Below are 48,059 nucleotides of genomic sequence, written 5' to 3' on the forward strand. Positions count from 1 at the left end.
CGGCGAGCACCTGCCACGGGACGCGCCCGCCGATGCCGAGGGCGGCGCACTCGGCGGGGTCAAGGGCGAGCAGCGCATCCCGGTCGCCGGTGTCGAGGGCCGCGTCGACCCGGGCCTGTACGCCTTCCGCACGGGGGTCGAACGCGCCCGGCGCCTTCGCCGTGAGGGTGTTCGCCCCGTCCGCGACGATCACCAGCCCGCGCGGCTCGGGGTCCCGGTCGAGAAATGCGCGCAGTTCCGCGCCGTACGCGGCGCACTGCTGCGGCGACAGGTCGGCGGCGAGGATCCGCGCGTCGACGACGGCGTCCGGCGCGCACGTTCCCCGGATCCACCCGGCCGTCAGCGCCGCGAGCGGCAGGTCCGGGTTGGGCTCGCCGGCGGGACCGGGCCGCAGTGTGACCCGCACGTCGACGCCGTAGCCGCGGTAGGTGCCCTGCGCGTCGGCCCGCACTTCCACCGCGGTGGGCGCCGCGCCGACCGCCACCCATTCGGTGGCGATCGCGGACAATGCCTTCGCCGCCTCCTGGACCGCGTCCCGCAGCGGCGCCGTCTCCGCAGCGGCCGCCCCGGTCAGTTCGGGTACCAGCAACGGTGGGGACGGCACGAGGATGGCAGCGGTGAACACACAGTCACGCTAGTCGACCGCAGGCACGGACCCGACATCCGATTCGGGCACTGCCGTCAATCGGTACCAACACGGACCGTCCGACCTGATTCAATAGTCCACAGGGCCCGTACCGGGTTGAATGGAGCCAGCACCCGTCCCGGGTCGCATGGAGCCAGTATTGCGTTCAGGCAGCCGTGACGCGCGGCAGAGATGAGGAACCGATGACCGACAGCAGCGACGCGAAGCCCGCCGTGGAGCCTGCCGCTCAGCAGCACGACACACCGAAGCCCAGCGTCCCGAAGCCGGGTGCCGCCGCGAAACCGGGTGCACCCAAGCCCCACCCCACACCGACGCACGCCCTCTCCGCCCCCGCCGTCGCCGCCCCCGCCCACAGTGATCCGAGCGAGTTCGGCCGCGTCGACGACGACGGCACTGCCTGGGTGAAGACCGCGGACGGCGAACGCCAGATCGGGTCGTGGCAGGCCGGAGACGCGGCGGAAGGCCTGGCGCACTTCGGTCGGCGCTTCGACGATCTCGCCACCGAAGTGGCCCTCCTCGAGGCCCGGCTCAATTCCGGTGCGGGCGACGCGAAGAAGACGAAGACGGCCGCGATCGCTCTCGCCGAATCCCTCCCGACCGCCGCGGTGATCGGCGACATCGACTCGCTCGCGGCGCGACTCGACGTCATAATCGCCGGATCCGACGAGGCGGCCGCCCACGCCAAGCACGAGAAGGAACTGTCGCGGCAGGCGCACACCGAACGCAAGGAAGAACTGGCCGCCGAGGCGGAACAGATCGGTGCGGAGTCCACGCAGTGGAAGGCCGCCGGCGACCGGTTGCGCGAGATCCTGGACGAGTGGAAGACGATCCGCGGGATCGACCGGAAGGTCGACGACGCCCTGTGGAAGCGGTATTCCAAGGCGCGGGAGGCGTTCAACCGGCGCCGCGGGGCGCATTTCGCCGAACTCGACCGTGAGCGCGCCGCCGCCAAGACCAAGAAGGAAGAACTCGTCGAGCGCGCGGAGGCACTGTCCGACTCCACCGACTGGGGTCCCACGGCCGGAGCCTTCCGCGATCTGCTCGCCGAATGGAAGGCCGCCGGACGCGCACCACGGGAAGCCGACGACAACCTGTGGAAGCGTTTCAAGGGCGCTCAGGACGTGTTCTTCGCCGCCCGCAACGCCGCGTCCTCCGAACGCGACGCCGAGTTCGAGGAGAACGCGGTCGCCAAGGAGGAGTTGCTGAAGAACGCCGGCCACATCGATCCGTCCAAGGACATCGACGGGGCGAGGGCCGCACTCCGCGACCTGCAGGAGAAGTGGGACGCCATCGGCAAGGTGCCCCGCGAGCGGATGCACGACCTCGAGGGCAAGCTGCGGGCCATCGAGAAGCGGGTCCGCGACGCCGCCGACGAGGAATGGCGCCGCACCGACCCTGAGGCGCTCGCCCGGGCCGCGCAGTTCCGTGAGCGGGTCACGCAGTTCGAGGAGCAGGCGGCCAAGGCCACCGCGGCGGGCAAGACGAAGGACGCCGAGAGCGCCCTCGCGCAGGCCCAGCAGTGGCGCGAATGGGCCGAGGCTGCAGAGGGCGCCGTCAGCGGCCAGTAGGCACGATCAGCCGACGTTCCAGTCGCCGCGTCGCTCCGCTTCGGCGGCAGCGGCGCGGCGTTCCTCTTCCGCGGCCAGTTGCAGCGCGGTCCGGCTCCAGACCACCTTCAGCCAGTGGAACGTCAGCACGATGACGGTGAGCCAGCCGATGATCAGCCCGATGCCCGGTCCGGCCGCCTCGACGCCGGGCGCCGGTGTCTGCCGCGACCAGATGGCGAGCATGCCGAACACGATGGACACGGCGGTTCCCGCGAGGGCCACCCACGCGAGCGCCCAACGGCGGGTGACGAGCGCCAGCATCGACACGACGACCCCGAACACCACCTCGAACCACACGAACAGTCGCGACGGCAGCTTGATCGTCTCCGCGAGGGCGTCGTCCCCGTACACCAGCACTTCCCAGCCGTTGGCGATGCCGGAGTGCGGCAACGTCAGCGAGCCGAGGAGCACGACCACCGCGACGGCGACGACGAGCGCACGCGCCCCGGGGTCGATCTCGCCGGCCACCTTCTTCTCGGCGGCGTCGAAATCCTTCAGGTAGCTCTCGATCGGCTCGTTCGCGTCACTCGGGTCGTCGTGGCGCTGGTCGTCGAACTGCGGGGTCATGCGTTGCATCCCATCTGAGCGGGTAGTGGTGCGGGCGCACCGATCTGCGGCAGTCCGAGTCCCACGCCGATCGGCGGGGTCTTCGGGGTGACTCCCTTCTCGAAGGAGTCGCCTGCGCGGGTGCGGCGGTGGGTCAGGACCGGAGTGTCCGCGACGAGGTGGTGCGGGGCGGCGGCGCTGATCACGATGGTGACGACGTCGCCGGGCCGGACGTTGCCGTCGAGGTTTCCCTCCGGCCGGAAGTGGACGAGCCGGCCGTCGCGGGCGCGCCCGCTCATCCGCGCGGTCTCCGCGTTCTTGCGGCCCTCCCCGGCGGCGACGAGCAGTTCCACCTCGGCGCCGACGAGTTTCTGGTTCTCCTCGAGCGTGATCTGTTCCTGCAACGCGATGAGACGTTCGTACCGTTCCTGCACGACGGCCTTGGGCAGCTGGTCGTCCATGTCCGCTGCCGGGGTGCCGGGCCGCTTGGAATACTGGAACGTGTACGCGCTGGTGAAGCGCGCCTGCCGGACGACGTCGAGCGTGTCCTGGAAGTCTTCCTCCGTCTCGCCCGGGAAGCCCACGATGATGTCGGTGGTGATCGCCGCGTGCGGCATCGCGGTGCGGACCTTCTCGATGATCCCCAGGAACCGCGACTTCCGGTAGGAGCGGCGCATCGCCTTCAGGACGCGGTCCGAACCGGATTGCAGCGGCATGTGCAGCTGGGGGCACACGTTGGGGGTCTCGGCCATCGCCTCGATGACGTCGTCGGTGAACTCGGCCGGGTGCGGGGACGTGAAGCGGACGCGCTCTAGCCCGTCGATCTCTCCGCACGCGCGCAGCAGCGCGGCGAACGCGCCGCGGTCGCGGGGCTGGTCGGGGTCGGCGAAGGAGACGCCGTACGCGTTGACGTTCTGCCCGAGCAGCGTGACCTCCACGACGCCCTCGTTCACCAGGGCCTGCACCTCGGCCAGGATGTCGCCGGGACGCCGGTCGACCTCCTTGCCGCGCAGCGCGGGCACGATGCAGAACGTGCACGTGTTGTTGCATCCCACCGAGATGGACACCCAGCCGGCGTACGCCGACTCCCGCTTGGCGGGCAGCGTCGACGGAAACGCCTCGAGTGCGTCGAGGATCTCGACCTCGGCCCGCTGATTGTGGCGGGCCCGGTCCAGCAGTGCCGGGAGCGAACCGATGTTGTGGGTGCCGAACACGACGTCCACCCACGGCGCCTTCTTCACGACGACGTCGCGGTCCTTCTGCGCCAGGCACCCGCCGACCGCGATCTGCATGTCGGGATTCAGTTCCTTCGCCGGCGCCAGATGGCTCAGGTTGCCGTACAACTTGTTGTCGGCGTTCTCCCGCACCGCGCAGGTGTTGAAGACGACGAGGTCCGGCGACTGCCCGGCGGCCGCCTTCGTGTAGCCGGCGTCCTCGAGGAGCCCCGACAACCGCTCGGAGTCGTGCACGTTCATCTGGCAGCCGTACGTGCGCACCTCGTAGCTGCGGTGAGGGGTCTGGTCGATCGTGTCCACGTATGCCAGGGTACGGCCCGCGCCAAATCGCCTCGTCGCGGCCGGTGTGCGCCAGGACACACGACCGAAGCCGGACAGTAAAGTTTCCGTGACATCCCGAGGATTCTCGGAGCAAATGACAGGTGCTCCCGTTCACAACACATAGGGTCATCGACTATGACGCAAGCCGACGACGCGACGCCGACACCCTCCACGGGCGCGGCCCCGTCCATGATCTCGATGAAATCGGTGAACAAACACTTCGGCGCCCTCCACGTCCTGCAGGAGATCGACCTCGAAGTTCCTCGGGGACAGGTCGTGATCGTCCTGGGACCGTCCGGGTCCGGGAAGTCGACGCTGTGCCGCACCATCAACCGCCTCGAGCCCATCGACTCCGGTGAGATCGCCGTGGACGGCAAGGTGCTGCCTGCCGAGGGCAAGGCCCTGGCCGCGCTGCGCGCCGACGTGGGGATGGTGTTCCAGTCGTTCAACCTGTTCGCCCACAAGACGATCCTCGAGAACGTGATGCTCGCACCGGTCAAGGTGCGGAAGAAGAGCAGCGCCGACGCGAAGAAGACGGCCTACGAACTTCTCGAGCGGGTCGGCATCGCCAACCAGGCGGACAAGTACCCGGCGCAGTTGTCGGGCGGTCAGCAGCAGCGTGTCGCGATCGCCCGCGCACTCGCCATGAACCCCAAGGTCATGCTGTTCGACGAGCCGACGTCCGCACTCGACCCGGAAATGGTCAACGAGGTCCTCGACGTCATGACCTCACTCGCCAAGGAAGGCATGACCATGCTCGTGGTGACCCACGAGATGGGGTTCGCTCGCAAGGCCGGCGACCGTGTCCTCTTCATGGCCGACGGCCAGATCGTCGAGGACTCCGAGCCCGCCACGTTCTTCACCGCTCCCAAATCCGAGCGCGCGAAGGACTTCCTCGGCAAAATTCTCAGCCACTGATCGGAGGGGGCGCCGCTGCGGTGCCCTCTCGGTCGATCGTGCTCCACAGGCAATACCCGTCATTTTCAATTGGAGGAACTCGATGAGGATCAATCGCTCGATTCGTGTGGGAATCGGCGTCATGGCGCTCGCCGTCGTCGCATCTGCCTGTGGCGGAGGTGAAGAGAAGAGCGCCTCCCAGAGCGCGTCGGAGGGCAAGCTCACGGTCGGCATCAAGTACGACCAGCCCGGCCTCGGACTGCGCAACCCCGATGGTTCCTTCAGCGGTTTCGACGTCGAGGTGGCCGAGTACATCGCGGGCAAACTGGGTGTCGCACCCGAGAACATCGAGTTCAAGGAGTCCCCGTCGGCTCAGCGCGAGACGCTGATCCAGAACGGTGAGGTCGACTACGTCGTCGCCACCTACTCGATCACCGACGCCCGCAAGGAGAAGGTCGACTTCGCCGGGCCGTACTTCATCGCCGGACAGTCTCTCCTGGTGAAGTCCGACAACACCGACATCACCGGCCCCGAGTCGCTCAACGGCGGCAAGAAGCTGTGCTCCGTCACCGGCTCCACCCCGGCGCAGAAGGTCAAGGACCAGTACGCGCAGGACGTGCAACTGCAGGAGTTCGACACGTACTCCGCCTGCGTCGAAGCGTTGCGGAACGGCGCAGTCGACGCCGTCACCACGGACGACATCATCCTCGCCGGTTACGCGGCGCAGTATCCGGGCGAGCTGAAGGTGGTCGGCGCGCCGTTCACCCAGGAGCGCTACGGGGTCGGCCTGGCCAAGGGTGACGACGAGACCCGGGCCAAGATCAACGACGCCATCGAGGCGATGATCGCGGACGGTTCGTGGGCACGTGCGTTCAACGAGACCGTCGGCGCGTCGGGCTACCCGATCCCCGCACCGCCGACCGTCGATCGGTACTGAGCAACTCACTCATCCGGGTCGGGCGACTCCCCTTTCGTGGAGTCGTCCGGCCCGGTTCGACACCAACCACCGGTGACCTGGGGAGACGGTAAGTGGACCTACTGAGCAAGTACAGCGATCAGCTGATCGACGCGTTCTGGACGACGGTGCAGCTGACCGCGTTCTCGGCTGTCGGTGCTCTGATACTCGGCACCATCCTCGCGGCCATGCGGGTGTCTCCGATCCCGGTCGCGCGCGGTGTCGGCGCGGCGTACGTGACGATCTTCCGGAACACTCCCCTGACGCTGATCATCATCTTCTGCTCGTTCGGGCTCTTCCAGACGATGGGCGTCAAGCTCGCCCCCGAGCAGTCTCCGACCTTTTTCGAGCAGAACAACTTCCGGCTCGCCGTGCTCGGCCTCAGCATCTACACCGCGGCCTTCGTCTGCGAGTCGTTGCGGTCCGGTATCAACACCGTGCACGTCGGCCAGGCGGAGGCGGGCCGGTCGCTGGGCCTTACGTTCTCCCAGAATCTGCGGCTCATCGTGCTGCCGCAGGCATTCCGCGCGGTCACCGCGCCTCTCGGCAGCGTGCTGATCGCCCTGACGAAGAACACGACCATCGCCTCGGTGATCGGTGTGGCGGAGGCGTCGCTCCTGATGAAGGAAATGATCGAGAACGAGGCCGCCATCTTCGTCGTCGGTGGCATCTTCGCACTCGGATTCGTGATCCTGACCCTGCCGATGGGGCTTCTCTTCGGATACCTGAGCAAGCGATTCGAGGTTGCACGATGAGCAATGCCGCCACCGTCCTCTACGACGCGCCGGGCCCGAAGGCGAAGAACGTCTACCGCCTGATCTCCGTCGCCGTCGCCCTCGCGCTGCTGGGAATCGGCTACCTCGTCTACGCCGCACTCGACGACAAGGGTCAGCTGACCGCGGCGAAATGGGAACCGTTCACCGAATCGACCTCGTGGACCACATATCTCATTCCCGGTATCCGCGGCACCCTCGTCGCGGCCGCCGTGTCGATCGTGTTCGCGTTGATCCTCGGCGCGATCCTCGGCATCGGACGCTTGTCGGACCACCGCCCGGTGCGATGGGTGGCGGGCGGGATCGTCGAACTGTTCCGCGCCATCCCGGTGCTGATCCTGATGATCTTCTCGTACCAGCTGTTCGCCGAGTACGAGGTGTTCAAATCGAAATACCTGGCGCTCGCCGCGGTCATCGTGGGCCTCACGCTGTACAACGGCTCGGTGATCGCCGAAATCGTCAGGGCCGGCATCAACTCGCTCCCCAAGGGACAGAGCGAGGCCGCCATGGCACTGGGCATGCGCAAGAGCCAGGTGATGCGCACCATCCTGCTGCCGCAGGCCGTCACGGCGATGCTGCCCGCGATCATCTCGCAGATGGTGGTCGCCCTGAAGGACTCCGCGCTCGGTTACCTCATCGGCTACGTCGAAGTGGTGCGGTCCGGGCAGCAACTCGGTGCGTTCTACGGCAACTACCTGCCCGCCCTGATCGTGGTGGCGATCATCATGATCGTCCTCAACTACACGCTCACCGTGGTGGCGACCAGGGTGGAGAAGCGGCTCCGCGCCGCCCGGAAGGGCGGAGGCCCCAGGGGCGCCGTTCCCGAACTTCCCGCGGTATCGGTCCCGGGCATGGACATCACCGACAAGCGGCTGTGACCCGGCACTGCTTCTGACACGAACAGCACTGCGCCTGAGACGGCAACTGCGGTCGGATGGGAACTCGGTTCCCGTCCGACCGCAGTGCTGTTGGTCGTTGTGGCGTAGTCAAGTTGTGATCGCGGTCAGGCTGTGTCCGAGTCAGGTCTCGTCGAACAGGCCGTCGGTCTCCGCGCCGGCACGGTCGAGTTGCTCCTTGACCACCTCGAACGCCATGCCCTGGGGGAACCCGCGGCGCGCCAGCATGGACACCAGCCGGCGGACCGCCCGGTCACGGTCGTCCGCCGACACGGTGCGCAGTTTCTTCGCGACCAGTTCGGTGGCTCGCGCTCGTTCGTCTTCGGTATCGATCTGAGCGAGCGCCTCGGTGGCGTCTTCCTGACCAATGCCCTTACGGCGCAATTCCAGTGCGAGCGCACGTTTTCCCTTGCCGGAGTACGTGTGCCGCGAATGCACCCACTGCTGGGCGAAGTCGGCATCGTTGACCAGCCCGACCTCGGTGAGCCGATCCAGTACGCGCTCGGCGATGTCGGCCGAGTAACCCTTCTTCGCCAGACGGTCGGACAACTCCGCTCGACTCCGGGCACGGTCCGTGAGGAGACGCAGGCACAAATCCTTGGCCTGCGTCTCCGTTCCACCTTCGCCCGTGGGACGCACGGCAGCGCCTAGAATTCGACCGGGGCGGCGTCGTCCGTAGCAGCAGCAGTGACGTCGGCGCCGATTCCGAGCTTTTCCTTGATCTTCTTCTCGATCTCGTCCCGGATGTCGGTGTTCTCCAACAGGAACTTGCGGGCGTTCTCCTTGCCCTGCCCCAGCTGGTCGCCTTCGTAGGTGTACCAGGAACCCGACTTGCGAATGAACCCGTGCTCGACACCCATGTCGATCAGCGAGCCTTCCTTGCTGATTCCCTGGCCGTAGAGAATGTCGAACTCGGCCTGCTTGAACGGCGGGGCGACCTTGTTCTTGACCACCTTGACGCGGGTACGGTTGCCCACCGCGTCGGTGCCGTCCTTCAGGGTCTCGATCCGCCGCACGTCGAGGCGCACGGACGAGTAGAACTTCAACGCCTTACCACCGGTGGTGGTCTCGGGGGAACCGAACATGACGCCGATCTTCTCGCGCAGCTGGTTGATGAAGATCGCGGTGGTGCCGGAGTTGCTGAGCGCGCCGGTCATCTTACGGAGCGCCTGGCTCATCAGACGCGCCTGCAGACCCACGTGGCTGTCGCCCATCTCGCCCTCGATCTCGGCGCGCGGGACGAGAGCGGCCACGGAGTCGACGACGAGGATGTCGAGGGCGCCGGAGCGGATCAGCATGTCTGCGATCTCGAGCGCCTGCTCACCGGTGTCGGGCTGCGACACCAGCAGTGCGTCGGTGTCGACGCCGAGCTTCTGGGCGTAGTCGGGGTCGAGCGCGTGCTCGGCGTCGATGAACGCCGCGATGCCGCCGGCAGCCTGCGCGTTGGCGACTGCGTGCAGAGCAACGGTGGTCTTACCCGAGGATTCCGGGCCGTAGATCTCGACGACACGGCCGCGGGGCAGCCCGCCGATGCCGAGGGCGACGTCCAGCGCGATGGAGCCGGTCGGGATGACGGCGATGGGCTGACGGACACCTTCGCCCAGGCGCATCACCGAGCCCTTGCCGAAGTTCTTGTCGATCTGCGCCAGCGCGAGGTCGAGCGCCTTGTCTCGATCGTGTGCCTGTGGTGCCATCGTCGTCCCCATTCTCGAGTCTCATCAGTGATCTGCGGTCAGGTTAGATCCAGGTACCGACAAGAACCGTGACCACCGAACATCTCCAGCATAGGGGAACGTGTGTTCGATTGGCGAGATCGGTCCGTTCGACACGCCGGATTTCTACCGGCGCTGCGGTGGGACGTCGAACTCGGCGCACAGTTCACGCCACACCTCGCGGGGTTCCCGGCCGTCCTCGATGGCCTCGGCGGCGGTCTTGCCCCCGAGGCTGAGCAGCACGTGGTCGACGAGTAGTGCGTCGCCGCGCATCTGCCCGAACTCTTCGCGGACGAGTTCGTGAAATTCAGTCAGTCGCACGCTTCCACGCTAGCCGAACCCCGGGAGGCGCACTCACCGCAGCGCGTCGCGGCACACCTCCACCGGATCCACCACGTCCGCGATGCTCCGCGCGGCCTTCTGCGCGGCCTCCGCGTGGGCGCCGTTCGAGAGCACCCGGTCGACCGCCGCACGGAGCGCCTCGGCGCTCGGGGGACGCACCACGACGGCACTCCCCTGCCGCGCGGCGCGATTCGCGAGTTCCCACTGATCGCCGCCGCCGGGGACCACCACCGCCGGGACACCCGCGAGCAGGGCCTTCGCCAGCATTCCGTGTCCCCCGCCGCAGACGACGACGGAGGCCTCGCGGAGCATCGCGTCCTGACGTCCGAGACCCGCTCGCACCCAGGGCGGAACCGCGGCCGAAGATCCGTCCAGGATCGACGCGATCACGCGGACGCCGGCCCCGTCGAGCCCGGCGAGCGTCGTCTCGAGCATGCCCTCGGCACCGGTGAACGCGGTCGACGGAGCCACCATGACCAGCGGATCGGTGCCGTCCGGCGGCTCGAGCACCTCGTTCGTCGGTTCCCACAGCAGCGGCCCGACCACGTGCGCCTCCGCGGGCCAGTCCGGTCTCGGCACCTCGAGCGCGGGGAGCGTCGCAATCAGCCGGCGCACCGGTCCAGGATCCTTCGCCGGCAGCCCGACGCCGACCCGGGCCTCGGAACGCTGCCGCTCGCCCTGCCGGATCGACCGCGCCGTCGCCGCCCGCATGAGCGTGTCGCGTGCCCGACCGCGAATTCCCACCCCCGGAGCCAACCCGCTTCCGATGGGCGGCAATCCCCTGGACGCTGCATACAGCGGGTGCGGGGACAACTCGACCCACGGAATCCCCAGCCGCTCCGCGGCCATGCCGCCGCCTGCGGTGAGGATGTCCGAGACCACGAGGTCGGGTCCCATCGCGCGCAGGTCGGGGAGCAACTCGGTGGAGATGTGCGCGGCGCGGGCGTGGATGCGCGCGCCCGCATCGAGGTCGTCGTCCGTCGGGCGGGGCGCGAGACCTTTCAGCACCTCGGCAGGCACACCGGCCGCCCGCGCGGGCTCGACCCACCGGGTGCCGGTGAACAGGACCGGTTCGTCCCCGGCCCCGATGAACGCGAGGCACAACGCCAAGGCAGGAAAGGCATGTCCGGGATCAGGCCCGGCGACCACGGCGACACGCACGAAGCACAGGGTGTCACACTGCCGGCGTCACCGTTTCTCGAACACGGCTTCGGCGGCGGCGAGGGACCGCGCACGGTCGGCGGGGACGAGGCCGATCCGGGTGCGCCGGTCGAGGAGGTCGTCGACGTCGAGTGCCCCCTCGTGGGTCACCGCGAAGTCGAACTCGGCGCGGCTCACGTCCACACCCTCGGCGATCGGAGCCAGCAGTTCCGGGACGGCGGCGGCGATCAGCGCCGCCTCCGTTCCGTAGCGGGCGAGCAGCGCCGGCGGGGCCGAAACCTGGCGCAGCGCTTCGGGAGTCGCGGCGCCGACGAGCGGGAGGGCGCGCGTCCGGCACGGGCGCGCGTCCAGTCCCGCCGCCGCCACCGCCGCGTCGACGGCGTCCTCCGCCATCTTCCGGTACGTGGTCAGCTTGCCGCCCACCACACTGACCAGACCGGTGTCCGAGCGGAGGACGGCGTGGTTGCGCGAGAGGTCTGCGGTCGATCCGTCGCCGGTGTCGAGCAGCGGTCGCAGTCCGGCGAACGTGCCGAGGACGTCCGAACGCTGCAACGGCACCTCGAGTGCGGTGTTGACCGTGTCGAGCAGGAAGTCGATCTCCTGCTCCGACGCTTCCGGGACGTCGGGGACGGGTCCCGGCGCCGCCTCGTCGGTCAGGCCGAGGTACACGCGGCCGAGCTGCGCGGGCAGCGCGAAGACGAAGCGATTGGTCTCCCCCGGAATCGGAACCGTGAGCGCCGCGGCCGGGTTCCCGAGCCGCTCGGCCGGGAGGACCAGATGTGTGCCGCGACTGGGCCGCAACGTGATCGACGGATCGATCTCACCCGACCACACGCCTGCCGCGTTGATCACGGCGCGCGCCGTGATCGACAGTTCCGCGCCGGTCAGTTCGTCGCGCAGGGTCGCGGACGTCCCGGTCACGTCGTAGGCGCCCGTCCGGGTGAGCACCTTCGCGCCGTGGAGCGCGGCGGTGCGCGCGAGGGACACCACGAGCCTGGCGTCGTCGACGAGTTGGCCGTCGAATGCCATCAGACCGCCCCGAAGACCGTCCCGGCGCACCGCGGGGGCCAGTTCGACCACCCGGTCCGCCCGGACCGTCCGCGATCGCGGCAGGACCGCCGACGGTGTGCGAGCGCTCGCACGCAGCAGGTCGCCGGCGAGGAATCCCGTGCGGACGAGCGACTTCCCGAACCGCGTCGTGGAATCGAGGACGGGGACGAGCTGTGGCAGTGCCCGGACGAGGTGGGGCGCGGTGCGGGTCATCAGGATTCCGCGTTCGACCGCGCTCTCGCGGGCGATGCCGACGTTGCCCGACGCCAGGTACCGCAACCCGCCGTGGGCCAGTTTCGAACTCCACCGGCTGGTCCCGAAGGCGAGGTCCCGCTTCTCCACGAGCACGACGTCGAGGCCGCGTGACGCCGCGTCGAGCGCGACGCCGGCGCCGGTCACGCCGCCACCGATCACCAGGACGTCGACGCGTGCGCCGTCCGACAACTGGTCGAGTTCGCGTGTCCGGCGCGCGGCGTTCAGCGCCGACGAGCGGCTCACGGGCGGCGTACTGGAGTGGGTCACCGGTCTCCTCGATCTGTCGGGGGGGTGTCGGCTGCGGCGGGCGCCAGATAGGCGCCGACGGCGTGCCGGAGTTGTTCGGTCAGGGCGTCGCCGGGAAGTTCCTCGGCGACCATCACGGCCGACTGGACCGCGGACTGCGCGATCAGCAGCACCATGGTGGCGATCTGACGGCTGTCCCCCGCGCGGATCGAGCCCTGGTCCTGCCCCGCCGACACCGCGCCCGAGACCTGGTCGATGATCGCCCGCTGGCTGGTACCGAGCCGCTCGAGGATGTAGGTGGTGAACAGTTCCTGATCCGAGCGCAGGATCTTCACGAACAGCGGATGGTCACGCACCTCGGTGGACACGCGGACCACGGCGTCGACCAGTTGACGGTGAACCGATTCCTCGGCGGAGAATTCGGGCATCACGGCAGCGATCTCGCGGGTCATGAGGTCGGCGACCACCGCCCTGGTGTCCGACCAGCGCCGGTAGACGGTCGGCCTGCTGACCCCGGCCCTCCGCGCGACCTCCGCCAGGGTGGTGCGGCGCAGTCCGAAATCGAGGATGCACGAGCGTGCGGCGTCGAGAATGGAGTCTTCGACGCTCGCTGAGGTGTCGTCACGCGACGGTGGATTACGAATAGACATTGTATGTAACACCGTAACGCATGAATCCCCCGCCGGCACCATCCCGCGCATCGTCACGATCATGGTCCGTCGCGAACTCAGCCGAAGTAGTAGAGCTCGAATCCCACCGCGCGTTCGGCGTCGAATCCCGGTTCCGGTCCGGTCACCATCTCGACCTGAGCCCGTGCCTGCTGCCCCACCGGCACGTCGCTGAGCGCTTCCAGGTAGTGGACGTGCTCGGCCAGGGAGAGCACCGCCCGATCCACCGTGTGGGTGACGTCCACGGCGTGGGTGGGGGTCATCGTGTGGACCGCTACCCACCGGACTCCGCGCCACGGCGGCAATCCCGACTCCCCCAGTTCGGGGAAGATCCATTCGTTCGCGGCGTCCGCGGTGGCGTCGAGGACGGCTCGGCCGAGAGCGCGGTGGTCCGCACTGTTCAGCTGCCCCGGCCCCCAGGTGTCCCCGAAGTTCGCCGTCACCACGAGATCCGGGCGATGACGACGGATCGCCGTGGCGAGGTCACGTCGGAGCGCGAGACTTTCGACGAGAGTGCCGTCGGGGTAACCGAGGAACTCGACGTCGGTCACCCCCACCACGGCCGCGGAGCGCCGTTCCTCCGCCTCCCGCAGCGGGCCCGACGCCGTCGGGTGCAGGCCCGCGATCCCGGCCTCTCCGCTGGTGGCGAGCACGTAGCGGATGTCTTTGCCCTGCCCGGTCCAGCGCGCCACCGCGGCCGCTGCGCCGTATTCGATGTCGTCGGGGTGCGCGACCACGACGAGCCCACGATGCCAGTCCTCCGGTACCGGTTCCATGGGTAGAGCATGCCCGTCAGCTACGGGTGATGTCCGATTTCTCGCCGGATCCCGACATCGCCTTGATCAACAGGTACACACCGAATACGACTGCGCTGACGACGAGAATCCAGAACAGGCCCTTGACGAGGGCACCGATCACTGCGAGGGCGATCCAGATCGCCGCGACAGCCAGAACAATCTTCCAGAACATGATTTCCTCCACTCACGTCTCCCCGATCGATTTCTGCGCCCGACGTCCGGTCGACCCCATGTATCGGGTACGCACACCAGCCTGGCACGCCGGCTCGGGTAAATCACCAGGTCAACGTAAAGATCAGGGAAAGATCAGGGTTCTCACCCACACGAGGTCCCCAGGGGCGTTCCGTCGACCGACGACGTCAGCGGTAGCGGCGAACGATGTCGTCGATCTCGCCGAGGGCCGCCGCGAGGCCGGCGAGCTTCTCGGTCGCCGACACCAGTTCCGCGCGTTCGTAGGCGAGTTCGCCGACGGCGCTCGCCGTTCCGGGCACGGCGACCTCGGCGGCAGCGGCCACCAGTTCCTCGAACTGTTCGACGCCGTCGGCGAGTTGCCCGGCGGCCGAGGCGATCGCCCGGTGGAGCGGCGCCGCCGCGGCCCGGCTCCCCCGGGCGGCGTCCTCCATGGACGTGATGTCGAGGGCCACCGCCTGCAACGCGGCTGCCGCGGAGCGGGCCGTGGCATGGGTGTCCTCGATGTCCTCGGCGCTGATGGTCCCGGACCGGGACAGCACTCCGAGGATGCCGTGCAGTGCTCGTTCGCTGTGCACGAGTCGCTCCATCGGCTCGCGGGCGGCCGAGGACGGCGCCGGAAGCACCCGGCGGGCAGGCAGACCCGGCGGCAGGGTCACGGCGTCGAGCTTGCGGTAGCGGCTGACGGCCAGCACCGCGGGAACCGCGAATACGACTGCTCCCCCACCGGCCATCAGCATCGACCACTCCGGCGCAGCCATCAGGGCGAGACCGGCGGCGCCGGTGGCCGAGGATCCGGACACGATGCCGTACCGCTTCGCGCGACGCCGGGCCCGCCGCTTCTTCCGCAGGAGGCGTTCACGAGGGTCGCGCCACCGCTGCGCCGCGTCCGCGACGGACTCACCGGCCTCGCGCAGTGCGCCCTGGATCCCGGCGAGCCCGGACACGACAGTGGCCGACCGGACTGCACGTCCAGGTCGGCCACGTCGGGTGGAACTCATGCTCACAGGCGATTCGGTTACTGCGCCGTGCCGGTCTGGCCCGCGGCAGGCGGCTGCTTGTCGAGGTTCGGATTGGCGGCGGGGGTCGCCGGTGCGCCTGCGGCACCGCCGGAGGGCAGAGCATCGCCCTTCATGGAGGCCCGGATCTGCTCGAGCCGGCTGTGTCCGGCCATCTGGATGCTCGCCTGCTGCACTTCCATCATGCGGCCCGACACCGAGTTCTGTGCCAGCTCTGCAGAACCGAGGGCATCGGCGTAGCGCCGCTCGATCTTGTCGCGCACGGCATCGAGGCTGGGTGTGTTGCCGGGAGCGGAGAGGGTGCTGTCCATCGAGCGCAGCGACTCACTGACCCGTTCCTGCATCTTGGCCTGCTCGAGCTGGCTGAGCAGCTTGGTGCGCTCCGCGACCTTGGCCTGCAGGGCCATCGCGTTCTGCTCCACGGCCTTCTTCGCCTGGGCAGCTGCCTGCAGCGACTGGTCGTGCAGTGCCTTGAGGTCCTCGACGCCCTGCTCGGCGGTGACGAGCTGAGCGGCGAACGCCTCGGCGGCGTTGGTGTACTGGATCGCCTTCTCGGTGTCGCCCGCGGTCTGCGCCTGGTCGGCCAGGTTGACGGCCTGACGGGCGTTGGCGTTGAGCTTCTCCACCTCGTCGAGCTGTCGGCTGAGCTTCATCTCGAGCTGGCGCTGGTTGCCGATGACAGACGCGGCCTGCTGCGACAGGGCCTGGTGCTGACGCTGCGCATCCTCGATCGCCTGCTGAATCTGAACCTTGGGGTCAGCCTTCTCATCGATCTTGGAATTGAAGAGCGCCATCAGGTACTTCCATCCCTTGACGAAAGGATTAGCCATGGGTTTGATCCTGCCTCCATCTGTTGCGCCGCGCGATGCGCGACCCGACACGCGACCGTCACGCACCGGAACAAGGGCTGCGCCCCGACTACCTGGCTCACCCGCCGACGAGATCGGCGGTTGACTGAAATCTATCGGTTCGGCCCGGGTGTTGCTATGCGGCAGCCAGCGCCTGCGCGGGTGCGGGGATGACCACCCGGGTGTCGCGGGCGATGGTCGTCGAACCCGGTCGTGCGCTCGCGGCGGGGGCCTCTGCGGGCGCGGATTCGACCGCGTGCCGCTCGGTGTCCGCACGCTTGGCCGTCGACCCGTCGGACAGCGATTCGCTGACGTCGACGAGCACGTCGGACAGTGGGACCGCCAGCGCGTCGCAGATCGCCGCCAGGAGCTCACTCGAGGCTTCCTTGCGCCCTCGCTCGACCTCGGACAAGTACCCGAGGCTCACACGAGCACTGTTGGAGACCTCACGCAGGGTCCGGCTCTGCGAAACGCGCGTACGCCGAAGACTGTCACCGATTGCCTCACGCAATAGCAGCGCCATCTCGCTCCTCCTTCATCCGTCACCTGTCTCGCCTATCTCAACGCGCGAACAGGACCGATTGGTTCCCGACCTTAGCCTGCGGATGTTTCCTGCACACGATCGAGGAGTCCCGACACGGCGGCGGAAACCGCAGATTTCCGGATCTGCCACCGGTCGCCGGACAATCCGAGCTCGAGGACCGACGTTCCGGCCGCCCCGGAAATGCTGAGGAACACCGTGCCGACGGGATGTCCGTCCTGCGTGTCGGGGCCGGCGACACCGGTCAGACCGACGCCCCAGTCGGCGCCGCAGCGGGCGCGGGCACCGTTCGCCAGCGCGTGTGCCGTGGACGCCGCCACCGGCCCGTCCTCCGACAGTCGGGTGGGATCCACCCCGGCGAGGGTGGCCTTCAGGTCGGTGGCGTAGACGACGAGTCCGCCGCGGAGCACGTTGCTCGCGCCGGGCACACCGGCGATGGTCGCGGTGAGCAGTCCCGCGGTGAGTGATTCCGCGGTGGCGACGGTCTCGCCCCGAGCCGTGAGCACGGCGACGAGGTCGGCTGCCCGCGTGCCGTCCACCAACGGGTCGGTCACGCCCCGGTGCTCGCGTTCGCCTCGACCTTGTGCACCCCGGCCCGCAGGCGGGCGGCCTGCACGACGTAGTCCAGCCCGGTGACCACCGTCAGCAGCACGGCCGCACCCATCAGCACCCATCCGATGATGTCGAATCCGTCCGGCAGCGGCAGCAGGTAGAACCCGATCGCGATCGTCTGGACGAGGGTCTTGAGCTTGCCGCCCCGGCCGGCGGGAATGACGGCGTGCCGCAGGACTGCGAACCGGAGCAGGGTGATGCCCAGTTCCCGGACCGCGATCACCGCGGTCACCCACCAGGGCAGGTCGCCGAGAATCGACAGACCCACGAGGGCGGCACCGATCAGCGCCTTGTCCGCGATGGGGTCGGCGAGCTTGCCGAAATCGGTGACGAGGCCGTACTTGCGGGCGAGTTGACCGTCGATCCGGTCGGTGATGGCGGCGACGGCGAACACGCCGGTGGCGATCAGGCGCCACGTCGTCGAGTGTCCGTCGCCGACGAACAGCACGACCAGGAAGACGGGGACCAGCAGGATCCGGAGAATCGTCAGGATGTTCGCGATGTTCAGCAGTGGTACGGCCGTCTCACTCGCGGGCTCGACCGTCGGATCCGGGACCGCCGGGTTGTCAGCGGCCGTCCAATCCTCGCGCTGCGCGCTCATCGGAGCACCGCAGCGTCGAACTGCACCCCGGGACGCGGCGGGGAGTGGGAGGGATTCGTAGGTCGTACCGGCACGTGCCTAAGAATATCGGTACGGCCGTTGGCTAATGTTCACGACATGACTTCTCGGACGCCGGACACCGCCGACAATCAGCTGATCGTGCGGCGAGCACGAACCTCCGACGTTCCCGAGATCAAGCGCCTGATCGACATCTACTCCGGCAAGATCCTGCTCGAGAAGAACCTCGTGACCCTGTACGAATCCGTTCAGGAGTTCTGGGTGGCCGAACGCGACGGCAACGTGATCGGTTGTGGCGCAATGCACGTGCTGTGGGGGGACCTCGGCGAGGTACGCACGATCGCGGTCGATCCGTCGGCCAAGGGCCAGGGAGCCGGCCATCACGTGGTGGCCAAGTTGATCGAGGTCGCGCGGGAACTCGAACTCGAGCGTCTGTTCGTTCTCACGTTCGAGGTCGACTTCTTCGGCAAGCACGGATTCGTCGAGATCGACGGCACACCCGTCACCGCCGAGGTGTACGCGGAGATGTGCCGGTCGTATGACACCGGTGTCGCCGAGTTCCTCGACCTGAGCTACGTCAAGCCGAACACCCTCGGCAACACCCGAATGCTTCTCACCCTCTGAAATCCCAGTGCGTGAGACAGATGGGCCCTGATCCCATTTTTTGTCAGATGTACCCGTCCCGAGAGAGCGAGAACATGTCCCTGTTCGTAGTGGAGTACACGTATTCGGCCGATACCGTCGCCGGACGCGACGAGCATCGCCCCGCCCACCGGGAGTGGCTCGGTGAGCTGGCCGAGCAGAAGACCGTCGTGTCGTCCGGCCCGTTCGCCGACGGCAGCGGCGCGTTCATCCTCGTCGACGCCGCCGACGTGGCGGCCGTGGAACAGCTCTTCACCAACGACCCGTTCGCCCGTAACGGCCTGGTGACGGCCACCCGGATCGTCGAATGGGTTCCGGTACTCGGCGCATTCAGCTCCTGAACCGCCGAGCACCGGACACCCTCGAGCACGACGCCCGGCGGAGCTACTTCGCCGGCGTCGCGTTCCGCGTCTTGAGGAGGCTGGCGACGGTCGTCACTGCCAGCACACCGATGATGACGGCGAGCGAGAACACCGTCGACACCTCCGGCACGGCCACGTGCTCCCCGCCGTTGATGAAGCCCAACGTGTTCTCGTGCAGAGCGTGCAGAACCAGCTTGACGCCGATGAACGCCAGGATGATCGACAGGCCGTACGACAGGTACACCAGGCGATCCAGCAGGCCGCCGATCAGGAAGTACAGCTGACGCAGACCCATCAGCGCGAACGCATTAGCCGTGAACACCAGGTACGGCTCCTGGGTGAGCCCGTAGATCGCGGGGATCGAGTCGAGCGCGAACAGCACGTCGGTGAATCCGATGGCGACCAGCGCGAGCAGCAGCGGCGTCACGACGCGCTTGCCGTTGATCCGCGTGACGAGCTTGTCGCCGTCGTAGGTGTCCGTGGTGGGGAGGATCTTCTTCGCGATGGCCACGATCTTGCTGTCGCGCTCCTCCTCCACTTCCTTCTCGTGCCCGTGATCTCGCACCAGCGTATACGCGGTGTAGATGAGGAACGCGCCGAACAGGTAGAACACCCAGCTGTAGGCGTTGATCGCCGCGGCGCCGACGCCGATGAAGATTCCGCGCATCACCAGCGCCATCACGATGCCGATCAGCAGCACCTTCTGCTGGTACTCCCGTGGCACCGCGAACGTGCCCATGATGATGACGAACACGAAGAGGTTGTCGACCGACAACGCCTTCTCGGTGACGTAGCCGGCGAAATACTCGCCGCCGTACTGACTTCCCCACAGCCACATCACGATCAGGCCGAAGAGGATGGCGACGCCGATATAGACCGACGACCAGAACGCCGACTCACGGAACGTGGGGGCGTGCGGGGTGCGCACGTGAGCGAAGAAGTCGAACACGAACAGTCCGAGAATCACCACACAGGTGATGACCCAGACCAGCGGTGACACATGCATTTACACAGACCTCCGGTAGACCTAGTGGGTACCGGAGGTCTCTCCCGCCGCACCGGAATCACTGTCCGAGCGACTGACAGCCCCGGATCGGCAATGGTGCCGATCGTGTTGACGATGCTGTCACAGAGGTGGGGATACTCCCCTCCAATTCGGTCACCATTCAACCACAGTGCGCGCGAACCGTACATTTCGGACACGCGCACCGGGTGTCATTCCTGGTCGGGCGGCGCCTCGTCCGGGTCTCCACCACGGATCGACCACAGCAGGCCGTCCAGTTCCTCGGGCTTGATGAGGACCTCGCGGGCCTTCGAGCCCTCGCTGGGGCCCACCACTCCCCTGGTCTCCATCAGGTCCATCAGGCGGCCCGCCTTCGCGAATCCGACCCGCAGCTTGCGCTGCAGCATCGACGTGGACCCGAACTGGCTGGAGACGACGAGTTCCACCGCCTGCAACAGCACGTCCATGTCGTCGCCGATGTCGGGGTCGACGTCCTTCTTCTCCCCGACCTTCGCTGCGGTGACACCGTCGGTGTACTCCGGCTCCGCCTGGTTCTTGCTGAAATCGACGACGGCAGAAATCTCTTCGTCGGTGATGAACGCACCCTGCAGGCGGGTCGGCTTGCCCGCACCCATCGGCAGGAACAGCCCGTCACCCATACCGATCAGCTTCTCGGCGCCGGGCTGGTCCAGGATGACCCGGGAGTCGGTCAGGGACGACGTCGCGAAGGCCAGCCGGGACGGCACGTTGGTCTTGATCAGACCCGTCACGACGTCCACCGAGGGCCTCTGGGTGGCCAGCACGAGGTGGATGCCGGCGGCGCGGGCCTTCTGGGTGATGCGGACGATCGCGTCCTCGACGTCGCGCGGTGCGGTCATCATGAGGTCCGCGAGTTCGTCGACGATGGCGAGGATGTACGGGTACGGCCGGTAGACCCGTTCGCTGCCGAGCGGCGCCGTGATCTCACCCGACTTCACCTTGGAGTTGAAGTCGTCGATGTGGCGCACCCGGTTGGCCTGCATGTCCTGGTAGCGCTGTTCCATCTCCTCCACCAGCCAGGCCAGCGCGGCGGCGGCCTTCTTCGGCTGGGTGATGATGGGCGTGATGAGGTGCGGAATGCCCTCGTACGGCGTCAACTCCACCATCTTGGGGTCGATGAGGATCATCCGCACCTCGTCGGGTGTGGCGCGGGACAGCAGCGACACCAGCATCGAGTTCACGAAGCTCGACTTACCGGAACCGGTGGAACCGGCCACCAGCAGGTGCGGCATCTTCGCGAGATTGGCGCTGACGAAGTGGCCCTCGATGTCCTTGCCGAGACCGATCACCAGCGGATGGTGGTCCTTGCGGGTGCTCGGGGCGGTGAGCACGTCGGCGAGGCGCACCATCTCGCGGTCGGAGTTGGGGACCTCGATACCGACGGCGGACTTGCCCGGAATCGGCGCGAGCAGGCGCACGTTGTCGGTGGCGACGGCGTACGCGATGTTGCGGGCGAGCGCGGTGATCTTCTCTACCTTCACACCCGGGCCGAGCTCCACCTCGTAGCGGGTGACGGTCGGGCCGCGGGTGAATCCGGTGACGGCGGCGTCGATCTTGAACTGTTCGAGGACCTCGGTGATGGCCTCGATCATCGCGTCATTGGCCGAACTGCGCATCTTCGGCGGATCGCCATCGATGAGCAGGGACGTCGGCGGCAGTGTGTAGTCGCCCTCGACCACCCGGTCGGTGACGAACTTGTCGACGTCGGGCAGCGGTTCCGGTTCGGGTTCCGGCTTCGGGGCGACGACGGGCTTGGCCTTGGCGCGCGCCGGTTTCGGGGCGGGCGCCGGGGCTGGGACGGGTTCCGCGGCGGGCTCGGCCTCCCACAGCCTGAGCACCTCCGTCTTCGCGGTGTCCCCCACGTCGTACTCGTCGGTGGGATAGTTGTCGGCCGGGGCACCCCGGACCCCGCTCTTGTAGTCGTCGACGGGGTAGCCGTCGGCGTCGAACAGAGTGGGGTCGTACTCGCCCTCCTCGTAGTACTCGCTGTCGTAGTCGGCGTAGTGGTCGCGGCCGAACGACGTTCCGAAGTATGACTGCAGTTTGCCGGGCACCTCGCGGATCGTGGTTCCGGTCAGGAGCAGGACGCCGAACAGCGCCGCCATCAGCAGCAGCGGCGCGGCGAGCCACACGGTGATGCCGTCGGTCAGCGGACCGCCCGCCGCATACCCGACGAAACCGGCGCCGCGGGCCCTGCCGTCGGCGTCGGTGGGCGAACCGGTCGCGATGTGCCACAGGCCGAGAACCGGCAGACCGACAAGCAACGACCCCAGCACCAGCCGCGGCCGGATCTCGGGTTTCGGCTCGGTCCGCATCAGGATCACCGCGACGGCGACACCGATCAGGGGCAGGACGGCGGACGCCCCGCCGAACACGGCGCGGACACCGGTCTCGATCCATTCGCCCACCGGACCTCCCGCGGAGAACCAGATTCCGCCGGCGACGACGACGCTGATCGCGATCAGTCCGAGGGCGATGCCGTCGCGCCGATGGCCCTGCTCGATCTCGGCCGCCTTTCCTACGGTGCGGGTGGTGGCCCCGACGCCCTTCGCCACGAGCGACCAGCCGGCGCCGATCCCCCGGCCCACCGACTTCAGCGGAACGGATGCGGACGCCTTCTCCGCGGCGGGCCTCCGGGCTCCGCCGCGGGAGCCGCCGCCACGCGGCGACTTGGAATCTCGCGGAGCGCTGACCGTGCGAGTCGTGCGGGACTTGGGCTTGGACGACGTGGCCGAGCCGCCTCGCACGCCCGTCCTCGCCGTGGACGTAGTGCTCGAACCGCGGGCGCTCGCCTTACCTGCCATGGCTCTCAGATTAGTCGCTACGGCACCTTCCGGACCATCCGCAACACCCGTAACAGCGATAGAGCTGCGTCGAAATGGCCTCAGAACCCTCGGTCGAGGGAGGTCACGGCCTCGATGTCGGCGGCCTCACCCTCGGTCTCGATCCGCACCTGATTCCGGCCGAACGCGTGCAGGGCGAGTTCCGACGGTTCCCCCCGCAGGACCACCCGGCCGGTGCCGGCGGTGCGGACGGTGGCCTGCTCCCCGGACGGCCGCTCGAGCACCACCGTCACCGGGGCGTGCCGGTAGCCGAGTTTGCCGACCTTGCGCGCCAGACCCCACAGCGCGTCCTGACGCTCGCCGGGCAGCACGCGCGGCTCCCATCCGTCGTGGGCTCGGCGCACGTCCTCGTGGTGGACGAACATCTCCCCCAGGTTCACCTGCGCGTCCACCCAGTACATCGGCGACCACCTCGGCGGGCCCGACCGGACGTCGTCCAGCAGCCGGCTCCACGGACGCGTCGCCGTCTCGTTCTGGACGCGTTCGGTGTACCCGGCGAGCAGGCCCACGACTATGCCCGGGGCAGCGTCGAGGCGTCGTTCGCGCACGATCAGGTGGGCGGCCAGATCCCGGTTGGTCCACGTCCCGCAGAGGGTCGGGGCGTCGGGACCGAATTCGGCCATCGAGTCAACGAGGGCGAGGCGTTCATCTCGGGCGAAGGTCACCCGACCGAATGTACCTGTCGGAGAACTACTTGCCCTCCGCCGACGGCACCGCGATGACGGTCGGGACGATCATGGGCCGGCGACGGTACTTGTCGGCCACCCATCGGCCGACGACGCGCCGGATCGCCTGGGCGATGCGGTGAGCGTCGTTGATGCCTTCGGTGGCCAGGCGCAGCAGCTCCGCCTCGACCAGCTGCGCCGCGTCCTTGAGGGCCGTCGGGTCGTCGGAGAATCCGCGCCCGGACACCTCGGGAGTGCTGACCGCGCGCCCCGTGTGGTCGTCGATGACGACGTTGATCGCGATGAACCCGCCCTCACCGAGGACCAGCCGGTCCGACAGCGTGGAGTCGCCGACGTCACCGACGGACAGACCGTCGACGTAGACGTGCCCGACGGGAACCTGCCCGACGATCTCGGCGAGACCGTCGACCATGTCGACCACCACACCGTCCTCGGCGAGCACGATCCGCTCCTCCGGCACACCGGTGGCCTTCGCGAGGGCGGCGTTGGCGCGCAGGTGACGCCATTCGCCGTGGACCGGCATCGCGTTGGTGGGCCGGACCGCGTTGTACAGGTACAGAAGCTCGCCCGCCGAGGCGTGACCGGAGACGTGCACCTTCGCGCTCTGCTGGGTGACGACGGTGGCGCCGCGCTTGGCGAGGCCGTTGACGACGGCGAACACGGAGTTCTCGTTGCCGGGGATCAACGACGAGGCCAGCACGACGAGGTCGTTGGCCCGGATGTTGATCTGCCGGTGTTCACCGCGGGCCATCCGCGACAGCGCCGACAACGGTTCACCCTGCGAACCGGTGGAGATGAGGACGAGCCGGTCGTCGGGCAGGTTGGCCGCGGTGTCGATGTCGACGACCAGACCGTCCGGGACGCTCAGGTATCCGAGGTCCTGCGCGATCTGCATGTTGCGGACCATCGACCGGCCCACGAACGCGACCCGCCGGTTGTACCGGTGGGCGACGTCGACGACCTGCTGGATGCGGTGCACGTGGCTGGCGAACGACGCCACGATCACGCGCTGCCTGGCCTTGCCGATGACGTTGTCGAGCACTCCCCCGATCTCACGTTCGGGGGTGACGAATCCCGGCACCTCGGCGTTGGTGGAGTCGACGAGGAACAGGTCGACACCCTCGTCGCCTAGGCGGGAGAAGCCGGCGAGGTCGGTGAGCCTGCCGTCGAGCGGCAACTGGTCGAGTTTGATGTCGCCGGTGTGCAGCACGACGCCGGCGTCGGTCCGGATCGCGACGGCGATGGCGTCGGGGATCGAGTGGTTGACCGCGAAGTACTCGCACTCGAACGGGCCGTGTTCGGTGCGCTGCCCCTCGACGACCTCGACGAGATTGGGACGCTGGCGGTGCTCGCGGCACTTGGCCGCGACGAGCGCGAGCGTGAACCGCGAACCCACGACCGGCAGATCCGGACGCAGGCGCAGCAGGAACGGGATGGCGCCGATGTGGTCCTCGTGGCCGTGCGTGAGGACGACGGCCTCGACGTCGTCCATGCGGTCCTCGATGTGCCGGAAGTCCGGGAGGATCAGGTCGACACCCGGCTGCTGGTCTTCCGGGAACAGCACACCGCAGTCGACGATGAGCAGCTTGCCCTGGTGCTCGAAGACGGTCATGTTGCGGCCGATCTCGCCGATGCCGCCGAGAGCGACCACCCGCAGACCCTTGAACGGGGCCTTCGGCGGGGCGCCGAGCCGGGCCGTCGGATCGACCGCGGCCGGCCGCGAATCCTGACGCTTGTTGCCGCCGCCGCGACGGCCGGAGCGCGACGTCGACTTGTTGGCGGCGCCCCCCTTCGTGGACGAGGCCTTCACGGGCGCCGACTTGGCCTGCTCCGACTTCGGGGCACTCGGCTCGTCGGCCACGACGGGTGCCGACTTCGGTTGTTCCGCAGCGACGGGCGCCGACGGCGTCGGCTCGTTCGCTGTGGGGGAAGGGGGACCTGCCTGGCGGCTGGCGCTGCGACGACGAGGCGGTCGGGTCACGCGAGCACCCCCGCAGCGTGCAGATCGGCGGCCAGGAGATCGATCTGATCGTGTGTGGGCGCCACCTGCGGCAACCGGGGTTCACCGACGTCGAGGCCGATCAGGCGCAGACCCGCCTTCGACGCGCTGACGCCGCCGAGACGCGCCACCGAGCGGATGACCGGGATGAGGCTGAGGTTGATGGCGCGGGCGCGGGCGATGTCCCCGGCCGCGAAAGCGGTGTGCAGTTCACGCAGCCGGCCGGGCACGAGGTGCCCGATGACGCTGACGAATCCCGTAGCGCCCACCGACAGCCACGGCAGGTTGAGCGGATCGTCACCCGAGTAGAACTGGAGGTCGGTGGTGCCGATCAGTTCGGCGCCCGCGTTGAGGTCGCCCTTGGCGTCCTTGACCGCGACGATGCGCGGGTTCTCGGCGAGCCGCCGGATGGTCTCCGTCTCGATGGGGACCACGGAGCGGGGTGGAATGTCGTAGAGCATGACCGGAAGGTCGGTGGCGTTGGCGACGGCGGTGAAGTGCGCGAACAGCCCGGCCTGCGGCGGACGTGAGTAGTAGGGGGTGACGACGAGGAGGCCCTGCGCGCCCGCGCGGGCGGCGTCACGGGCGAGTTCGACGCTGTGCGCGGTGTCGTTGCTGCCCGCGCCGGCGATGATCTTCGCGCGGTGGCCCACCGCGTCGATGACCGCCCGGAGCAGCTCGAGCTTCTCGTTTTCGGTAGTCGTCGGCGACTCACCGGTCGTGCCGGCGAGCACGAGGGAGTCGCACCCGTTGTCGACGAGGTACGCCGCGAGGCGGACACCGGCGTCGACGTCCAGCTTTCCGTCCGAGGTGAACGGCGTCACCATCGCTGTGGACACGGTGCCGAACGGACGCTCGACTGGAGAAGCGGAATCACCGTAGGTCATGGTCAGAAGGCTACCCGGTGACCCAGGTACTTTTGCACACCAGTCACGCGTCGGCGGAAAACGTGCTCCGCGCCACCTCCGTGCCGTCGCCCCAGTCCAACACCTCGAAGTCGCCGAAGACATTCGGTGCTGCCGCCTGCAGCTGCCTCAGGCACTCGACCGCGACGCGGCGAATCTCCACGTCGGCGTGCTCGGTGGCCCGCATCGAGACGAAGTGCCGCCAGGCCCGGTAATTGCCGGTGACGACCACTCGGGTCTCCGTCGCGTTGGGCAGGACGGCCCTCGCGGCCTGCCTCGCCTGCTTGTTGCGCAGCGGCACGTTGGAGGTGTCGGCCAGTTTCGATTCGAGGGCCTCGAGGAGTTCGCCGTACGCCGTCCGGCTGGCGTCGGTGGCCTTCGCGAACAGCTCCTCGAGTTCGGGGTCGCCTGCGATCGCGGGCGGGACGACGACGTTCCCCTCGTTCTCCCGAACGAAGCGCTGCGACAGCTGCGAGTACGAGAAGTGGCGGTGCCGGATCAGCTCGTGGGTGCAGGAGCGGGAGATGCCGGTGATGTAGAAGCTGACGGTGCCGTGTTCGAGGACCGACTCGTGCCCTACCTCGAGCAGATGGCGCAGATAGCCGGCGTTGGTCGCGGTGCGGGGGTTGGGTTTGGACCAGCTCTGGTAGCACGCCCGGCCCGCGAATTCCGCCAGCGCTTCGCCGCCGTCGGCGTCGGTCTCCCACGGGATGTCCGCCGGTGGAAAGAACTCCGTCTTCGCGACGAGTTGCACCCTGAGCGGCACGGTCTGCGGCACTGCGCTGATCCTCCTACCGAACTCCCTGGTCGGGAGTCCCTCCTGAATGCATCGACCCTAGTCGCAGCGCCGGCGGGGGGCGCGGCGTGCCCCGGCCCGGTTCCGTGCGTTCTCGGGGTCACTCCCCCGGCTCTCGCAGGCCCGGCCGCGATGGGACCCTCCGTTGCCGAGGGCCCGGCGCAGCCCGCGACTGCGGGGCGCTCACTCGGACTCGACGGTGCCCGCAACGCCCGCGACATCGGTGGATACTCGACGGCCGACGGCGGCGTGGTCCGTTTCCTCGAACGCGACCGCGGTCGAGGAACTCCGCACGAGACGGTGAACGCCGACTATCTGCTCAGCAACACCTACCGTGGGCCGACCCGGAACCTCCGGGGTTGAACGGTGTCGACCGGCCTGGCTCGACACCGCCTTCGACACGGCCGTCGCCACGTACGGCAGCTTCGACGCGTATGTGTCGGATGGACTGACACTGTCCGAGGCTGACGTCACCAAGATGAAGTCGCGACTGCTTGACTGACGTCACAGTTGACGTCATGCTGGCGTCATGGACCTCGGCATCTACGTCTCCCGGCTGCGAGACGACCTGAACGCAGCAGCCGCACTCGGCGACGAGCAGACGCGGGCGACCGCGGCGGCGCTCGCCGCCGCGGTCGAACCCGCCGCACGGCTGCTTCTCCTCTCGGCGCTCACCGACTTCGCCGGAGAGGTGTCTTCCGAACTCGGCAATCGCACCGTCGGCGTGCGCCTGGACGGCAGCGAGGTGGCCGTCGACGTGCACCGCACCCCCGCCCAGCCCGGGCCGGGTGGGGAACGCACCGCCACCGCCGAGGACCTCGGTGCCGCGTTCGATGACGTCACCGGTGACATCAGCCGCGTCACTCTGCGCCTCATGGATCAGATCAAGTCGAAGGCCGAGGAGGCCGCCTCCCAGAACGGGGTGTCGCTCAATTCCTGGGTGTCGCAAGCGGTCCAGGGCGCGCTCAAGGACCAGATGCGGCGGAACGGGAGAGGCGATTTCTGAGCGCCGGTGCACTCACTCCACGCGCCCGTCGGCGGCGGTGATGTAATTACGTCGCATCAGCCACACGGTGAGAGTCGCCACGGGCTCGAAGGAGCGAAGAACATGGCCGTATCCGGCGTCAAGGAATTCGAGATCAAGGCCGATCCGGCCACGGTGATGGCCGCGATCGCTGCGGTGGATCGCCTGCCCGAGTGGTCCTCGGCCCACAAGTCGGTCACCATCGAGAGCACACACGACGACGGCCGCCCCCACCGAGTCCGGATGAGCGTCTCCATCCTCGGGATCAGCGACGAGCAGGTCGTCGACTACACGTTCGAGGGAGACAACACGGTGTCGTGGCACCTCGTCGAGAGCGGCCAGCAGAACGCCCAGGACGGGTCGTACGTCCTCACCGAGTCCGGCGCCGGCACCAAGGTGACGTTCGAGTTGACGGTCGACCCGAAGATTCCGCTGCCGGGGTTCCTCGTGAAGAAGGCACAGAAGACGGCGCTCGAGACCGCGAGCAAGGGCCTGACGAAGTTCGTCGAGAGCCTCTAGAGGCTCTACTCTCCTCGCGGTCGCGACGCCTCGGCCGCGAGGAGGGCACCGAGGTTGCCGCGGTCGTCCACCCGGACGTCGTCCAGACCCAACCACGTTGCCATTCTTCGCAGTTCCGGAACCAGCGCCTCCACCACGTGCCCGGGACTCCGGTCGGGTTCGACGAACGCGGATCGCACTTCGAGCGTTCCCGACGCGCGGTCGGCCTTGAGATCGACCCTCGCGACCAGTTCACCGTTCAACAGGAACGGGAAAACGTAGTAGCCGTGGACACGTTTGTGCGCGGGGGTGTAGATCTCGAGGCGGTACCGGAAGTCGAATACCCGCTCGGTGCGGGGACGGCAGAAGACCAGCGGATCGAACGGGCACAGCAGCGCCGCCCCCTCCACCTTTCTGGGAACCCGGACGTCGCGGTGGACGAATGCCGGTGCCTCCCAGCCCCGGACCCCGACCCGTTCGAGCACACCGTCCTCGACGAGGTCCTCGACGGCCGCGGCGCTCTGCGCCGGCGACAGCCGGTAGTAGTCGCGAAGATCGGGTTCGGTGGCCACACCGAGGGCCCGCGCGGACCGCTGCACCAGGCCACGGACGGCGTCCTCCTCCGAAACATCCTCGGCGAGGACTGCTTTCGGCAGGACCCGTTCGGTGAGGTCGTAGTGACGGGTGAAGGCGACGCGCTTGTCGACCGCCAGCGCGCCGGACGCGAACAACTGCTCGCACACCACCTTGGTGTCGCTGCGATCCCACCACGGACCCTTGCGGTCGGGCCGGTCGACCTCGAGGTGTTTCTCCACGTCGCCTGCGCTGCATGCACCGACGGCCCCGATCACGTCGAGCACGTCGGCGGCGAGCGTGGGATTGCGGTCGAGTACGCGGGATTCGCCGGACCAGCGTCCGTGCCGGTACCGGTGCATCCGCCAGCGCAGCAGGGGCCAGTCCTCGACCGGGATGAACGCTGCCTCGTGCGCCCAGTACTCCGCCAGCATGCGGGGCGCGCGGGCGGAATGCGACCACGCCGCCGAATCGACCAGCCCGCGGTCGTACACCCCGAGGCGACTGAACAGCGGGACGTAGTGGGCGCGCACAGCCACCGACACCGAGTCGATCTGGAACAGCCGCACGCGGTCGAGAACCGACCGGACGTGCCTGCGCGTCGGTGCACCGGCCGGCTTCCGGTCGGCGAACCCCTGCGCCCAGAGCGCCGATCTCCGGGCAGCGGCGGCGGTCATCTCACGCATGCCCGAAGCTTGCCATCGGCCACCGACACAGTCGACGGCGACGTGCTCAGGCGTCCTCGGCCAGCGTGACCGCCACCGTCGCTCCGAGTTCGTACAACCGCTCCCGCGCACTCGCGTCGAGGGACCCAGTCAGTTCCAGGATCTCGGCGACCTGGGTGAGCGCCAGCCCGGTCACGATCTTCTGCACCGACTTCACGGCCCCGGCGGTGTCGTTGTTGCCGTGCACCCAGAGCCCGTAGGGACGCCCGGCGACCGCGTCGAGGCACGGGTAGTAGACGGTGTCGAAGAAGTGCTTCAGCGCACCCGACATGTAGCCGAAGTTGGCGGAGGTCCCGAACAGGAACCCGTCGGCTTCGAGGACGTCGGGGACGGTCGCGCCGAGTGCGGGGATCGACTTCACCTCGACCCCGTCGATGTCGGGGTCCCGGGCGCCTTTCAGTACGGCTTCGAGGCACTCACGGGTCACCGGCGACGGCGTGTGGTGGACGACGAGTAGCGACTTCACAGTCGTCAGCGTACGACCGGTGCCCTACCGGCCGGACCCGGCTTCCCGCTCGACGCGTTCGAGTTCCACGGCTCGTTTCATCGTTTCCCTGGCCCGGCCGCGGTCGCCGGCGTAGTCGTAGGCGCGCGCGAGCCGGTACGAGTTCCGCCAGTTGTCCGGGTCTGCTTCCCATTCGGACTTGACCTGCTGGAACAGTGCGTCGGCCGCATCCCGGTCGATGCGGCCCGAGGGACGCTTCGGGAGATCGGTGACGTCCAGTTCGAGTCGCTCGTCGGCGATCCGGCGGGACAGATGCTGGTGCTGGAATCCGGCGCGCAGCGTGGCGTAGACGATCCAGGCACCCAGGAACGGCAGGATCAGGACGCCGATGCCCAGCCCGATCGCCGCCACCCCGCCGTCCTGGATCAGCTCGATGCCGCGCTTGCCGAGCAGGACGAAGTAGAACGCCAGGGCCGCGACCAGCAGTCCGATCGTGACGACCGTCTTGGTCGAGCCGTCCTTCACAGGTCGAGAAGGGGGTCGATACCGACGGTGAGCCCCGGGCGGTTGCCGATCTCCCGGACACCGAGGAGGACGCCGGGCGCGAACGAGTTGCGGTCGATCGAATCGTGGCGAATGGTCAGCGTCTCGCCCTGCGTGCCGAGGATGACCTCCTGATGGGCGACCAGACCTGCCAGCCGCACGGAATGCACCCGCACGCCGTCCACGTCGGCGCCGCGCGCCCCGTCCAGTTCGGTAGTGGTGGCGTCGGGGCTCGGTCCGACGCCGGCCTTGCGACGTGCCTCCGAGATGAGGGCGGCGGTCCGGTAGGCGGTGCCGGACGGCGCATCCGCCTTGTTGGGGTGATGCAACTCGATGACCTCGACGGAATCGAAGAATCGTGCTGCCGCCTCGGCGAAGCGCATGGAGAGGACGGCGCCGATCGCGAAGTTGGGGGCGATCAGAACACCGACCTCGGGGCGCTCCGCCACCCACGACCGCACGGTGTCGAGCCTGGTGTCGTCGAACCCGGTGGTGCCCACCACTGCATGAATGCCGTTGGAGACGAGGAACTTCAGGTTGTCCATCACCACGTCGGGGTGGGTGAAGTCGACGACGACCTGCGTGCCGGCCTCGACGAACGACTCGAGCCGGTCGCCGTGGTCGACCTCCGCGACGAGTTCGAGGTCCGGTGCCTGCTCCACCGCCTCGCAGATCGCCCGGCCGACCTTGCCCTTGGCCCCGAGAACCCCGACCCTGATGGGTGCTGCTGCGCTCACTTCTCCACGCTCCGTCCAGTCACAACGATTCGCCCGAAAGCCTACGCAATCGCCGGGTGCCGACCGCTGCGCAGGGGCGGGGCGGGAGACCTGCGTCTCCTCCTCACGCGCGGCGGGTCTCGTATTCGGCGTGCCACCGCGGTGATCGGCCGAGCAGCGACAGGACGGAGTCGAAATCGGCGGAGTCGGCGCCGACGGGCAGTCCGGGCGCGAACGCGGCGCCTTCGCGCAGTCGGTCCGCGCCGTCCGGCACCAGGCGGGCGATGGGGAGAACCGCGGCCACCATGCCGGATTCGGGCGCGAAGTCGATCCCGAGTGACCGTGCGACGTCCCACGAATGGACGACGTAGTCGAGGAAGTGGAACCCGACGGCGGTAGCCGCGGGGAACGGGAACTCCGTGCCGATCTCCGGCAGCCAGAACTTCCACTCCCCGACGCCGTCGCGGGCGAAGGCCCCGATGACGGCGTCCGCCGCCGCGCGGTAGTCGGCAACGGGGTGGGCCGACACGTGCGGCCGCCAATGCGACAGGTCGGGCCCGTTGCCCGCGGCCGCTGTGGCGAACCCCCGGTGCTGCACCGTCATGTGGGCCAGCAGTTCGCCGAGGGTCCACTGCGCGCACGGTGTCGCGCGCTGCAGGTCTCGGCTCGTCACGTGCGACACGATCTCCACACTCGTCTCCACGGCGCGGGCGTCCCAGCGCCGGACCTCGTCCACATTCATCGTCGGCACCGTCCATCCTTCGAACCGAATTAATATGCTCTTGCTTATCATCTACTCAAGCAGACGATCGGTCAAGGTGTATTTTCTGCGATATGCCGAGCCTCGACCCGACGAACGGACAGCACGAGCGCACCCGCCCCGACCTGGCTGCGATGACGACCGCCCTGAACCGGTCGCTGGTGGCGGCGGAACTCCCCGTGCTCGCGGAGCACGGGCTGACCATGTGGGGCTACGTCGTGCTCCTGGCCCTCGACGAGCACCCGCTACGAACCCAGGCCGCGCTCGCGGAGGCGATCGGTGCCGACAAGACCCGGATCATCGGCGTGCTCGACGAACTGCAGGATCGTGGTCTGATCGACCGGCAGCGGGATCCCGCGGACCGCCGGGCCCGGCTGCTGTCGCTGACCCCGGACGGGCATCGGGTGCGCGATTCGGCGCAGGCAGCGATCCGGCGGGGCGAGGAGCGACTGCTCGCCCGGTTGCCGGAGCGGCAGCGCGCGGGCTTTCTGGCAGGCCTGATCGCGCTGTCGGCACTGTCCGTCGAGGACGTCACGGGACGCCGGGGCGACGCCGGCTGACGGAGATCGCGTGGACCCGCCTCAGCCCTCGCGCAGCGTGTCCACGGCCTTGCCGATCCGGCGCTGCCGGGTCTCGTCCGTCTTCGCGCCCTCGATCGAGAGCACGTGCCTGCGCTGATTGCTGTACGACAGTGCGTCGAACGCCTTCCGCGCGTCCGGCTGCCGGTCGAGCGCCTCGGCGAAGTCGGGTGGCACCGTGACGACCCGGGGTGCGGTGTCGAGTTCGACGTCCACGTCCACCTCGTCGCCTGCCGCGACCCCCGCACCGGACCGGTTCTCGGCGCTGAGCGGAATCATGAACACGCCGCCCATCGGTGCGACCGTGGTGCGGTAGGTGTAGCCGCCGATCGTGATCCGGACCGCAGGGCGTTTGCCCGATCCCAGGTCCGCGACGACGCTCTCCGGGATCCGGAACCCGGTCGCGGTCTTGCCGCCCAACTCGATGGTGGTGCGAAACCTCATGGGCAGAATTCTGCCCGCGACCGGCCGCCGGGTCAGTCGAACACGATGATCTGCCGGATCGCCTTTCCGTCGGCGAGTTCGTCCATGCCGCGGTTGATGTCGCCGAGCGTGATGCGGGAGGAGATGAGTTTCTCCACGGGAAGCTTCCCGGACCGCCAGAGGTCCTCGTAGATCGGGATGTCCCGGGACGGCACCGCCGAGCCGAGGTAGCTGCCGATGATCGTGCGGGCCTCGGCCACCAGGGTGAGCGGGGAGATCGACGACCGCGCGTCCGGGGACGGCAGTCCGACGGTGATCGTCTTGCCGCCGGGAGCGGTTGCGCGAACGGCCGATTCGAAGGCTCGGGCGTTTCCGGCGGCCTCGATGACGATGGGCGCCCGGACACCGGCCTCTTCGAGTTCCGCCGGGGTGTAGACCGCCGTCGCTCCGAGTTCACGTGCGGTCTGCAGTTTCTCGGGAACGGCGTCGACGCCGATGACGTCGCCGGCACCCCGGGAGACTGCGGTCAGGATCGCGGCCATTCCCACGCCGCCGAGCCCCACGACCATCACCGCCTCGCCGGGACGCGGATCGCCCGCGTTGAGGACGGCGCCGCCGCCGGTGAGGACGGCGCATCCGAGCACGGCCGCCACGTCGGCGGGGACGTCGTCGCCGACGGGAACGACGGACCGCCGGTTGACGACGGCGTGCGTCGCGAATCCGGACACCCCGAGGTGGTGGTGCACGGGGTCGTCGCCGCGGTGCAGTCGCGCTCCGCCGTCGAGCAGGGTTCCGTCGTTGTTGGCGCTGGTTCCGGGCACGCACGGCATGCGGCCGTCCGTGGCGCAGCCCTCACACTCCCCGCAGCGCGGAAGGAACGTCATCACCACGCGCTGCCCCACGGCGACGTCGTCGACTCCGGCGCCGAGTTGCATGATCCGTCCCGCTGCCTCGTGCCCGAGGAGCATCGGGACCGGGCGCACCCGGTTGCCGTCGACGACGGACAAATCCGAGTGGCACAGACCCGCGGCCTCGATCCGGACGAGGATCTCGCCTGCACCGGGTTCGTCGAGGTCGAGTTCGGAGATCGAGATCGGCGCCGACTCGGCGAACGGACGCGTTCTCCCGATCTCCTCGAGTACCGCTCCACGGATCTTCATCTCGGGCTGCTCCTGTCGGTGTTCGGCGAATCCTCGTTACCGGACGATGCCGCGCACCGAGGCCGGAAGGTCACGCTTGCGACGATACGGTCCGACGACGGCGGCGCCGAACGGGCGCTGCAGCAGGACCCTCGCAACGTCGCGCACCTCGTCGGTGGTGACCGCGTCGATCTTGCTCAGGGTTTCGGTGATGCTGCGGTGATTGCCGTAGTTGAGCTCGCTGCGACCGATGCGGTGCATCCGGGAACCCGAATCCTCCAGCCCCAGAACCAGTCCGCCCCGCAGCGAACCCTTCGCGCGGGCGCACTCGGCGTCGGTGATGCCCTCGGCGGCCACGTTCGACAGCACCTCGCGGATCACCGTGGTGACCTCGCCGAGGTTCTCCGGCTGGCACCCGGCGTAGATCGAGAACGCACCCGTGTCCGAAAACGTGTCGATGCCCGAGTACACGGAATACGCCAGGCCGCGAATCTCCCGCACTTCCTGGAACAGCCGGGAACTGAGCCCGCCGCCGACAGCGGCGTTGAGTACCGACAGCGCCCAGCGGTGGGACTCGTGCCGCCCGAACGCGCGCACCCCGAGCGAGAGGTGGACCTGTTCGCTGTCCCGGTTGGTCAGGCTGAGTGCCGGCTCCGTGCGCAGGCGCAGGGTGCCGGCGCGGCGGGGAGCCGGTTCGGACGCCGATTCGAGGTGCCCGGCGAACGCGCGCCGCACCAATTCGACCGTGTGTTCGTGCTCCACGTTGCCGGCGACGGCGACCACCATGCGCGGCGGCGTGTAACGCCGCACGTGGAACGAGTGGAGTTGGGTGCGGGTCATCGACTCGATGGATTCGACGCTGCCGATTACCGGTCTGCCGACCGGATGGTCGCCGTACAGGGCGGTCAGGAACGCGTCGCCGAGGAGGTCTTCCGGGTCGTCGTCGCGCATCGAGATCTCTTCGAGGACCACCTGACGTTCCACGTCCACGTCGGAGGACCGGCAGCGGCCGCGCAGGACGACGTCACTGACGAGGTCGATGGCGAGCGGTAGGTCGTCGTCGAGCACGTGCGCGTAGAAGCAGGTGTGCTCCTTGGACGTGAAGGCGTTGAGTTCGCCGCCGACACCGTCCATCACCTGCGCGATGTCGAGAGCACTGCGCGACGGCGTGGCCTTGAACAGCAGATGTTCGAGGAAGTGGGCGGCCCCGGCGACGGTGGGTTGCTCGTCGCGTGATCCGACACCCACCCAGACGCCCACGGACGCGGATCGGACACCGGGAACGTATTCGGTGACCACCCGGAGCCCGCCGGGGAGCACGGTGCGCCGGACGCCGGCATCCGGCTCGTGCAGTGTCGGCGCTTGGGTGAGTGCGGCAGTGCGGCTGCGATCGATCTTGGCCATGTAGTGGTTCAGCGGTCCTCGAAAGCTGGGCGTCGTCGAACGGCAAACTTTACACGCGGCGCCCGACAGCGGTTCACCAGCCTCGCCGAACTCGCGGACCACCACCGCGCAACATACAGCCGGGCCGCGGCTTTCAGCGTCGGGTGTGTCGGTGCCGGGTGGTGCCGGACCGCAGGTCGGTCGCCGCCAGCACGGCGATGCGCTCGGTGCGCTGGCCGGGCCGGATCAGCTCTCGCGCCTCCAGCATCCTCGTGCGGGACGTGAGCGCGGGACCGAACGGCACGTCCTCCGACGCGACGACATCCACCCGCAGTCCCCGCTCTTCCAGCATCGCCCGCGTCTTGTCCACCCCGTTGAGCGTCGACTGGACGAGGAGCAGGGTGCCGCCGGGAGCGAGGAGGTCCGGGGTTTCGCTGCAGATCCGGTCGAGCACGGCGCGCCCGTCGACGCCGCCGTCCCAGGCCTGCGCGAGGACCCGGCCCGGCCTTCCGTCGTCGGTCGCGGGCGCGTAGGGCGGGTTCGCCACCACCACGTCGAATCGAAGGGTCCGGACGGCGTCCACCAGGTCGCCCCGCACCACACGGATGGTCCGGCGGCTCAGTTTGGCGTTGAGCCACGTACTGATCGCGGCGCGGCGCGACACGTCGACCGCGGTCACCCAGCCGGCCCCCGCCGCGCACGCCTCGATACTCAACGCCCCTGTGCCACAGCAGAGATCGAGCACACGGGTGCCCGGTCCGAGATCTCGGGCGGCCAGCGCCTCGGCGAGCAGCCACGTGTCGCGCTGGGGGCAATACACCCCGGGTAGACGAACGAGCATGATCGGCTCCCTCCCTCGCCGTTCCCTACAAGCGTGGCCAGTACGGCGAGTTACACGCAACTCGACACGGCCCAATTCACCCGTTGTTCACGTCCACCCCCTCTGCGCCATCGGCCGGGGCCGAAACCGGGTACTCCTCCCCCGTGCCGCATTCCTTCTCAGCTGATTCCGACGCCCCGGCGGACACCGCGTGGGCGCTCGTCGCCCGACCCGCGCGCTGGCCCGAGTGGGCGCCGCACGTGCGCGGCGCGTGGGGTCTCGGATTCCCCGAAATCGAGGCCGGCAGATGCGGCGCGGCACGACTGCTCTGGATCGTGCCTGTTCCCGCATCCATCTCGGCCAAGACACCCGGCCGCTCCTGGACCTGGCGGGTGGGACCGATGACGCTCGATCACACCGTCGAGCCCCGCGGCACCGGTTCGCGGATCACGATGACGATGTCCGCACCGGGGCCACTCGATGCGGTGCTCGGCGTCACCTACGGCCCGGTCGTGCGGACTCTCGTCCGCCGACTCGCCCGCGTCGCCGGCGAACGCTAGGCCGGTCGTCGCAGGTACAGATCTCGCAGCAGCGCCACTTCGGCACCGTGGTGGAAGACTTCGCGGTTGATGTGCAACACCAGCGCCGCCATCGGGTAGTCCGCGAACGGTCCCTCGCTGGGCCCGCACGGCTGGGCGAGACCGCTGGTTCCCAGGCCCCGTACGCCTTCACACCAGGCGTCGTACTGCTCGTCGAGCTGAGTGAGCGCCTGCGCAGCGGTGCCGGCGTAGTCGAACGTCTCATAGTCCATGGGCGGCCCGCCGAAGTGATTGCCGATCCGCATGCCGAAGACGCCGACGATGATGTGCCCGAGCCGCCAGGCGATGGTCGTGATCGGGGGCGGGTCCGGCGTGGGGAAGGCGAAGTCGATGGTGAACTCCCCGCTGCCGGCCTGAACGGGAGCCTGCGAGCGGCCTCTCGGCCGCACACTCCAGCAGTCCGGGGCCGGCTCCCAGAAGTACTCGTCGTCGGTCAGACCCGCCAGCCGGGGGCGCAACTGGTGCTCCCAGTGCCAGCCGAGCTGATCGGCGAGTTCGTGCGGCCAGTTCATTCGATTCTCCCCTCTCCCGGTCGCCGACCGGACGTCGAATTTCTCGTGATTTGCTACTGCACACCGTTCCGGATCCGAACACCCGGATGATCGGCCCGCAGATTCATCGCAGCCAGCGTGACCGTCCGTTCGATCCGCCGCTTCCTCGTGTCCGGCTTCTTGGCTGACGCTATCCACTGCAGGATCAACCGTGTCGAAGACGGCGGAAACTTCTCGAAGTTCGCGTGCGCAACCTCGTTTCGCGCGAACGCTGCCCGCAGATCGCCGGGGACCACCGAGTTGTCGCCGTTCGCCGCGTTCTCCCAGGTCCCCTTCGACTTGGCCAGATCGATGGCCGCGTGACCGGCCTCGGTCATCAGTCCCTGCTCGATCATCCTCGCCGCGCGCTGCCGGTTCACCCGGCTCCAGGAACTGCGCGCGGTGCGGGGCGTGAAGCGCAGCCGCGAACTGTGGGCGTCGTGCGTGCGGTGCAGGCCGTCGATCCATCCGAAGCACAGCGCCTGTTCAATCGCCTCGTGATAGCGCACGCTCGGCGTCCCGCTGTCCTTGTGGTGGATGATCAGCCAGACCTCCTTCTCGGACCGGCTGTTCTCCGACAGCCATGCACGCCACTGCGCGGTCGTGCGAGCGACGACGGTGTCCACGTCACACCCCCGCCTCCGACGCGAGAATGTCCAGGTAGTGCTGATTGAACATCACGCCGAGAATGTTCCCGAACGGGTCGGTCACGGATGCGGTGACGAATCCCGGCCCGCGCTCGACCGGCTTCCCGTACAAGGTGGCCCCCAGGGACAGCAGCCGCTCGACACCCGCCTCCAGATCGTCGACGTGCCAGTAGGTCATCGTGTTCTCGGCGTCGCGCGACCGGTCCGGTCCGGCGAATCGGCTGTCGATGATGCCGAGTTCGTGCTGGTAGTCGCCAATCCGGAACTCGATGTAGGCGGGCGCCCCCGCCACCGAGCGCACGAAATACGGCTCGACTCCGAGCAGTTCGGTGTACCAGGCCTGGGCGGCCGTCAGGTCGTCGGCGTAGAAGTTGACGGTGGTGAGTCCTCGCAACATCGGTGGTTCCTTTCCTCGGTCGGTGACAAGATCCATCCTCCGACTCAAAGTGCTCACCAGTTGAGCACTTTTCGCGGGAAACTGAGAACATGCGCGCTGACCGACTCGTCGCCACCCTCTTGCTGATGCAGTCCCGGGGCCGGGTGACCGCCGCCGAAGTGGCCGAGGAACTCGAGGTGTCCATTGCCACCGCGCGCCGAGACCTGGAGGCGTTGTCGGCCGCGGGGATCCCGGTGTACCCGCAGTCCGGGCGCGGCGGCGGATGGTCGCTTCTCGGCGGCGCTCGCACCGACCTCAGCGGGCTGTCCGCGACCGAGGCCCGGGCCCTGTTCCTGCTGGTCGGCCCGGCCGCCGCCGTGTCGGGCGACGCCAAAACGGCGCTGCGTAAACTCGTGCGGGCGCTGCCGCAGACCTTCCGCGCCGACGCCGAGGCCGCCGCCACTGCCACCATGATCGATCCCACCCGGTGGGGCGAGCGCGACCGCCACAGACCCGAGATGGTCGACCTACTGCAGGCCGCCGTCATCCGGCGTCGGAAAGTCCGCCTGACCTACACCAACAGCGCACGGCAACGGTCCGAAAGATTGGTCGACCCGTGGGGTCTCGTCGACAAGGACGACATCTGGTACCTGCTCGCCGGGACCGAACGGGGGCAGCGAACATTCCGGGTCGACCGCATCGTCCACGCCGAATCGACGGAGCAGCCCGCCGAGCGCCCCGACGACTTCACGCTCGCCGCGGCGTGGGACGACGTGGTCGGCGAGGTGGAGCAACGGCGCTCCACGACGTGGGCGACCGTGCTCATCGACGCCAGGTTCGTGCCGATACTGCGCGATCACTTCAGTCGGCACTGCCACCCGGACGGTGAGAGCGACGACGGTCGCGCCCGGGTGCGTCTCGCCGCACCGACCCCGTTGGACATCGCCCGAAACCTCGCCGGCTGGGGCGCGATGGTCGAGGTGCTCGAACCGCGTGCGGTCCGCGCCGAACTCGCCCGAATCGGCGCGGAACTCGCCCACCGGTACGCCGGCGAGGACGATCAGTCGCTCAGGTAGCGCTCCACGGTCTCGACCTTCGCCCGCAGTTGACCGCTCCGCGCCGGACGAATATCCGCCTTCAGCACCAGACTGACCCGCGGAAACTGTTCGAGCAGAACGTCCGTCGCGCGCTTCACGACAGCCATCACTTCGTCCCACTCACCCTCGACGGTGGTGAACATCGACGTGGTCTCGTTGGGCAGCCCGGATTCGCGGACCACCCGCACCGCCGCGGCGACGGCAGCACCGACACTGTCGGAGTCCCCGCCCATCGGGCTGACGCTGAATGCCACCAGCATGCGCTCTCCTTGTCGTGGGAATAGATGACCACCATCGAATCACCTCGTCCCGGTCTCCGCTGCTACGCGGACGTTCCACAGACATACGTCGGGCGGCGACCCTGATCAAGGGGACGCCGCCCGCGAGCACGAACATCTGGTTACCAAGCTGCATGGTTGCGCGGGGTCAAATGCGGCCTCGGCGTCAGGCATCCCCCCACCTGACGCAAGCCCACCGCGCTGAGCCCAGTTAGTGGGCCGTGCTTTTGCGTGGGTGCCTACAACTCGTGCTGGGCGCCACGACCGAGAGGTGGAATCTTCTCTTCCGGTCCGACCTTGGTCTGTCGTGGATCCGTACCTCAGGTCTACCCCGCATATCCAGATAAGGCAACGGACGCGAGTGGGAGCGCGCCGGCCGATGCCTCCGAACTAGGCCGTTCGGGGCAGGGACCCTGCATGCGTGCCGGCGTGTGCCTGCCGCCGCAGCGCCTCGAGATTCTGCCGCATCTGCGGCCGCATGTCCCGGTGCTGCGGCTGGAGGCGTGCGTAGAGCGAGAGCAGCGGGCGGTACGGCAGTACGTCGATCCGATACGAATGCGTCACCCGGGTCCCGTCGCCATCCGCACTGAAGGTGTATGACCAGGTGGTCGAGTCGTGGTACAGCGGGTTGCGCCGATCCGACACGGTGTGGAATTCGAATTTCCTGCCCGGATCGGCGGCGGCCACTTCGCAGACCCGGGACCATCGCATGTGATGCGCGCGGTTGCGTCCCCGGAATCGGGCGCCCACGGTCCCCGGCGACAGTCCCGGTAGCCACGCGCAACTGCGGCACTCGGGGCTGCGTTCGTTGATGCGGGTGACGTCGGCGACCATGTCGTACAGCTGCCGTGCCGGGACGTCGATCCACAGCTCCACCGAGCCCTCGGTGCGGGGTGGCTGGTGGATCCGGGGGCTCACGTCGAGGTCGGCGCCCCATCGGGCGGCGCACGCCCGCCGATACGGTCGCTTGAATACATGGAGCAGCATGAACCGGGTGGCGGGACCGACTTTGTGAACGGTGACGTCGTAGTCTTCCCGATCGACACCGTCGACAATCCAGTGAGCTTCGATCCCCAGCTCCCGCTTGGTCTTCGAGGCGATGAACACCTGCTCTTCCACGTCGTCCCACCGACAACGGGTCAGAGTTCGGGCGACGACCGGCATCATCTCGTCCTCCTCACGCTGCAGATGCGGCAACAGAACCTGTTCGAGAGCGGCGAGAGCATGCGAAAGTCCTTCTCGGGCAGTCGGATGCACACGGTATTCGGTTGCCGCAGCGGTGACCCGCTCCATCTCGGGGCGGATCCGCGCATGGTCGGCGTCCATCGCGTCGAGCAGTGCCCCGGCATCCGGGTTCAGCTCACGGACCAGCGGCCACAGCCCGCGGTCCTCACCGCTGTGGTGCAGGTGCAGGAAATGCATCATCCACACGAGATGATCTGCGAGGGCGACCCGTTGGGTCTGCGCGGGCGGAGGTGCTGTGCGCAATACCTGCGCAGAGCGAGCGATATCACGGCGCAGTGCGTTGTGGACGATGCGCATGATGCGAGTGTCGACAGATTGCAGAGTGTCGGTTGTCATGACCTACTCCAGACAATGACGCCGGTGTGTCACACCGGGCGGCCGAGGATTTCTTCGATGCGGTCGGTCAACCACGACTCGTAACGGACGCGACTCCAACCGCATTCGCCCACGAGCAGGGCGTAGACCTGGTCGTGGGCCTGGACCCATAGTTCGTCGACCTGACCTGGATCGGCGTGACGACCCACGATCAGGTCTGCAACGTCGGCGACCGCGCGCCGGCGCTGCCCCTCCAGGTCGGCGGCCACCGCGGCGAGCGTGGCATCGGTCGTCGCACCCTGGCGGATTGCCACGGCCAGGCGGTGGGTGCGCTCGTTGATCGTGGCGATCAGGCGCGCACCCGACTCGATGCGGTCACCGGTCGTGCGCCCCGTTCCGATCGCCGTGTAGACGGGCCGGTCGGCCAACGGCACCTGAGCGTCATCGCCGACGATGGCAACCTCCAGTGCCGCTTTCAACAAGTCGGCCTTGGATCCGAATGTCGCGTAGACGGTTTCGACGGAAACCTCCGCGGCCCGCGCGACATCCCGCACTCCGGTGCCGGCCCAGCCGCGCTCGGCGAACAACCGGGTGGCGGCCTCGAGCACGACCGCCCGCGTCTGCGCTGCCTGCATGCGACGCAGTGGAGAGCGGTACCGGCGGGTCCCGGATCCGCCCGGCACCGCCGAATCGGGCTCGACCGTCGCCATACCCAATTCTAGAACGCATACGTTTTCAATACAACCCTGTTCAGGTGATTTAAGCGACGCGCTCGTCCGGGCCCGAACGCGGTCGAGGAACACCCTCTTCCAGCACACTGTGGCCGGTTGGAGAACCGCGATCGGCGGGGTGGTGCCGGCGACCGTGTACGCCGGGGCGGGGCAGCTCGCCGAAGACACCGCTGTCGGCGTCCGCGAGGACGCAATCGCCACCGCACCCTGATCCCACAGTGCAGGGAGCAGGCGGTGAGCACCGTCGATTCCGAACGTCCCACCTGACGTGGATGGCATGGCGGCGCCATTCGTGGCCCGCCATCGCCGAAATGGGGCTGGCGACGTATCTCGCGTTCGTCGTTCTGTTCCCCCTGCTGTGGCTCGGCCTGCTCACGGGCGACGGCCTGACGCTCGCCGGCCACGTGCTGATGCTCCCCGTAAGTTCCACGCTCACAGCGGTATTAGACGTTTCGGCGACAGGAGTAGGCACGGACGGACAGCACTGAGAAGGTATCGACGGTGACGCGTCCCCCGCCTGGCCGACTGTTCACTTGCCCGACTTGTCCTATCCGGGACTTTCGGCCTCGCGCGGTTGTCCGCGCGTCCTGTACAACTGAATGAGGGATGCCAGATTGTGACATGAACCACACCTGACCGTTACCTTACAACTCGATTACCTAGAGCTGAACACAAGGTTCCCGGGAACCCCGCAGTGGCAGTGCGGGTGTGCGAGCGGGGCCGGAAGGGACACCTCACATGCTGCTGCCGATGTCGCCGACCGATTCGCTGTTCCTCCTCGGCGAGTCGCGGGAACATCCGATGCACGTCGGCGGCCTGGCGGTATTCACTCCGCCGGACGGCGCCGACGCGGCCGACATTGGGGCGATGTTCGAGACGGCTGCAACCTCCGACGAGGTGGCACCGCTCTTCCGCAAGCAGGCCCGACGATCGGTAACCACCCTGGGACAGTGGGGTTGGGACACCGCGACCGACGTCGACGTCGATTACCACGTGCACCGCAACGCCCTCCCCCAACCGGGCGGCATGCCCGAACTGATGACCCTGGTGGCCCGACTACACGGAATTGCACTCGACCGGACCCGCCCACTGTGGGAGATGCACCTGATCGAAGGCCTCGCCGACGGCCGCTACGCGGTATACACCAAGATCCACCACGCCCTCGCCGACGGCGCATCGGCGATGAACCTGTTGCGCCGCAGCATGAGCGAAGACCCCACCCGCACGGGCATGCCCGCCCCCTGGCAACCCGCCACACCCGTGACCCCGACCGACACTGCCCCGCCAGAACCTGGATCATCGACGCCGACAAGCCTGCGTGGCCTACCGGGTCAGGTCCTGCGCGGCGCCCGCGACGCGTCGAGCGAGGTCGTCGGCCTGGCACCGGCACTGGCCGGCACCGTGGAACGCGCCCTACGCGCCAAGGGCGGCCCGCTGTCCACGCAGGCACCGCACACGATCTTCAACGTCGCGATCGGGGGCGCCCGCCACTTCGCCGCCCGCACCTGGCCACTCGAACGGATACGACTGCTCGCCAAGCACGCCGACGCCACCGTCAACGACATCATCCTGGCGATGTCCGCAGGAGCACTGCGCGGCTACCTGCACGACCTCGGTGCGCTGCCGACCGATCCACTGATCGCGATGGTCCCGGTGTCCCTGCGCCCCAACACCTCCGGCACCGATGCGGAATCCGCGAACGGGAACCGGATCGGGGTCCTGATGTGCAACCTCGCCACCCACCTACCCGACCCCGCCCACCGCCTCGACACCGTGCGCACCTGCATGCGCGAAGGCAAACACGCCCTCCGCGCGATGAGCCCCACCCAAGTGCTGGCGATGAGCGCCGTCGGCGCCGCCCCCCTCGGTATCGAAATGCTCCTCGGCCGGCGAGGACCACAGCGGCCGCCGTTCAACCTGGTGATCTCCAACGTCGCCGGACCCGACACCCCTCTGTACTGGAACGGCGCCCGCCTCGACTCCCTCTACCCCCTGTCGATCCCGGTCACCGGACAAGCCCTGAACATCACCTGCACCAGCAGCGACGACCAACTCGTATTCGGGTTGACCGGCTGCCGGCGCACCATCCCGAACCTGCACCACATGCTCGACCACCTCGACACCGAACTCGACGCCCTCGAACACGTCGTCGGCCTGTAACACCACCGACGCCACAACACCGGCGTCCGCCCAGGAGAAGGAATTCCATGAACATCCACAAGGCACTGCTTTTACTGCTACTCGGCGGCACCGCCGCCCTCCACACGATCCTCCACCGCCCCACCCCGCGCCACCGCGGACACGGCGTCCCCTTCCACGCCAACGGCTGACACAATCGATCACGCCACGCAGGTGGGTGGTCGCATGAGTCGATCCAGATCTCAGTGCCCACTCGGCCCGGTCAGCGCAGCAAATCTGACGCCAGCAGTCCCGTCCGAAGCGCTTCGTACTCGCCGTCGTCGAGAGCAAGTAGCGGGGACCTCACGGTTCTGTTCTGCAGGACAGCGAGCAACTGCAGCGCCCCTTTGACCGTCGTCGCACCGTAGTTGGGGACCCCCATTACCGCACGCAGAGCCGGCTGCAGGCGGGCATTGATCTCCCGCGCGGTTTCGACGTCCCCCGAGAAGAAGGCCCCGATCATGGCGCGAATCTCGTCGCCCGCCACGTGACCGAGAACAGAGACGACCCCGCAGGCCCCGTACGCGAGGAAACCCAGGGTGAGGCTGTCGTCTCCCGAGTAAACCGCGTAGCCCAATTCGCGCAGCATGATCGCTTGTGTGGGGTCGCCGGCTGCATCCTTCACCGCGACCACGGACGGCCAGTCCGCCATCGCCTCGAATGTCGAGGGTGCCAGCTTGGTGCCGGCCCGGCTGGGAATGTCGTAGAGCATGACGGGGGCATCGACGGCATCCACTACGTAGCGAAAGTGTTGCAGTATCCCGCCTTGACTCGGCTTGTTGTAGTACGGCGTTACCAGCAGCAGCCCGTCGGCACCCTGCATGACAGCCTGGCGCGCCAATTCCAGCGTGTGGCGGGTGTCGTTCGTCCCCACCCCGGCAATGATCTTGGCGCGGTCGCCTACCGCGTCCTTGACCGCTCGCAGTATCCGGCCATCTTCGGCGGTGGTAGTCGTGGCGGCCTCACCGGTTGTCCCGGAGACGACCAATCCGTCGTGTCCGTGGTCGACCAAGTGCAGGGCGATTCGGGCAGTCGCCTCCTCGTCGATCTCGCCATCCACGGTGAACGCCGTAGCCATCGCGGTAAGTACGCGCCCGAACGGGGCGACAGGCGCTGACGGGAGTGTCATTGCCCCAGTGTATGCGCCATCAAACGGCGACAGCGTTGACCGAACCGGTTATTCACTGACTGCAACCCACCAAGGTCGGCCGGCGGACGACGACCGCCACGGTCGTAGCCGTGACAACCGGTGAGCTGGTCGCGGCGGCCGTCGCGAAACGCCACCCTTTCGGACCGGCGGAAGAGTTCTCGATCATGCGGTGCGGCAACACGATCGGAGCACCGGGCTGTTCTGAGGTGGTTCTGGCACAGGATGTCAGGCCTGGAGAGGTGGCATCGGTGAGTCGCGACGGCAGCGATCTGGTGGGCTCGGCCGATGCCGTCTCCGTCGCCCACGGCCGCATGCACGAGCTCACAACCGAATAGTCCCGGTGACTACCCACGGCAGCACCTCGTCGCGCGTAATACTGGGGTACCCGACCCTTCCGAGGAGACGCGACATGAGCCTGTACGCAGTAGTGGACCCGGCCACCGGGAAGACGGTGCGCGAATACCCGACTGCCACCGACGAGGAGATGCAGGCGGCGTTGTCCGCGGCGGACAGGGCGCACCGTGAGTGGTCGCGGCGCTCGACGATTTCCGAGCGCGCTGGACTACTCACGCGAGTCGCCGAGTTACACACCGAACGCCGCGACGAACTGGCCACGATCATCCAGCGGGAGATGGGCAAGCCACTCGATCAGTCGCTGGGGGAAGTGGACTTCAGCGCCGCGATCTACCAGTACTACGCCGACAACGCCGAGAAGTTCCTCGCCGACGAGCCCATCGACCTGGTCGAGGGCACCGGTTCCGCGCTGATCCGCCGGCGCTCGATCGGTGTACTGATCGGCATCATGCCGTGGAACTACCCCTACTACCAGGTGGCCCGGTTTGCGGGTCCGAATCTGGCGCTGGGCAACACTATCGTGCTCAAACACGCACCGCAGTGTCCCGAATCGGCGGCGGCGCTGCACCAGATCTTCAGCGACGCCGGATATCCGGAGGGCGCCTACGTCAACGTCTACGCGACCAACGAGCAGATCGCCGACGCGATCGCCGACCCGCGAGTCCAGGGCGTGTCGCTGACCGGGTCCGAGCGTGCGGGTGCGGCGGTCGCCGAGATCGCCGGACGCAACCTCAAGAAGGTGGTGCTGGAACTCGGCGGTTCCGATCCGTTCATCGTGCTCAGTTCCGATGACCTCGATGCCACCGTCAAGGCGGCGGTGGAAGGTCGTTTCGAAAACACCGGGCAGGCCTGCAACGCTGCGAAGCGATTCATCATCGCCGGGGACCTGTACGACGATTTCGTCGGCAAGTTCACCACGGAGGTACTCGCCTCTGCAGACGGCCTCGCGCCGCTGTCGTCGGTCGCCGCCGCAGACCGACTGGCCGAGCAGGTGCAGCAGGCGATCGCCGAGGGAGCCACCATTGCGTCCGAGGGTGAACGGCAGGGCGCCTTCTTCCCACCCGCAGTCCTGACGAATGTGTCACCCGATTCGCGCACGTACCGGGAGGAACTGTTCGGGCCGGTAGCGACCGTCTACAAGGCAGGCTCCGAGGCCGAGGCCGTCGAACTGGCCAACGACACCCCGTTCGGTCTCGGTTCCTACGTCTTCACCACCGACCCCGATCAGGCCGATCGTGTCGCCGACTCGCTGGACGCGGGCATGGTGTTCGTCAACGCCGTCGGCGCCGAAGGAGTCGAGCTGCCGTTCGGCGGTGTCAAACGTTCCGGTTTCGGTCGCGAACTCGGCAAATACGGGATCGACGAATTCGTGAACAAGAAACTCATCCGCATCAGCTGAACCATCGACTCCCGAGTTTCGACACGCTCGGGGTGGAGGTCGGTATCGACGCCTCTGGTGGTCTGGGGCTCGATGTCTTCAGCGGCGGACCGCGACAACGTCTTCGTCGAGGAATCCCTTCAACCCGCCGCTGAAGACATCGTTGTCGTCGCCGGCGACCATGTGACCGGCCCCGGTGACGTCGATCAGCTTGGCGGTCGGGATCAGTTCGAGCAGTTCCTTCGCGCCTTCCTCACTGACCACGTTGGATTGCTTGCCACGAACGAGCATCGTGGGAACGGTGATCGCGGCCGCGGCGTCCCGAGCGCGTTCGTATCGCACGA

The 48,059-nt window shown here is 68.1% G+C and carries 59 protein-coding genes; 20 read left to right on the forward strand and 39 right to left on the reverse strand.

The features are described 5' to 3' along the window. Window positions 1-625, reverse strand: a 625-nt coding sequence (locus MLGJGCBP_RS34570; RefSeq protein ID WP_160101456.1) for a hypothetical protein, incomplete at its 3' end; no start/stop codon positions are given. A gap of 203 nt (window positions 626-828) precedes the next feature. On the opposite strand from MLGJGCBP_RS34570, the gene MLGJGCBP_RS34575 reads away from it, so the two are divergent. Next, entirely contained in the window at window positions 829-2,214 is a 1,386-nt protein-coding gene (locus tag MLGJGCBP_RS34575) for a DUF349 domain-containing protein (RefSeq protein WP_087555798.1), read from the forward strand. A 6-nt stretch (window positions 2,215-2,220) separates the two neighbouring features. On the opposite strand, the gene MLGJGCBP_RS34580 is transcribed toward MLGJGCBP_RS34575, so the two are convergent. After that, on the reverse strand, window positions 2,221-2,820 hold the full coding sequence (locus MLGJGCBP_RS34580) for an Rv2732c family membrane protein (protein WP_087555797.1): 600 nt from the start codon (window positions 2,818-2,820) through the stop codon (window positions 2,221-2,223). After that, on the reverse strand, window positions 2,817-4,334 hold the full coding sequence (miaB, locus tag MLGJGCBP_RS34585) for a tRNA (N6-isopentenyl adenosine(37)-C2)-methylthiotransferase MiaB (RefSeq protein WP_087555796.1): 1,518 nt from the start codon (window positions 4,332-4,334) through the stop codon (window positions 2,817-2,819). The genes MLGJGCBP_RS34580 and miaB overlap by 4 nt, the downstream gene beginning before the upstream one ends. Window positions 4,335-4,544: 210 nt before the next feature. On the opposite strand from miaB, the gene gluA reads away from it, so the two are divergent. The 4 genes from gluA to MLGJGCBP_RS34605 all read left to right on the forward strand — a co-directional run bounded on the left by gluA (window position 4,545) and on the right by MLGJGCBP_RS34605 (window position 7,858). Continuing rightward, window positions 4,545-5,273, forward strand: coding sequence for a glutamate ABC transporter ATP-binding protein GluA (gene gluA, locus MLGJGCBP_RS34590; RefSeq protein WP_087555993.1), 729 nt, complete (start codon window positions 4,545-4,547; stop codon window positions 5,271-5,273). A gap of 82 nt (window positions 5,274-5,355) precedes the next feature. Next, complete coding sequence (locus MLGJGCBP_RS34595) at window positions 5,356-6,189, forward strand: glutamate ABC transporter substrate-binding protein (RefSeq protein ID WP_160101458.1); 834 nt, start codon at window positions 5,356-5,358, stop codon at window positions 6,187-6,189. A 92-nt stretch (window positions 6,190-6,281) separates the two neighbouring features. Beyond that, the gene (locus tag MLGJGCBP_RS34600) at window positions 6,282-6,962 is read left to right on the forward strand and encodes an amino acid ABC transporter permease (RefSeq protein ID WP_072942416.1); all 681 of its coding nucleotides are present in this window, start codon (window positions 6,282-6,284) and stop codon (window positions 6,960-6,962) included. Continuing rightward, window positions 6,959-7,858, forward strand: a complete 900-nt coding sequence (locus MLGJGCBP_RS34605; RefSeq protein ID WP_160101460.1) for an amino acid ABC transporter permease — start codon at window positions 6,959-6,961, stop codon at window positions 7,856-7,858. Before MLGJGCBP_RS34600 ends, MLGJGCBP_RS34605 begins: the two co-directional genes overlap by 4 nt. Before the next feature lie 141 nt (window positions 7,859-7,999). On the opposite strand, the gene recX is transcribed toward MLGJGCBP_RS34605, so the two are convergent. The 13 genes from recX to pgsA form a co-directional block, all read right to left on the reverse strand. Then, entirely contained in the window at window positions 8,000-8,515 is a 516-nt protein-coding gene (recX, locus tag MLGJGCBP_RS34610; protein ID WP_160101462.1) for a recombination regulator RecX, read from the reverse strand. Window positions 8,516-8,523: 8 nt separating this feature from the next. Further along, complete coding sequence (gene recA, locus MLGJGCBP_RS34615) at window positions 8,524-9,570, reverse strand: recombinase RecA (protein ID WP_087555792.1); 1,047 nt, start codon at window positions 9,568-9,570, stop codon at window positions 8,524-8,526. A 144-nt stretch (window positions 9,571-9,714) separates the two neighbouring features. After that, the gene (locus tag MLGJGCBP_RS34620; protein WP_015890433.1) at window positions 9,715-9,909 is read right to left on the reverse strand and encodes a DUF3046 domain-containing protein; all 195 of its coding nucleotides are present in this window, start codon (window positions 9,907-9,909) and stop codon (window positions 9,715-9,717) included. A 33-nt stretch (window positions 9,910-9,942) separates the two neighbouring features. Then, window positions 9,943-11,091 carry a glycosyltransferase gene (locus tag MLGJGCBP_RS34625; protein WP_160101464.1) on the reverse strand — a complete coding sequence of 383 codons (1,149 nt, stop codon included), beginning with the start codon at window positions 11,089-11,091 and terminating at the stop codon, window positions 9,943-9,945. 27 nt (window positions 11,092-11,118) lie between these two features. Beyond that, window positions 11,119-12,663: a glycerol-3-phosphate dehydrogenase/oxidase gene (locus tag MLGJGCBP_RS34630; protein WP_160101466.1), complete on the reverse strand. Its 1,545-nt coding sequence runs from the start codon at window positions 12,661-12,663 to the stop codon at window positions 11,119-11,121. Continuing rightward, window positions 12,660-13,292 carry a TetR/AcrR family transcriptional regulator gene (locus MLGJGCBP_RS34635; RefSeq protein ID WP_160101468.1) on the reverse strand — a complete coding sequence of 211 codons (633 nt, stop codon included), beginning with the start codon at window positions 13,290-13,292 and terminating at the stop codon, window positions 12,660-12,662. Before MLGJGCBP_RS34635 ends, MLGJGCBP_RS34630 begins: the two co-directional genes overlap by 4 nt. 77 nt (window positions 13,293-13,369) lie before the next feature. After that, window positions 13,370-14,086 (reverse strand): PIG-L deacetylase family protein, encoded by a 717-nt coding sequence (locus MLGJGCBP_RS34640; protein WP_160101470.1) that lies wholly within the window; start codon window positions 14,084-14,086, stop codon window positions 13,370-13,372. 16 nt (window positions 14,087-14,102) lie between these two features. Continuing rightward, window positions 14,103-14,279, reverse strand: coding sequence for a hypothetical protein (locus MLGJGCBP_RS50795; RefSeq protein ID WP_179220114.1), 177 nt, complete (start codon window positions 14,277-14,279; stop codon window positions 14,103-14,105). 187 nt (window positions 14,280-14,466) lie between these two features. Beyond that, complete coding sequence (pspM, locus tag MLGJGCBP_RS34645) at window positions 14,467-15,243, reverse strand: phage shock envelope stress response protein PspM (protein ID WP_160101472.1); 777 nt, start codon at window positions 15,241-15,243, stop codon at window positions 14,467-14,469. Window positions 15,244-15,314: 71 nt separating this feature from the next. Beyond that, window positions 15,315-16,145 (reverse strand): PspA/IM30 family protein, encoded by an 831-nt coding sequence (locus MLGJGCBP_RS34650; RefSeq protein ID WP_087555785.1) that lies wholly within the window; start codon window positions 16,143-16,145, stop codon window positions 15,315-15,317. A 154-nt stretch (window positions 16,146-16,299) separates the two neighbouring features. Further along, window positions 16,300-16,686 (reverse strand): helix-turn-helix domain-containing protein, encoded by a 387-nt coding sequence (locus MLGJGCBP_RS34655; RefSeq protein WP_160101474.1) that lies wholly within the window; start codon window positions 16,684-16,686, stop codon window positions 16,300-16,302. 71 nt (window positions 16,687-16,757) lie between these two features. Then, window positions 16,758-17,258, reverse strand: a complete 501-nt coding sequence (locus MLGJGCBP_RS34660) for a CinA family protein (protein ID WP_087555783.1) — start codon at window positions 17,256-17,258, stop codon at window positions 16,758-16,760. Continuing rightward, a complete protein-coding gene (pgsA, locus tag MLGJGCBP_RS34665) occupies window positions 17,255-17,917 on the reverse strand; it encodes a CDP-diacylglycerol--glycerol-3-phosphate 3-phosphatidyltransferase (RefSeq protein ID WP_160101476.1) in 663 nt (220 codons plus the stop codon). The genes MLGJGCBP_RS34660 and pgsA overlap by 4 nt, the downstream gene beginning before the upstream one ends. 117 nt (window positions 17,918-18,034) lie before the next feature. On the opposite strand from pgsA, the gene MLGJGCBP_RS34670 reads away from it, so the two are divergent. Both MLGJGCBP_RS34670 and MLGJGCBP_RS34675 read left to right on the forward strand, forming a co-directional pair. Continuing rightward, window positions 18,035-18,559, forward strand: a complete 525-nt coding sequence (locus tag MLGJGCBP_RS34670; RefSeq protein WP_087555781.1) for an amino-acid N-acetyltransferase — start codon at window positions 18,035-18,037, stop codon at window positions 18,557-18,559. Window positions 18,560-18,633: 74 nt separating this feature from the next. Next, entirely contained in the window at window positions 18,634-18,918 is a 285-nt protein-coding gene (locus tag MLGJGCBP_RS34675; protein WP_087555780.1) for a YciI family protein, read from the forward strand. 43 nt (window positions 18,919-18,961) lie between these two features. Here MLGJGCBP_RS34675 and MLGJGCBP_RS34680 read toward each other — a convergent pair whose 3' ends face one another. From MLGJGCBP_RS34680 to thyX, 6 genes are all read right to left on the reverse strand, one after another. Continuing rightward, window positions 18,962-19,945 carry a TerC family protein gene (locus MLGJGCBP_RS34680; protein WP_072942466.1) on the reverse strand — a complete coding sequence of 328 codons (984 nt, stop codon included), beginning with the start codon at window positions 19,943-19,945 and terminating at the stop codon, window positions 18,962-18,964. A 209-nt stretch (window positions 19,946-20,154) separates the two neighbouring features. Next, window positions 20,155-22,785 (reverse strand): DNA translocase FtsK, encoded by a 2,631-nt coding sequence (locus MLGJGCBP_RS34685; RefSeq protein ID WP_160101478.1) that lies wholly within the window; start codon window positions 22,783-22,785, stop codon window positions 20,155-20,157. 80 nt (window positions 22,786-22,865) lie between these two features. Next, window positions 22,866-23,489, reverse strand: a complete 624-nt coding sequence (locus tag MLGJGCBP_RS34690; RefSeq protein ID WP_160101480.1) for a TIGR03085 family metal-binding protein — start codon at window positions 23,487-23,489, stop codon at window positions 22,866-22,868. A 25-nt stretch (window positions 23,490-23,514) separates the two neighbouring features. Next, complete coding sequence (locus MLGJGCBP_RS34695) at window positions 23,515-25,491, reverse strand: ribonuclease J (RefSeq protein ID WP_160101482.1); 1,977 nt, start codon at window positions 25,489-25,491, stop codon at window positions 23,515-23,517. After that, on the reverse strand, window positions 25,488-26,396 hold the full coding sequence (gene dapA / locus MLGJGCBP_RS34700; protein ID WP_087555776.1) for a 4-hydroxy-tetrahydrodipicolinate synthase: 909 nt from the start codon (window positions 26,394-26,396) through the stop codon (window positions 25,488-25,490). Before dapA (MLGJGCBP_RS34700) ends, MLGJGCBP_RS34695 begins: the two co-directional genes overlap by 4 nt. Before the next feature lie 43 nt (window positions 26,397-26,439). Continuing rightward, window positions 26,440-27,192, reverse strand: a complete 753-nt coding sequence (gene thyX, locus MLGJGCBP_RS34705; protein WP_087555775.1) for an FAD-dependent thymidylate synthase — start codon at window positions 27,190-27,192, stop codon at window positions 26,440-26,442. Window positions 27,193-27,342: 150 nt separating this feature from the next. Here thyX and MLGJGCBP_RS52265 point away from each other — a divergent pair, with 150 nt between their 5' ends. From MLGJGCBP_RS52265 to MLGJGCBP_RS34720, 4 genes are all read left to right on the forward strand, one after another. After that, complete coding sequence (locus MLGJGCBP_RS52265) at window positions 27,343-27,573, forward strand: tyrosine-protein phosphatase (protein ID WP_236581541.1); 231 nt, start codon at window positions 27,343-27,345, stop codon at window positions 27,571-27,573. After that, window positions 27,545-27,712: a tyrosine-protein phosphatase gene (locus MLGJGCBP_RS52270; RefSeq protein ID WP_236581542.1), complete on the forward strand. Its 168-nt coding sequence runs from the start codon at window positions 27,545-27,547 to the stop codon at window positions 27,710-27,712. Before MLGJGCBP_RS52265 ends, MLGJGCBP_RS52270 begins: the two co-directional genes overlap by 29 nt. Before the next feature lie 27 nt (window positions 27,713-27,739). Next, window positions 27,740-28,216 (forward strand): toxin-antitoxin system HicB family antitoxin, encoded by a 477-nt coding sequence (locus MLGJGCBP_RS34715; RefSeq protein ID WP_087555774.1) that lies wholly within the window; start codon window positions 27,740-27,742, stop codon window positions 28,214-28,216. Window positions 28,217-28,318: 102 nt separating this feature from the next. Beyond that, window positions 28,319-28,753, forward strand: a complete 435-nt coding sequence (locus MLGJGCBP_RS34720) for an SRPBCC family protein (RefSeq protein WP_015890414.1) — start codon at window positions 28,319-28,321, stop codon at window positions 28,751-28,753. Window positions 28,754-28,758: 5 nt separating this feature from the next. Here MLGJGCBP_RS34720 and MLGJGCBP_RS34725 read toward each other — a convergent pair whose 3' ends face one another. From MLGJGCBP_RS34725 to MLGJGCBP_RS34745, 5 genes are all read right to left on the reverse strand, one after another. Beyond that, window positions 28,759-29,991, reverse strand: a complete 1,233-nt coding sequence (locus tag MLGJGCBP_RS34725) for a winged helix-turn-helix domain-containing protein (protein ID WP_160101484.1) — start codon at window positions 29,989-29,991, stop codon at window positions 28,759-28,761. Window positions 29,992-30,037: 46 nt separating this feature from the next. Beyond that, entirely contained in the window at window positions 30,038-30,496 is a 459-nt protein-coding gene (locus MLGJGCBP_RS34730) for a flavodoxin family protein (RefSeq protein ID WP_160101486.1), read from the reverse strand. 24 nt (window positions 30,497-30,520) lie between these two features. After that, window positions 30,521-31,000: a hypothetical protein gene (locus MLGJGCBP_RS34735; RefSeq protein WP_160101488.1), complete on the reverse strand. Its 480-nt coding sequence runs from the start codon at window positions 30,998-31,000 to the stop codon at window positions 30,521-30,523. Then, window positions 30,997-31,755 carry a 4-hydroxy-tetrahydrodipicolinate reductase gene (gene dapB / locus MLGJGCBP_RS34740; RefSeq protein ID WP_087555770.1) on the reverse strand — a complete coding sequence of 253 codons (759 nt, stop codon included), beginning with the start codon at window positions 31,753-31,755 and terminating at the stop codon, window positions 30,997-30,999. Before dapB ends, MLGJGCBP_RS34735 begins: the two co-directional genes overlap by 4 nt. A gap of 103 nt (window positions 31,756-31,858) precedes the next feature. After that, the gene (locus MLGJGCBP_RS34745; protein WP_160101526.1) at window positions 31,859-32,476 is read right to left on the reverse strand and encodes a TIGR03086 family metal-binding protein; all 618 of its coding nucleotides are present in this window, start codon (window positions 32,474-32,476) and stop codon (window positions 31,859-31,861) included. Window positions 32,477-32,568: 92 nt separating this feature from the next. On the opposite strand from MLGJGCBP_RS34745, the gene MLGJGCBP_RS34750 reads away from it, so the two are divergent. After that, window positions 32,569-33,054, forward strand: a complete 486-nt coding sequence (locus tag MLGJGCBP_RS34750) for a MarR family winged helix-turn-helix transcriptional regulator (RefSeq protein ID WP_160101490.1) — start codon at window positions 32,569-32,571, stop codon at window positions 33,052-33,054. Window positions 33,055-33,075: 21 nt separating this feature from the next. Here MLGJGCBP_RS34750 and MLGJGCBP_RS34755 read toward each other — a convergent pair whose 3' ends face one another. The 4 genes from MLGJGCBP_RS34755 to MLGJGCBP_RS34770 form a co-directional block, all read right to left on the reverse strand. After that, window positions 33,076-33,516, reverse strand: a complete 441-nt coding sequence (locus MLGJGCBP_RS34755) for a YdeI/OmpD-associated family protein (protein WP_160101492.1) — start codon at window positions 33,514-33,516, stop codon at window positions 33,076-33,078. Window positions 33,517-33,548: 32 nt separating this feature from the next. Further along, complete coding sequence (locus MLGJGCBP_RS34760; protein WP_160101494.1) at window positions 33,549-34,655, reverse strand: alcohol dehydrogenase catalytic domain-containing protein; 1,107 nt, start codon at window positions 34,653-34,655, stop codon at window positions 33,549-33,551. A 36-nt stretch (window positions 34,656-34,691) separates the two neighbouring features. Continuing rightward, window positions 34,692-36,038 carry a M16 family metallopeptidase gene (locus MLGJGCBP_RS34765; protein WP_160101496.1) on the reverse strand — a complete coding sequence of 449 codons (1,347 nt, stop codon included), beginning with the start codon at window positions 36,036-36,038 and terminating at the stop codon, window positions 34,692-34,694. 133 nt (window positions 36,039-36,171) lie between these two features. Further along, window positions 36,172-36,858: a HemK2/MTQ2 family protein methyltransferase gene (locus MLGJGCBP_RS34770; RefSeq protein ID WP_160101498.1), complete on the reverse strand. Its 687-nt coding sequence runs from the start codon at window positions 36,856-36,858 to the stop codon at window positions 36,172-36,174. 143 nt (window positions 36,859-37,001) lie between these two features. On the opposite strand from MLGJGCBP_RS34770, the gene MLGJGCBP_RS34775 reads away from it, so the two are divergent. After that, a complete protein-coding gene (locus MLGJGCBP_RS34775) occupies window positions 37,002-37,397 on the forward strand; it encodes an SRPBCC family protein (protein WP_160101500.1) in 396 nt (131 codons plus the stop codon). On the opposite strand, the gene MLGJGCBP_RS34780 is transcribed toward MLGJGCBP_RS34775, so the two are convergent. From MLGJGCBP_RS34780 to MLGJGCBP_RS34790, 3 genes are read right to left on the reverse strand one after another with little or no spacing between them, the layout of a single operon-like run. Further along, a complete protein-coding gene (locus tag MLGJGCBP_RS34780; RefSeq protein ID WP_160101502.1) occupies window positions 37,394-37,948 on the reverse strand; it encodes a DinB family protein in 555 nt (184 codons plus the stop codon). The two genes, MLGJGCBP_RS34775 and MLGJGCBP_RS34780, sit on opposite strands and share 4 nt — an antisense overlap. Window positions 37,949-38,001: 53 nt before the next feature. After that, complete coding sequence (locus MLGJGCBP_RS34785) at window positions 38,002-38,592, reverse strand: YdeI/OmpD-associated family protein (RefSeq protein WP_160101504.1); 591 nt, start codon at window positions 38,590-38,592, stop codon at window positions 38,002-38,004. Window position 38,593: 1 nt separating this feature from the next. Beyond that, window positions 38,594-39,010 (reverse strand): VOC family protein, encoded by a 417-nt coding sequence (locus MLGJGCBP_RS34790; protein WP_160101506.1) that lies wholly within the window; start codon window positions 39,008-39,010, stop codon window positions 38,594-38,596. Between the two features lie 89 nt (window positions 39,011-39,099). Between MLGJGCBP_RS34790 and MLGJGCBP_RS34795 the strand changes: the two genes are divergently transcribed. Beyond that, the gene (locus tag MLGJGCBP_RS34795; RefSeq protein ID WP_160101508.1) at window positions 39,100-40,065 is read left to right on the forward strand and encodes a helix-turn-helix transcriptional regulator; all 966 of its coding nucleotides are present in this window, start codon (window positions 39,100-39,102) and stop codon (window positions 40,063-40,065) included. On the opposite strand, the gene MLGJGCBP_RS34800 is transcribed toward MLGJGCBP_RS34795, so the two are convergent. The 3 genes from MLGJGCBP_RS34800 to MLGJGCBP_RS34810 form a co-directional block, all read right to left on the reverse strand. After that, window positions 40,050-40,346, reverse strand: coding sequence for an MTH1187 family thiamine-binding protein (locus MLGJGCBP_RS34800; RefSeq protein WP_160101510.1), 297 nt, complete (start codon window positions 40,344-40,346; stop codon window positions 40,050-40,052). The two genes, MLGJGCBP_RS34795 and MLGJGCBP_RS34800, sit on opposite strands and share 16 nt — an antisense overlap. Before the next feature lie 408 nt (window positions 40,347-40,754). After that, window positions 40,755-41,945, reverse strand: a complete 1,191-nt coding sequence (locus MLGJGCBP_RS34805) for a hemerythrin domain-containing protein (protein WP_160101512.1) — start codon at window positions 41,943-41,945, stop codon at window positions 40,755-40,757. Window positions 41,946-41,974: 29 nt separating this feature from the next. Then, the gene (locus MLGJGCBP_RS34810) at window positions 41,975-42,634 is read right to left on the reverse strand and encodes a TetR/AcrR family transcriptional regulator (RefSeq protein ID WP_160101514.1); all 660 of its coding nucleotides are present in this window, start codon (window positions 42,632-42,634) and stop codon (window positions 41,975-41,977) included. A 109-nt stretch (window positions 42,635-42,743) separates the two neighbouring features. Here MLGJGCBP_RS34810 and MLGJGCBP_RS53330 point away from each other — a divergent pair, with 109 nt between their 5' ends. From MLGJGCBP_RS53330 to MLGJGCBP_RS53335, 4 genes are all read left to right on the forward strand, one after another. Next, a complete protein-coding gene (locus MLGJGCBP_RS53330) occupies window positions 42,744-42,866 on the forward strand; it encodes a hypothetical protein (protein WP_268960799.1) in 123 nt (40 codons plus the stop codon). A 61-nt stretch (window positions 42,867-42,927) separates the two neighbouring features. Further along, window positions 42,928-43,143, forward strand: a complete 216-nt coding sequence (locus MLGJGCBP_RS34815; protein ID WP_201453292.1) for a hypothetical protein — start codon at window positions 42,928-42,930, stop codon at window positions 43,141-43,143. Window positions 43,144-43,393: 250 nt separating this feature from the next. Next, entirely contained in the window at window positions 43,394-44,815 is a 1,422-nt protein-coding gene (locus MLGJGCBP_RS34820) for a WS/DGAT/MGAT family O-acyltransferase (RefSeq protein ID WP_160101518.1), read from the forward strand. Between the two features lie 47 nt (window positions 44,816-44,862). Beyond that, entirely contained in the window at window positions 44,863-44,985 is a 123-nt protein-coding gene (locus MLGJGCBP_RS53335; protein WP_256973329.1) for a hypothetical protein, read from the forward strand. A 71-nt stretch (window positions 44,986-45,056) separates the two neighbouring features. Here MLGJGCBP_RS53335 and dapA (MLGJGCBP_RS34825) read toward each other — a convergent pair whose 3' ends face one another. Next, window positions 45,057-45,962, reverse strand: a complete 906-nt coding sequence (dapA, locus tag MLGJGCBP_RS34825) for a 4-hydroxy-tetrahydrodipicolinate synthase (RefSeq protein WP_160101520.1) — start codon at window positions 45,960-45,962, stop codon at window positions 45,057-45,059. 110 nt (window positions 45,963-46,072) lie between these two features. On the opposite strand from dapA (MLGJGCBP_RS34825), the gene MLGJGCBP_RS34830 reads away from it, so the two are divergent. Continuing rightward, complete coding sequence (locus MLGJGCBP_RS34830) at window positions 46,073-46,318, forward strand: hypothetical protein (RefSeq protein ID WP_160101522.1); 246 nt, start codon at window positions 46,073-46,075, stop codon at window positions 46,316-46,318. A 74-nt stretch (window positions 46,319-46,392) separates the two neighbouring features. Beyond that, window positions 46,393-47,736 (forward strand): NAD-dependent succinate-semialdehyde dehydrogenase, encoded by a 1,344-nt coding sequence (locus MLGJGCBP_RS34835; RefSeq protein ID WP_160101524.1) that lies wholly within the window; start codon window positions 46,393-46,395, stop codon window positions 47,734-47,736. A 78-nt stretch (window positions 47,737-47,814) separates the two neighbouring features. Here the strand turns inward: MLGJGCBP_RS34835 and MLGJGCBP_RS34840 are convergent. Then, window positions 47,815-48,059, reverse strand: a 245-nt coding sequence (locus MLGJGCBP_RS34840; protein WP_201453293.1) for an alpha/beta fold hydrolase, incomplete at its 5' end; no start/stop codon positions are given.

Source organism: Rhodococcus sp. T7, assembly GCF_009872365.1.
Classification (GTDB): Bacteria; Actinomycetota; Actinomycetes; order Mycobacteriales; family Mycobacteriaceae; genus Rhodococcus_F.

Excerpts from the sequence above, each read along its gene's own strand:
- gluA (WP_087555993.1), top strand. The coding sequence starts at position 4,545 with ATGATCTCGATGAAATCGGTGAACAAACACTTCGGCGCCCTCCACGTC.
- MLGJGCBP_RS34675 (WP_087555780.1), top strand. The coding sequence starts at position 18,634 with ATGTCCCTGTTCGTAGTGGAGTACACGTATTCGGCCGATACCGTCGCC.
- MLGJGCBP_RS34720 (WP_015890414.1), top strand. The coding sequence starts at position 28,319 with ATGGCCGTATCCGGCGTCAAGGAATTCGAGATCAAGGCCGATCCGGCC.
- MLGJGCBP_RS50795 (WP_179220114.1), bottom strand. The coding sequence starts at position 14,279 with ATGTTCTGGAAGATTGTTCTGGCTGTCGCGGCGATCTGGATCGCCCTC.
- MLGJGCBP_RS34770 (WP_160101498.1), bottom strand. The coding sequence starts at position 36,858 with ATGCTCGTTCGTCTACCCGGGGTGTATTGCCCCCAGCGCGACACGTGG.
- MLGJGCBP_RS34580 (WP_087555797.1), bottom strand. The coding sequence starts at position 2,820 with ATGACCCCGCAGTTCGACGACCAGCGCCACGACGACCCGAGTGACGCG.
- MLGJGCBP_RS34790 (WP_160101506.1), bottom strand. The coding sequence starts at position 39,010 with ATGTTGCGAGGACTCACCACCGTCAACTTCTACGCCGACGACCTGACG.
- MLGJGCBP_RS34655 (WP_160101474.1), bottom strand. The coding sequence starts at position 16,686 with ATGGCGCTGCTATTGCGTGAGGCAATCGGTGACAGTCTTCGGCGTACG.
- MLGJGCBP_RS34745 (WP_160101526.1), bottom strand. The coding sequence starts at position 32,476 with ATGAATGTGGACGAGGTCCGGCGCTGGGACGCCCGCGCCGTGGAGACG.
- MLGJGCBP_RS34760 (WP_160101494.1), bottom strand. The coding sequence starts at position 34,655 with ATGAAGATCCGTGGAGCGGTACTCGAGGAGATCGGGAGAACGCGTCCG.
- MLGJGCBP_RS34605 (WP_160101460.1), top strand. The coding sequence starts at position 6,959 with ATGAGCAATGCCGCCACCGTCCTCTACGACGCGCCGGGCCCGAAGGCG.
- MLGJGCBP_RS34800 (WP_160101510.1), bottom strand. The coding sequence starts at position 40,346 with ATGCTGGTGGCATTCAGCGTCAGCCCGATGGGCGGGGACTCCGACAGT.
- recA (WP_087555792.1), bottom strand. The coding sequence starts at position 9,570 with ATGGCACCACAGGCACACGATCGAGACAAGGCGCTCGACCTCGCGCTG.
- MLGJGCBP_RS34640 (WP_160101470.1), bottom strand. The coding sequence starts at position 14,086 with ATGGAACCGGTACCGGAGGACTGGCATCGTGGGCTCGTCGTGGTCGCG.
- MLGJGCBP_RS34680 (WP_072942466.1), bottom strand. The coding sequence starts at position 19,945 with ATGCATGTGTCACCGCTGGTCTGGGTCATCACCTGTGTGGTGATTCTC.
- pgsA (WP_160101476.1), bottom strand. The coding sequence starts at position 17,917 with ATGAGCGCGCAGCGCGAGGATTGGACGGCCGCTGACAACCCGGCGGTC.
- MLGJGCBP_RS34755 (WP_160101492.1), bottom strand. The coding sequence starts at position 33,516 with ATGAGGTTTCGCACCACCATCGAGTTGGGCGGCAAGACCGCGACCGGG.
- MLGJGCBP_RS34815 (WP_201453292.1), top strand. The coding sequence starts at position 42,928 with ATGGCATGGCGGCGCCATTCGTGGCCCGCCATCGCCGAAATGGGGCTG.
- MLGJGCBP_RS52265 (WP_236581541.1), top strand. The coding sequence starts at position 27,343 with ATGGGACCCTCCGTTGCCGAGGGCCCGGCGCAGCCCGCGACTGCGGGG.
- MLGJGCBP_RS34795 (WP_160101508.1), top strand. The coding sequence starts at position 39,100 with ATGCGCGCTGACCGACTCGTCGCCACCCTCTTGCTGATGCAGTCCCGG.
- MLGJGCBP_RS34780 (WP_160101502.1), bottom strand. The coding sequence starts at position 37,948 with ATGAACTGGCCGCACGAACTCGCCGATCAGCTCGGCTGGCACTGGGAG.
- MLGJGCBP_RS34635 (WP_160101468.1), bottom strand. The coding sequence starts at position 13,292 with ATGTCTATTCGTAATCCACCGTCGCGTGACGACACCTCAGCGAGCGTC.
- MLGJGCBP_RS34650 (WP_087555785.1), bottom strand. The coding sequence starts at position 16,145 with ATGGCTAATCCTTTCGTCAAGGGATGGAAGTACCTGATGGCGCTCTTC.
- dapA (WP_087555776.1), bottom strand. The coding sequence starts at position 26,396 with ATGACCTACGGTGATTCCGCTTCTCCAGTCGAGCGTCCGTTCGGCACC.
- MLGJGCBP_RS34670 (WP_087555781.1), top strand. The coding sequence starts at position 18,035 with ATGACTTCTCGGACGCCGGACACCGCCGACAATCAGCTGATCGTGCGG.
- MLGJGCBP_RS34805 (WP_160101512.1), bottom strand. The coding sequence starts at position 41,945 with ATGACAACCGACACTCTGCAATCTGTCGACACTCGCATCATGCGCATC.
- MLGJGCBP_RS34750 (WP_160101490.1), top strand. The coding sequence starts at position 32,569 with ATGCCGAGCCTCGACCCGACGAACGGACAGCACGAGCGCACCCGCCCC.
- dapA (WP_160101520.1), bottom strand. The coding sequence starts at position 45,962 with ATGACACTCCCGTCAGCGCCTGTCGCCCCGTTCGGGCGCGTACTTACC.
- MLGJGCBP_RS34810 (WP_160101514.1), bottom strand. The coding sequence starts at position 42,634 with ATGGCGACGGTCGAGCCCGATTCGGCGGTGCCGGGCGGATCCGGGACC.
- MLGJGCBP_RS34595 (WP_160101458.1), top strand. The coding sequence starts at position 5,356 with ATGAGGATCAATCGCTCGATTCGTGTGGGAATCGGCGTCATGGCGCTC.
- MLGJGCBP_RS34575 (WP_087555798.1), top strand. The coding sequence starts at position 829 with ATGACCGACAGCAGCGACGCGAAGCCCGCCGTGGAGCCTGCCGCTCAG.
- MLGJGCBP_RS34725 (WP_160101484.1), bottom strand. The coding sequence starts at position 29,991 with ATGCGTGAGATGACCGCCGCCGCTGCCCGGAGATCGGCGCTCTGGGCG.
- MLGJGCBP_RS34685 (WP_160101478.1), bottom strand. The coding sequence starts at position 22,785 with ATGGCAGGTAAGGCGAGCGCCCGCGGTTCGAGCACTACGTCCACGGCG.
- MLGJGCBP_RS34715 (WP_087555774.1), top strand. The coding sequence starts at position 27,740 with ATGGACCTCGGCATCTACGTCTCCCGGCTGCGAGACGACCTGAACGCA.
- MLGJGCBP_RS53335 (WP_256973329.1), top strand. The coding sequence starts at position 44,863 with ATGAACATCCACAAGGCACTGCTTTTACTGCTACTCGGCGGCACCGCC.
- MLGJGCBP_RS34820 (WP_160101518.1), top strand. The coding sequence starts at position 43,394 with ATGCTGCTGCCGATGTCGCCGACCGATTCGCTGTTCCTCCTCGGCGAG.
- MLGJGCBP_RS34835 (WP_160101524.1), top strand. The coding sequence starts at position 46,393 with ATGAGCCTGTACGCAGTAGTGGACCCGGCCACCGGGAAGACGGTGCGC.
- MLGJGCBP_RS34765 (WP_160101496.1), bottom strand. The coding sequence starts at position 36,038 with ATGGCCAAGATCGATCGCAGCCGCACTGCCGCACTCACCCAAGCGCCG.